69 protein-coding genes and 2 pseudogenes (2 of these 71 running past the window's edge) are annotated in these 53,496 nt (G+C 56.5%); 51 read left to right on the top strand and 20 right to left on the bottom strand.

Annotated features, from left to right (window positions below; all coding sequences use genetic code 11):
* The 11 genes from NJQ98_RS18005 to NJQ98_RS17960 all read left to right on the top strand — a co-directional run.
* Positions 1-411: the 3' end of an argonaute/piwi family protein gene (locus NJQ98_RS18005; protein WP_066419254.1), read on the top strand. The gene continues 1,008 nt to the left of window position 1, outside the view; only the last 411 of its 1,419 coding nucleotides appear in the window; the start codon falls outside the window, past its left edge; the stop codon is at positions 409-411.
* Between the two features lie 117 nt (positions 412-528).
* A complete protein-coding gene (locus NJQ98_RS18000; protein ID WP_262181270.1) occupies positions 529-1,455 on the top strand; it encodes a transcription initiation factor IIB in 927 nt (308 codons plus the stop codon).
* Between the two features lie 99 nt (positions 1,456-1,554).
* Entirely contained in the window at positions 1,555-2,442 is an 888-nt protein-coding gene (locus tag NJQ98_RS17995) for a biosurfactant protein 1 (protein ID WP_262181267.1), read from the top strand.
* Between the two features lie 142 nt (positions 2,443-2,584).
* The gene (locus tag NJQ98_RS19115; RefSeq protein WP_348533589.1) at positions 2,585-2,773 is read left to right on the top strand and encodes a DUF8012 family protein; all 189 of its coding nucleotides are present in this window, start codon (positions 2,585-2,587) and stop codon (positions 2,771-2,773) included.
* Between the two features lie 106 nt (positions 2,774-2,879).
* Positions 2,880-3,260, top strand: coding sequence for a hypothetical protein (locus NJQ98_RS17990; protein WP_262181265.1), 381 nt, complete (start codon positions 2,880-2,882; stop codon positions 3,258-3,260).
* A 129-nt stretch (positions 3,261-3,389) separates the two neighbouring features.
* Entirely contained in the window at positions 3,390-3,953 is a 564-nt protein-coding gene (locus NJQ98_RS17985) for an ArsR/SmtB family transcription factor (RefSeq protein WP_262181262.1), read from the top strand.
* Positions 3,954-4,029: 76 nt separating this feature from the next.
* Positions 4,030-4,446, top strand: coding sequence for a hypothetical protein (locus NJQ98_RS17980; RefSeq protein ID WP_262181259.1), 417 nt, complete (start codon positions 4,030-4,032; stop codon positions 4,444-4,446).
* Positions 4,447-4,650: 204 nt separating this feature from the next.
* Positions 4,651-5,313: a DUF6735 family protein gene (locus tag NJQ98_RS17975; protein ID WP_262181256.1), complete on the top strand. Its 663-nt coding sequence runs from the start codon at positions 4,651-4,653 to the stop codon at positions 5,311-5,313.
* A 75-nt stretch (positions 5,314-5,388) separates the two neighbouring features.
* Positions 5,389-5,811: a DUF8025 family protein gene (locus NJQ98_RS17970; protein ID WP_262181253.1), complete on the top strand. Its 423-nt coding sequence runs from the start codon at positions 5,389-5,391 to the stop codon at positions 5,809-5,811.
* A 102-nt stretch (positions 5,812-5,913) separates the two neighbouring features.
* On the top strand, positions 5,914-6,405 hold the full coding sequence (locus NJQ98_RS17965; RefSeq protein WP_262181249.1) for a DUF7995 family protein: 492 nt from the start codon (positions 5,914-5,916) through the stop codon (positions 6,403-6,405).
* 3 nt (positions 6,406-6,408) lie between these two features.
* Complete coding sequence (locus NJQ98_RS17960; RefSeq protein WP_262181247.1) at positions 6,409-6,774, top strand: DUF7568 family protein; 366 nt, start codon at positions 6,409-6,411, stop codon at positions 6,772-6,774.
* 22 nt (positions 6,775-6,796) lie between these two features.
* Here NJQ98_RS17960 and NJQ98_RS17955 read toward each other — a convergent pair whose 3' ends face one another.
* Genes NJQ98_RS17955 through NJQ98_RS17940 form a run of 4 tightly spaced genes read right to left on the bottom strand, consistent with a single transcriptional unit; the run spans position 6,797 to position 9,620 of the window.
* Positions 6,797-8,251 (bottom strand): ThiF family adenylyltransferase, encoded by a 1,455-nt coding sequence (locus tag NJQ98_RS17955; protein ID WP_262181244.1) that lies wholly within the window; start codon positions 8,249-8,251, stop codon positions 6,797-6,799.
* A complete protein-coding gene (locus NJQ98_RS17950; RefSeq protein ID WP_262181241.1) occupies positions 8,251-8,853 on the bottom strand; it encodes a Mov34/MPN/PAD-1 family protein in 603 nt (200 codons plus the stop codon). Before NJQ98_RS17950 ends, NJQ98_RS17955 begins: the two co-directional genes overlap by 1 nt.
* 33 nt (positions 8,854-8,886) lie before the next feature.
* A complete protein-coding gene (locus NJQ98_RS17945; protein ID WP_262181238.1) occupies positions 8,887-9,351 on the bottom strand; it encodes a hypothetical protein in 465 nt (154 codons plus the stop codon).
* Positions 9,352-9,359: 8 nt separating this feature from the next.
* Entirely contained in the window at positions 9,360-9,620 is a 261-nt protein-coding gene (locus tag NJQ98_RS17940) for a ubiquitin family protein (protein WP_262181234.1), read from the bottom strand.
* Positions 9,621-9,809: 189 nt separating this feature from the next.
* Between NJQ98_RS17940 and NJQ98_RS17935 the strand changes: the two genes are divergently transcribed.
* From NJQ98_RS17935 to NJQ98_RS17900, 8 genes are all read left to right on the top strand, one after another.
* A complete protein-coding gene (locus NJQ98_RS17935) occupies positions 9,810-10,205 on the top strand; it encodes a DUF7567 family protein (RefSeq protein ID WP_262181231.1) in 396 nt (131 codons plus the stop codon).
* Between the two features lie 80 nt (positions 10,206-10,285).
* Positions 10,286-10,687 carry a DUF6166 domain-containing protein gene (locus NJQ98_RS17930; RefSeq protein WP_262181227.1) on the top strand — a complete coding sequence of 134 codons (402 nt, stop codon included), beginning with the start codon at positions 10,286-10,288 and terminating at the stop codon, positions 10,685-10,687.
* Between the two features lie 21 nt (positions 10,688-10,708).
* Positions 10,709-10,987, top strand: coding sequence for a DUF7389 domain-containing protein (locus NJQ98_RS17925; protein WP_262181224.1), 279 nt, complete (start codon positions 10,709-10,711; stop codon positions 10,985-10,987).
* Between the two features lie 49 nt (positions 10,988-11,036).
* On the top strand, positions 11,037-11,258 hold the full coding sequence (locus tag NJQ98_RS17920; RefSeq protein WP_262181222.1) for a DUF8129 domain-containing protein: 222 nt from the start codon (positions 11,037-11,039) through the stop codon (positions 11,256-11,258).
* A 53-nt stretch (positions 11,259-11,311) separates the two neighbouring features.
* Complete coding sequence (locus tag NJQ98_RS17915; RefSeq protein ID WP_262181219.1) at positions 11,312-11,611, top strand: hypothetical protein; 300 nt, start codon at positions 11,312-11,314, stop codon at positions 11,609-11,611.
* 60 nt (positions 11,612-11,671) lie between these two features.
* A complete protein-coding gene (locus NJQ98_RS17910) occupies positions 11,672-12,493 on the top strand; it encodes an IS5 family transposase (RefSeq protein WP_262181218.1) in 822 nt (273 codons plus the stop codon).
* A gap of 278 nt (positions 12,494-12,771) precedes the next feature.
* Positions 12,772-13,179: a DoxX family membrane protein gene (locus NJQ98_RS17905; protein WP_262181215.1), complete on the top strand. Its 408-nt coding sequence runs from the start codon at positions 12,772-12,774 to the stop codon at positions 13,177-13,179.
* A 23-nt stretch (positions 13,180-13,202) separates the two neighbouring features.
* Positions 13,203-13,550, top strand: a complete 348-nt coding sequence (locus NJQ98_RS17900; protein ID WP_262181213.1) for a carboxymuconolactone decarboxylase family protein — start codon at positions 13,203-13,205, stop codon at positions 13,548-13,550.
* A gap of 1 nt (position 13,551) precedes the next feature.
* On the opposite strand, the gene NJQ98_RS17895 is transcribed toward NJQ98_RS17900, so the two are convergent.
* The 3 genes from NJQ98_RS17895 to NJQ98_RS17885 form a co-directional block, all read right to left on the bottom strand.
* Positions 13,552-13,944, bottom strand: coding sequence for a winged helix-turn-helix transcriptional regulator (locus tag NJQ98_RS17895; RefSeq protein ID WP_262181212.1), 393 nt, complete (start codon positions 13,942-13,944; stop codon positions 13,552-13,554).
* A gap of 99 nt (positions 13,945-14,043) precedes the next feature.
* Positions 14,044-14,982, bottom strand: a complete 939-nt coding sequence (locus NJQ98_RS17890) for a glutathione S-transferase family protein (RefSeq protein ID WP_262181209.1) — start codon at positions 14,980-14,982, stop codon at positions 14,044-14,046.
* Between the two features lie 37 nt (positions 14,983-15,019).
* On the bottom strand, positions 15,020-15,424 hold the full coding sequence (locus tag NJQ98_RS17885; RefSeq protein WP_262181206.1) for a VOC family protein: 405 nt from the start codon (positions 15,422-15,424) through the stop codon (positions 15,020-15,022).
* 371 nt (positions 15,425-15,795) lie between these two features.
* Here NJQ98_RS17885 and NJQ98_RS17880 point away from each other — a divergent pair, with 371 nt between their 5' ends.
* From NJQ98_RS17880 to NJQ98_RS17865, 4 genes are all read left to right on the top strand, one after another.
* Positions 15,796-16,482 (top strand): DUF6166 domain-containing protein, encoded by a 687-nt coding sequence (locus NJQ98_RS17880; RefSeq protein WP_348533588.1) that lies wholly within the window; start codon positions 15,796-15,798, stop codon positions 16,480-16,482.
* A complete protein-coding gene (locus NJQ98_RS17875) occupies positions 16,482-16,637 on the top strand; it encodes a hypothetical protein (RefSeq protein WP_262181201.1) in 156 nt (51 codons plus the stop codon). The genes NJQ98_RS17880 and NJQ98_RS17875 overlap by 1 nt, the downstream gene beginning before the upstream one ends.
* Positions 16,634-17,170 (top strand): hypothetical protein, encoded by a 537-nt coding sequence (locus tag NJQ98_RS19110; protein WP_348533587.1) that lies wholly within the window; start codon positions 16,634-16,636, stop codon positions 17,168-17,170. The genes NJQ98_RS17875 and NJQ98_RS19110 overlap by 4 nt, the downstream gene beginning before the upstream one ends.
* Positions 17,171-17,340: 170 nt before the next feature.
* Positions 17,341-18,501 (top strand): hypothetical protein, encoded by a 1,161-nt coding sequence (locus NJQ98_RS17865; protein ID WP_262181197.1) that lies wholly within the window; start codon positions 17,341-17,343, stop codon positions 18,499-18,501.
* A 39-nt stretch (positions 18,502-18,540) separates the two neighbouring features.
* On the opposite strand, the gene NJQ98_RS17860 is transcribed toward NJQ98_RS17865, so the two are convergent.
* The gene (locus NJQ98_RS17860) at positions 18,541-19,095 is read right to left on the bottom strand and encodes a redoxin domain-containing protein (RefSeq protein WP_262181195.1); all 555 of its coding nucleotides are present in this window, start codon (positions 19,093-19,095) and stop codon (positions 18,541-18,543) included.
* Between the two features lie 101 nt (positions 19,096-19,196).
* Positions 19,197-19,541, bottom strand: coding sequence for a winged helix-turn-helix transcriptional regulator (locus NJQ98_RS17855; protein ID WP_262181193.1), 345 nt, complete (start codon positions 19,539-19,541; stop codon positions 19,197-19,199).
* A 78-nt stretch (positions 19,542-19,619) separates the two neighbouring features.
* Here NJQ98_RS17855 and merA point away from each other — a divergent pair, with 78 nt between their 5' ends.
* Positions 19,620-21,074 (top strand): mercury(II) reductase, encoded by a 1,455-nt coding sequence (merA, locus tag NJQ98_RS17850; RefSeq protein WP_262181192.1) that lies wholly within the window; start codon positions 19,620-19,622, stop codon positions 21,072-21,074.
* 3 nt (positions 21,075-21,077) lie between these two features.
* Here merA and NJQ98_RS17845 read toward each other — a convergent pair whose 3' ends face one another.
* Positions 21,078-21,485 (bottom strand): CopG family ribbon-helix-helix protein, encoded by a 408-nt coding sequence (locus tag NJQ98_RS17845; protein WP_262181190.1) that lies wholly within the window; start codon positions 21,483-21,485, stop codon positions 21,078-21,080.
* Positions 21,486-21,587: 102 nt separating this feature from the next.
* Between NJQ98_RS17845 and NJQ98_RS17840 the strand changes: the two genes are divergently transcribed.
* Positions 21,588-22,421 carry a hypothetical protein gene (locus NJQ98_RS17840; RefSeq protein ID WP_262181187.1) on the top strand — a complete coding sequence of 278 codons (834 nt, stop codon included), beginning with the start codon at positions 21,588-21,590 and terminating at the stop codon, positions 22,419-22,421.
* Here the strand turns inward: NJQ98_RS17840 and NJQ98_RS17835 are convergent.
* Complete coding sequence (locus NJQ98_RS17835) at positions 22,368-22,967, bottom strand: ArsR/SmtB family transcription factor (RefSeq protein WP_262181186.1); 600 nt, start codon at positions 22,965-22,967, stop codon at positions 22,368-22,370. The two genes, NJQ98_RS17840 and NJQ98_RS17835, sit on opposite strands and share 54 nt — an antisense overlap.
* Positions 22,968-23,098: 131 nt before the next feature.
* Here NJQ98_RS17835 and NJQ98_RS17830 point away from each other — a divergent pair, with 131 nt between their 5' ends.
* Positions 23,099-25,375, top strand: coding sequence for a heavy metal translocating P-type ATPase (locus NJQ98_RS17830; protein ID WP_262181184.1), 2,277 nt, complete (start codon positions 23,099-23,101; stop codon positions 25,373-25,375).
* On the opposite strand, the gene NJQ98_RS17825 is transcribed toward NJQ98_RS17830, so the two are convergent.
* A complete protein-coding gene (locus tag NJQ98_RS17825) occupies positions 25,372-25,578 on the bottom strand; it encodes a heavy-metal-associated domain-containing protein (protein ID WP_262181182.1) in 207 nt (68 codons plus the stop codon). The genes NJQ98_RS17830 and NJQ98_RS17825 overlap by 4 nt on opposite strands.
* 131 nt (positions 25,579-25,709) lie before the next feature.
* Between NJQ98_RS17825 and NJQ98_RS17820 the strand changes: the two genes are divergently transcribed.
* The 4 genes from NJQ98_RS17820 to NJQ98_RS17805 all read left to right on the top strand — a co-directional run bounded on the left by NJQ98_RS17820 (position 25,710) and on the right by NJQ98_RS17805 (position 28,489).
* Positions 25,710-25,925, top strand: coding sequence for a DUF8129 domain-containing protein (locus NJQ98_RS17820; RefSeq protein ID WP_262181179.1), 216 nt, complete (start codon positions 25,710-25,712; stop codon positions 25,923-25,925).
* Between the two features lie 122 nt (positions 25,926-26,047).
* On the top strand, positions 26,048-27,049 hold the full coding sequence (locus NJQ98_RS17815) for a DUF6610 family protein (RefSeq protein ID WP_262181178.1): 1,002 nt from the start codon (positions 26,048-26,050) through the stop codon (positions 27,047-27,049).
* A gap of 75 nt (positions 27,050-27,124) precedes the next feature.
* Positions 27,125-27,472 carry a DUF8013 domain-containing protein gene (locus tag NJQ98_RS17810; protein WP_262181176.1) on the top strand — a complete coding sequence of 116 codons (348 nt, stop codon included), beginning with the start codon at positions 27,125-27,127 and terminating at the stop codon, positions 27,470-27,472.
* Positions 27,473-27,559: 87 nt separating this feature from the next.
* Entirely contained in the window at positions 27,560-28,489 is a 930-nt protein-coding gene (locus NJQ98_RS17805; RefSeq protein ID WP_262181173.1) for an ArdC-like ssDNA-binding domain-containing protein, read from the top strand.
* A gap of 90 nt (positions 28,490-28,579) precedes the next feature.
* Here NJQ98_RS17805 and NJQ98_RS17800 read toward each other — a convergent pair whose 3' ends face one another.
* On the bottom strand, positions 28,580-29,278 hold the full coding sequence (locus NJQ98_RS17800; protein WP_262181170.1) for a helix-turn-helix domain-containing protein: 699 nt from the start codon (positions 29,276-29,278) through the stop codon (positions 28,580-28,582).
* A gap of 228 nt (positions 29,279-29,506) precedes the next feature.
* Between NJQ98_RS17800 and NJQ98_RS17795 the strand changes: the two genes are divergently transcribed.
* The 3 genes and pseudogenes from NJQ98_RS17795 (at position 29,507) to NJQ98_RS17785 (ending at position 31,163) form a co-directional block, all read left to right on the top strand.
* Positions 29,507-30,328 carry a hypothetical protein gene (locus tag NJQ98_RS17795; protein ID WP_262181168.1) on the top strand — a complete coding sequence of 274 codons (822 nt, stop codon included), beginning with the start codon at positions 29,507-29,509 and terminating at the stop codon, positions 30,326-30,328.
* A gap of 91 nt (positions 30,329-30,419) precedes the next feature.
* A pseudogene (locus NJQ98_RS17790) lies at positions 30,420-30,662 on the top strand (AbrB/MazE/SpoVT family DNA-binding domain-containing protein); the annotation flags it as partial.
* Positions 30,663-30,728: 66 nt separating this feature from the next.
* On the top strand, positions 30,729-31,163 hold the full coding sequence (locus NJQ98_RS17785) for a PIN domain-containing protein (protein ID WP_262181166.1): 435 nt from the start codon (positions 30,729-30,731) through the stop codon (positions 31,161-31,163).
* A gap of 37 nt (positions 31,164-31,200) precedes the next feature.
* Here NJQ98_RS17785 and NJQ98_RS17780 read toward each other — a convergent pair whose 3' ends face one another.
* Entirely contained in the window at positions 31,201-32,124 is a 924-nt protein-coding gene (locus tag NJQ98_RS17780) for a MarR family transcriptional regulator (protein WP_262181163.1), read from the bottom strand.
* 138 nt (positions 32,125-32,262) lie between these two features.
* On the opposite strand from NJQ98_RS17780, the gene NJQ98_RS17775 reads away from it, so the two are divergent.
* A complete protein-coding gene (locus NJQ98_RS17775; RefSeq protein ID WP_121564767.1) occupies positions 32,263-32,589 on the top strand; it encodes a DUF6788 family protein in 327 nt (108 codons plus the stop codon).
* A gap of 412 nt (positions 32,590-33,001) precedes the next feature.
* Here NJQ98_RS17775 and NJQ98_RS17770 read toward each other — a convergent pair whose 3' ends face one another.
* The gene (locus tag NJQ98_RS17770) at positions 33,002-34,408 is read right to left on the bottom strand and encodes a Cdc6/Cdc18 family protein (protein ID WP_348533590.1); all 1,407 of its coding nucleotides are present in this window, start codon (positions 34,406-34,408) and stop codon (positions 33,002-33,004) included.
* Positions 34,409-35,403: 995 nt separating this feature from the next.
* Positions 35,404-35,687 (bottom strand): annotated as a pseudogene (locus NJQ98_RS19105) (type B DNA-directed DNA polymerase); the annotation flags it as partial.
* 119 nt (positions 35,688-35,806) lie between these two features.
* Between NJQ98_RS19105 and NJQ98_RS17765 the strand changes: the two are divergent.
* From NJQ98_RS17765 to NJQ98_RS17725, 9 genes are all read left to right on the top strand, one after another.
* Positions 35,807-37,828, top strand: a complete 2,022-nt coding sequence (locus tag NJQ98_RS17765) for a DEAD/DEAH box helicase family protein (RefSeq protein ID WP_262181156.1) — start codon at positions 35,807-35,809, stop codon at positions 37,826-37,828.
* A 44-nt stretch (positions 37,829-37,872) separates the two neighbouring features.
* On the top strand, positions 37,873-38,076 hold the full coding sequence (locus NJQ98_RS17760; protein ID WP_121513345.1) for a hypothetical protein: 204 nt from the start codon (positions 37,873-37,875) through the stop codon (positions 38,074-38,076).
* Positions 38,069-40,069, top strand: coding sequence for an AAA family ATPase (locus NJQ98_RS17755; protein WP_262181153.1), 2,001 nt, complete (start codon positions 38,069-38,071; stop codon positions 40,067-40,069). Before NJQ98_RS17760 ends, NJQ98_RS17755 begins: the two co-directional genes overlap by 8 nt.
* A complete protein-coding gene (locus NJQ98_RS17750) occupies positions 40,066-40,524 on the top strand; it encodes a hypothetical protein (RefSeq protein ID WP_121513343.1) in 459 nt (152 codons plus the stop codon). Before NJQ98_RS17755 ends, NJQ98_RS17750 begins: the two co-directional genes overlap by 4 nt.
* A 96-nt stretch (positions 40,525-40,620) precedes the next feature.
* Complete coding sequence (locus NJQ98_RS17745) at positions 40,621-41,985, top strand: DNA-methyltransferase (RefSeq protein WP_137782904.1); 1,365 nt, start codon at positions 40,621-40,623, stop codon at positions 41,983-41,985.
* A 311-nt stretch (positions 41,986-42,296) separates the two neighbouring features.
* Positions 42,297-42,590 (top strand): hypothetical protein, encoded by a 294-nt coding sequence (locus NJQ98_RS17740; protein ID WP_199242167.1) that lies wholly within the window; start codon positions 42,297-42,299, stop codon positions 42,588-42,590.
* On the top strand, positions 42,583-43,044 hold the full coding sequence (locus NJQ98_RS17735) for a hypothetical protein (RefSeq protein WP_262181142.1): 462 nt from the start codon (positions 42,583-42,585) through the stop codon (positions 43,042-43,044). The genes NJQ98_RS17740 and NJQ98_RS17735 overlap by 8 nt, the downstream gene beginning before the upstream one ends.
* A gap of 77 nt (positions 43,045-43,121) precedes the next feature.
* Positions 43,122-43,556, top strand: coding sequence for a TRAM domain-containing protein (locus NJQ98_RS17730; protein ID WP_262181137.1), 435 nt, complete (start codon positions 43,122-43,124; stop codon positions 43,554-43,556).
* 157 nt (positions 43,557-43,713) lie between these two features.
* Complete coding sequence (locus NJQ98_RS17725) at positions 43,714-43,986, top strand: hypothetical protein (RefSeq protein WP_262181135.1); 273 nt, start codon at positions 43,714-43,716, stop codon at positions 43,984-43,986.
* A gap of 84 nt (positions 43,987-44,070) precedes the next feature.
* Here NJQ98_RS17725 and NJQ98_RS17720 read toward each other — a convergent pair whose 3' ends face one another.
* Positions 44,071-44,766 (bottom strand): hypothetical protein, encoded by a 696-nt coding sequence (locus tag NJQ98_RS17720; protein ID WP_262181132.1) that lies wholly within the window; start codon positions 44,764-44,766, stop codon positions 44,071-44,073.
* Positions 44,763-45,437 (bottom strand): MarR family transcriptional regulator, encoded by a 675-nt coding sequence (locus NJQ98_RS17715; RefSeq protein ID WP_262181130.1) that lies wholly within the window; start codon positions 45,435-45,437, stop codon positions 44,763-44,765. Before NJQ98_RS17715 ends, NJQ98_RS17720 begins: the two co-directional genes overlap by 4 nt.
* Before the next feature lie 493 nt (positions 45,438-45,930).
* Between NJQ98_RS17715 and NJQ98_RS17710 the strand changes: the two genes are divergently transcribed.
* The 6 genes from NJQ98_RS17710 (at position 45,931) to NJQ98_RS17685 (ending at position 50,866) form a co-directional block, all read left to right on the top strand.
* On the top strand, positions 45,931-46,803 hold the full coding sequence (locus NJQ98_RS17710) for a ParA family protein (RefSeq protein ID WP_004594451.1): 873 nt from the start codon (positions 45,931-45,933) through the stop codon (positions 46,801-46,803).
* Entirely contained in the window at positions 46,796-47,281 is a 486-nt protein-coding gene (locus NJQ98_RS17705; protein ID WP_262181125.1) for a DUF7970 domain-containing protein, read from the top strand. Before NJQ98_RS17710 ends, NJQ98_RS17705 begins: the two co-directional genes overlap by 8 nt.
* Before the next feature lie 426 nt (positions 47,282-47,707).
* On the top strand, positions 47,708-48,289 hold the full coding sequence (locus NJQ98_RS17700) for a DUF7342 family protein (protein ID WP_348533586.1): 582 nt from the start codon (positions 47,708-47,710) through the stop codon (positions 48,287-48,289).
* A gap of 100 nt (positions 48,290-48,389) precedes the next feature.
* Complete coding sequence (locus NJQ98_RS17695; RefSeq protein ID WP_262181121.1) at positions 48,390-49,085, top strand: nucleotidyltransferase domain-containing protein; 696 nt, start codon at positions 48,390-48,392, stop codon at positions 49,083-49,085.
* Complete coding sequence (locus NJQ98_RS17690) at positions 49,078-49,587, top strand: DUF8154 family protein (RefSeq protein WP_257301013.1); 510 nt, start codon at positions 49,078-49,080, stop codon at positions 49,585-49,587. Before NJQ98_RS17695 ends, NJQ98_RS17690 begins: the two co-directional genes overlap by 8 nt.
* Positions 49,588-49,612: 25 nt before the next feature.
* Positions 49,613-50,866: a site-specific integrase gene (locus NJQ98_RS17685; RefSeq protein ID WP_262181115.1), complete on the top strand. Its 1,254-nt coding sequence runs from the start codon at positions 49,613-49,615 to the stop codon at positions 50,864-50,866.
* A gap of 10 nt (positions 50,867-50,876) precedes the next feature.
* Here the strand turns inward: NJQ98_RS17685 and NJQ98_RS17680 are convergent, their stop codons facing one another.
* Together NJQ98_RS17680 and NJQ98_RS17675 are read right to left on the bottom strand one after the other, a co-directional pair.
* Positions 50,877-51,500, bottom strand: a complete 624-nt coding sequence (locus NJQ98_RS17680) for a hypothetical protein (RefSeq protein WP_262181112.1) — start codon at positions 51,498-51,500, stop codon at positions 50,877-50,879.
* A 14-nt stretch (positions 51,501-51,514) separates the two neighbouring features.
* Positions 51,515-51,886 (bottom strand): SHOCT domain-containing protein, encoded by a 372-nt coding sequence (locus NJQ98_RS17675; RefSeq protein ID WP_123124795.1) that lies wholly within the window; start codon positions 51,884-51,886, stop codon positions 51,515-51,517.
* Between the two features lie 222 nt (positions 51,887-52,108).
* Between NJQ98_RS17675 and NJQ98_RS17670 the strand changes: the two genes are divergently transcribed.
* Together NJQ98_RS17670 and NJQ98_RS17665 are read left to right on the top strand one after the other, a co-directional pair.
* Positions 52,109-52,363, top strand: coding sequence for a hypothetical protein (locus NJQ98_RS17670; RefSeq protein ID WP_262181106.1), 255 nt, complete (start codon positions 52,109-52,111; stop codon positions 52,361-52,363).
* Positions 52,364-52,524: 161 nt separating this feature from the next.
* Positions 52,525-53,496 carry the start of a heavy metal translocating P-type ATPase gene (locus tag NJQ98_RS17665; RefSeq protein ID WP_262181303.1) on the top strand. 1,044 nt of this gene lie beyond the right edge of the window, so only the first 972 of its 2,016 coding nucleotides appear in the window; the start codon lies at positions 52,525-52,527; its stop codon lies off the right edge, out of view.

Raw genomic sequence — 53,496 nt, 5'->3', positions numbered from 1 at the left:
AAAGGTGCTGGGAACATCGAGTTGATGGACTTCGTCACGGTCCGAGAGCGGCACCCAGTCCGGGCTTTGAGTTCCGGGATTTATCCAGCGCTTCGAGGCACAATGGTCTCCGCACCGAACAACGAGGAGCACTACCTGTACACGAAGGGATACATCCCGGCGTTGTCGACGTATCCAGCATCGAACATCCCTGAGCCGATCGTGGTCAAGCCGGATCCGGAGGTCAGTGATTCATCGCCACAGAAGCTGTGCCGAGAAATGCTGGCGTTCACGAAACTGGACTGGAACACTTCGGATTTCTGCACGAAGCTTCCGGTTACAATCGGAATTTCAGATGCCGTTGGGAACATCTTAGCTGAGGCCGAAGCTCAAAACACCAGTCTGGACATCCATTACTACCATTACATGTAGATCATCAGCTGGATTGTGTTCTAGTTGACTGGAGTACCGATACCATCGGTTTCTGTCGGCCCCTCAATGGGCGAGGGGCTCGCTGTACTGGCGAGTTCCTTGAACACGGTGAGAACGATGGCAATTAGAGACATCTACGAAACTGACTTCGACGAGGACGTCCAGACGGAGTCGAGCGCGAACCAATGCCCCGAGTGCGACGGCCGGGTCACCACCAACACAGTCGAGACCGTCTGCGAGGACTGTGGCCTCGTCATCGACGAGCAGCGGATCGACCACGGGCCAGAGTGGCGGGCATTCGACGAAGACGAACGGGAGCGCACGGGCGCTCCGTTGACCGCGGCGCGGCACGATCGTGGGTTGTCGACGGAGATCGGCCGCGGGACCGATGCGAACGGGAACGAACTCTCAGGACAGAAGCGACGCCGGCTGTTCCGAATGCGCCGTGAACAGACGCGTGGGCGGTTTCAGTCGAAAGCTGAACGCAACCTTGCACACGGACTCAGTGAAGTTCGCCGGATCAGTAGTGCCCTCGAACTGTCCGAGACGCTTCGTGACCAGGCCTGCCAGCTCTTCCGCAGCGCTCAGAACGAGGACCTCCTGCAGGGTCGGTCGATCGAGGCGATGGCCGCCGCGAGTGTCTACGGGGCGTGTCGGTGTAACGGGCGGCCGCGAACGCTCGACGACATCACCGAATCGGCGCGCGTCGAGCAATCGCGGGTGACGAACGCATACACGACGCTGAATACGGAACTTGGCTTGCCAGCCAAACCCGTGACGCCGAGTGCGTTCGTTCCGCGGTTGGCATCGGAGCTCGACGTCTCCGATCAGATCCGGCAGCGGGCTCGGCAGTTGGCGGAAGCATCCGAATCGACCGGAGCAACCACGGGGGTTCGGCCATCTGGGTTCGCCGCAGCCTGTCTGTACAAGGCCGGACGCGAAGACGGACGGTGGCTCACCCAGTCGAACGTCGCTGACGTTGCGAACGTCTCGGTGGTCACCGTGCGGACCCACCGCGACGCGCTGGACGAACTGGCTGTCTAACGCCCACACTGTTGATTTTCGGTTGTGTTTTGTTGTCTGATTGATGTGAGAGTCATTGTTTAAATCCGAAGACGAAGCATGATACGGCCAGATCATTCTATGACCGACCAGTACGCCGACTACGAAGCCCTCCGACCGCTCGGCGAAGCGACCCACGTTCCCGACGATCAACTCGCCAGTAGTAGTGGCGAGCCCCGGCGGCAGCGCTCTGGTGGCGTCGACACGGACTATCCAGACGACCCGACAGCAGATGAGACCGAGTGCGCTTCCTGTGGAGCGTCGATCCTCACCGGCCAGTCGAAGTGCCGGTTCTGTCTCACGAACCATCTCGAAGCAGCCGATGATCAGGACACATCGAATGCCGAACGGACTCTCCTCCACGTCATCCAGCTACTCGTTGAGGCGTCGACGTTCTACGGCGCCGTCGGGAAGGGATCTGCTGCGGCCACCCTCCTCGCGAAGGGAGATGATGACCCAGTAGTCGATGACTGCAAGCTAATCTACGATCTCGACGAGGAACCGGCCCCACAGCTTGTCGATCAGTGGCCCTCACTCCCCTCGGCGACACGGGTCACGTCTGAATGTGGTAATCAGCTGCTCGCGGCTGCTCGCAACCGGACACCGTGGACAGAGACGACGCAGTCCCGTCACGACGGCGAGCACGCGGCGTTTCTCTACGACGAAGCCGGGAGCGAGGTTCACTCCGAAGATCGTCTTGCAAGCCTACGTGAGGGCGCAGACGACGACCTCTGGCTGGTGCCAGCGATTGCGCTCCAGGAATCCGTTGACAAGACCGATACCGAACAGCCACTACGTGAGCGTCCAAACATAACTCACCTCGAGTGTCGGGAGTGTGGTCGGGAGACTAAGCATCGATTTCGCGAATTCGAGACCGTCCACGATGACGAGTGGACCGGGCAGCCCATGTGGGAGTGTCAGCGATGCGGGACACCCCGCTATGGGCCCGAACCCGAAGCCAGTCAGTAGAGACGGCGTCAGTTTAACCAACGAATCCTGATATCGATTCGTTCTGTTGGTTAACTGGAGGTCAGTTCGTGATCACTCCCGAACCGCCCCGCTGACTGCCCGCCGGTGTTTTTTCGCGCCGTAAATTGGCGGAGGCGCACACATGGACCCACGAGACACCCCCGGCTATCGACTCCACCGCGCGCTCAGTAGCCTCACCAGTATCGACAGCGGCCAATTGGAGCCCGCTGATCAAGAGCGAATTAGCACCGCGACGACGCTCCTCGAGCAGGTAGATTTTCTCACCCAACCGAATACGACGAGGGACGGTGACGTCAACAGAGAATCCTGATAGCTCGACGCGTCGGCAGCGAAACGTCATGTGGCCGTCACAGCGTGAGCAGTTGCTCGCCCCCTGAAGGGGTGCGGGGGCGCGAGACAGCTCCCGAGAACAATCCATGGCAACACTCCAAGCCGCAACGACATCGACCGGCGCGCTCGTATCGGATCCACAGGCAGTCCGCGAGCTCTGTGAGAGCCACTGCTTCGGGACGCTCAACTGGGAGGTGGACGACGACGGCGAACTGATCATCTGGGGCTACGACAGCTTCGAAGTGTACGAGGCTCGTGAGAACGGACTTCCTGACTACGACGGTGGCATCGTCACCCACGAGTTCCTCCGGTCGCTTGCGGAGTATCTCGAACCGAACGAAGAATTCGACATTCAGACAGCCGGATTTACCAAGTGCCGATTTCCCGTGCTGGCGAAACGGTACGTCGTCCGCGACGGTGAGGTACTGTACGCGGACCTCAGTTCCCCCGACCCGATCGACGAGTAGCAGTAGTTGCCGATACGGTTTCTTTGTCCATGACGAGAGCTGGAACAGCCGGTCAGTACAGAATGCGTATTGGTCACCCAGAGCGGTGGGAATCCATGTTTTATATTGGGGCGAACCAAGTAGGGTGGTATGTCTTTACTGCCCTCCACCGGTGACGTGACGGGCGAGCAAGAAGGCGAGATACAGGTTCTCGGTGTTGGCGACGATGGTTCAGCGGACGTGTTTGAGGCTCTTTCATCGGATACGTCCCGGCGTATCCTGACTGCGATTTATGATGAGCCGGCTCCTCCATCAGTACTTGCTGACCGACTTGATATGTCCCTTCAGAACGTCTCCTATCATCTCGATAACCTCGAAGACGTTGGCGTGATTCAGGTAGCCGGCACACGGTATTCCGAGAAAGGAAAGGAGATGAACGTGTACGCGCCCGCCGATGACCCCGTCGTCATGTTCGTAGGCACCGAAGAACGTAAGACTGGCTTCCGTGACCTTCTCAAACGGCTTGTAGGGGCTACTGGACTTCTCTTTGTCATCTCGACTCTACTGTTTGCCTTCCAAGCGTTTGGCCAGCCCGGTGGTGCAAGTGACGACCTGACGCTTCTGGAACTACTATCATTCCCCGGATTGGAATTTCTCCTCGGCGGGTTATTCGTCCTTGGACTGGTCGTCCTTCTGTGGGTCTGGAACAGATAAGCGGAATACCCTCTCCTGTCAAAGTTAATTTTGACCCAAACGCTGTTTTATGCACCACGATGGTCAATTGAGGAGCATGGCACGTACCTCAGAGCAGTCGATTTACACGAAATCTTCAATTATCGGTGGGTTAGTCGGTGGGGTGGCCCACACTGCTCTGGTTGTGTTTCTATGGAACAGTTGGTTTGATGACTTGTGGGATATGCTTATGGCTAAACCACTTAACGGAGCGTACATCCTTCTCGGGATGTTCCTCCTTGGATTCATTCCCGCTCTGTTTTACGTCGGTGAGAAGGTCATATCACCCGCTATCATCGTCGGTGTATTCCTACTCCTTTCAGGGCTCGGCTCGTGGCTGGCAGGCCCAGTTCGTCCACCGTCTGCTGTTCCGACACCATTCGCTCTGTATATTCTGTCTTGGGTCGGGGTCGTCGCTCTCGCGGGCGTGATAGGTGGATTTGAATACCGTCGTAAACAACGAGCCACAAGCTGACTAACACGTTCGATTTTGGGAAGAAACTCCTGAAGTCTCGTCCTCGGGTATGTGCGTGGCCTCCACTTACCGATTTAGCCGCCCCAATATCAGTACTCATCCCGAATAAAGAAGCCTCGCTAGCAACTACTGGTAGCGTTGTTCGTCCCCCGGGAGGGGTGCGAGGCGATCCAGTCGTGGGTCGTCCTACGAGGTGATTGTTCAATGGGCCACCGCGCACTCGTTGCGTACGAACGAACTGACGGACAGTACACGCTCCACTACTCTCATTGGGGCGCAGCCAACCTGAAGCTCAAGCACCGAATCTCGGCTGAAACCCCGTTCGGTGGCGACGACACCGACTCCAAGTGGGCGAAACAGCTGCTGGCGGAACTGGCCGATGGCCTCGAGGCAGATGCCGTCGACGGCTACCTCGCCGGCGAAGACCGCCCGTCGACGGTCGTCGAGCCGAAGCCCCGCGCCACCGGGCTTACCCTCGACGAGATCGTCGCGGACCATCTCGACTATCTCCACCACGAGGCGTTCTTCGTGGTGTCACCCACCTTCGAGGTGACCGCCTACCGGACGCTGTGGTTCGGCCTGCAGTACGACTCGGAGACAATCGACCACGGCGAGACGGTCGGGAACGGCGCGCTCGCGACCGTTCGGTGGCACGACGGCGAGCCGGTCGGCGACGGACATCTGAAGGGGCAGTTCCGGGCACTGAAAGACGTCATTGGCGATATGGTCGACAAGGGTGTGTTCACCCAGTCGACGGCTCGCCAGTACCTCAAGCAGAAGCTCGGCGAGTGGATCGGGAAGCGCCAAGAGTTGCGCATCCCGAGCGGTGAAGCACCGTCTCCGGACGCGACACTCAGCCGCTCGTAGGGCGATTTGCGTCGAAGCAGATGGTGGTTTTTCTGGGGCAGAAAGGACTGAGCCCCACCGTAGGCTCGTGATTTGATGCCCGAGAAACCAGACGACGACCCATTCCACGATTGCGAGTTAGATCCCGACGCAGTCCTCGGGACACGCACCTTCCACGATGTCCTGTTCACCAACGATACCGAGACGCCGGTAAACGTGCTAACCGGCGAGACGCCCGCACATTCGCAGGCGACCGTCGAGGAAGCGAAGGCGTTCGCTGCGAGTATCGACACGGACACACCACAAATCGCGCTCCCGGCCTCTGTCGAGACGCAGGTCGAGACCCAGAGCAAACCCTACACCTCAGCTGCGTTCTTCCACTTCAAGGCGACGGGGTCACTCGAACGACACCGTGCCTACCACGCCGCGTACGACTCGGATGCGTTCACCGTCGACTTCGAGGCCGACTACGCGTCGGGCGATCTAACCATCACAGTCGACCGAGCGAACGAGTCCTAAGAATCGACCGCTAGATCAGGTTTTTCGAGCGCCGGCGATGGGTGCCGGCGCAGCAGGAGCGAGCAACGACTCCCGGTGCGTCGGCGCTTCGAGGTGTTCGAGATGCACATGGTGATTTACGCTCTGGTAGAAGCATCGACAGAAGACGAAGCACTATCCACCGGAAAGACGGTGTTCGACCGCCTGGTCGGCGCGGACCCACACGCTGGCGCCGTCTTCGATTACTACGTCTGTTTTGATGAGGAGGACACGTCCGTTGCGGGGAAGGCGCGATGGGGTGAGTTGCCGACTGCAGCCCCCGTCGACTCCGATGACGGCCAAGACCTGCTTGAGCGTGGCTGGGAGGCGACGAAAGAAGAGTTCGAGCGCAACCTCGACCGGGTGAGGGAGGCACTTGACGAACTTTCCGATGAGGAGATCATGCGCGACGAAGATCTCGCTCGGCACGCCTTCCACCAGGTTGGCGCCTACGACGGGCCAACGATCTTCTTGTACAACGAATATGCGAACGGTATCCGTCACCGTGAGCAGCTGGATCGAGTGCTGGAGGAGAGCGAGGAGCTCTGGATCGTGCCCGCCGACGTCCACTTCTAACAGATGTCCCGGATCACAAATTGGAAGCGCGAGAGCCGCACGCCCACACTCGCATACCGGAATACCGAGACCGGCGCTCGGGCGGTCTTACACCGAGCACCGGATTCATACCGCTACAAGTGGCGTGGCGCAATCCTCGTCGACGGCTACCCGGTGTGGTCGCGGGGGTACGAGACGAAGGACGCGAAATCGTTCCGTGACGAGCTCCGGGAACGGCCAGCGCCCGAACTGAGTTGTCCCGAGTGTCCGAACAGCGATGTGGCAATCGGCGGAAAAACGGCTGACGGCGCGAAGGTTCAGCGTTGGTTCGAGTGTCGGAGCTGTGGGTATGAATCCCCGTCACAGCTTGTCTATGGCGCTGAGCGCTAAGTTATCAATATACCCATAAAAGTCAGTCTCGGTCAATAAGATCTATCAAATCCTCAAATTTGGTGTTTTGAATCAATCGGCGATATTGAGTATCGTCACAGTATGAACAGAATGGACACTCATCATTATGCTGTTTGTCATATCGAGGCATACGGGTAGAGAAGTTAGTGAATGTTTCAATTTCAACAAACGAGGGGGAAAATGGATATTCTTCAATATTCGTTTTTACTAGCTCGCCGGCAAGCAAAATTCCAGCCAAGGTGGACACAAAGGGGAGAGCCGCATCTGGGCCTTCTTCCTCCTCATCCGGATCTGGAATTGAACCGTTATCCAGGGTAGCGCAGGCAGGAGTATATGAACTTTCGCCGGGGGGAAAGTGGCACAGGAGACAGGCATCCACGATCGGAATGTGCCGTGCCACGTTTACGGAGGATTCGTTTGTTGTGGTTTCGAGCATTAGCGGGGGCCGACTGTATTGTATATCCGCCCTCGCCTGATCGCTATCAACTTCTGGGAGAACGATATCCGGGACAACATCATCCTGTGCCCTAGACGCGCCATACCGCTCTGAAAAGGTTCGAACGTCAACACTGTCGCATATGAAACGTTCCCCAGCGAGAGTTTTATTCCGTTCCTCAGCAGCATCTTTCACATTGAAAATCGGTGATCGATTGAGGTTCGAGTATTCAACAACATCTGGATCAGTGAGCGTGAATGTGCCCTCAATAGGGAGCATAGGGAGCATATACAAAAGTGAGGAACCGATTGACCCGACGCCAACCAGCTCAACGGTACCTAGTTCAATATCATCTGGAAAGGCAGGTGCGGTGGTATGCAATTCGCCCGGTTCCACCCGCAATGTGAGCGCATCAAATGTGAAATTCCCTGGTTGTTGTTCGGGAGGGCAGCCAATCAGAGACTTGAAGAGTTCAGCGATGCCGAAGCAGGCGGCAGCAGCAGGGCCAATAGGATTTGGTGAAGTCTCATTGAAACCTCGAATTTGTTCATTTCGTGTGATGCGTGCGGCCCACCCACAGCTATCAATACGTATTATTTTTTCCGCTTGAACGGAAGGGTTCCCGATGGTCAGGGCACAAGAATAGTCGGTGTCACTATCTGCAATCTCTTCTCGATCAACCCCCGTGAACTCCCCAAAAGGATCACCCAGTTCCATCTCAGTAACTGCTCTCGTACGGAGTCTCTCAGGGAGTAACGGGTGTGAAACCAGGCTTTCTAGTGGAATATCTGGATACGCGAGATCAACGTTCCGGTTGAATCGACTCGCAAGAACAGCAGAGGTAAGAGCCATTACTTGCCCAGAAACATTCGTCGCCTTGTCTTGCTCAATCGCGAGCAAAATTGGCGCGTCTTGATAGTGGTCTGAATTCGTGACAAGATTTGTCCGGTCATCTCGCTTCTCGTAAAATCCCGTTTCTGAGATAGGAAGGGCACTCGGATCTGGAGGTTGTAAGGTCATTATCGAGTATCTATTTTAAGCGGTGCAGTCGGAGTAGTGAACGTCGAAGAGATCTCGGTGTCATTCAATTTACGGAATGTTTCTGTGCCTGCTTCATATCGATGAACACCACACTTCGTGAGTGGGAGCATACCCTCAGTGCCATAGTCCGGAACGATTACCGAATAATACCCATCATAAACAGTGAACGCCTCATCATCGTCCACTCCTGAATGGTGTGTCCCAGCACCCGGATGACTGTGTACTGTACCAAGTACAGCAATGTCATTGTCGTGTACCGCCCGTGTTACTCTTGCATTTGCTCCTGTGGAGACCTCGAAATGGCCAGGTCCAGTCTCAGCTTCAGGAACAATACACGTTGTGACGAATGTAACAGGAATGTCCTCAAGCGTGACGCCCGCCCAATACGCAACACCCTCATGGCTCTGGCCGACCGGAGCGTGGCTTCGAAGCGCTTCACAAGTGGTTTCACAGACTCTAGCTGGAACTACCACAGAAGGATACTGCTGTTCTATTCCTGCTCCCTCATCAAATTCTTGTGACTCCTCGTTTCTACGGAACTTCGCTATGAAATCTTGTATACGACGAGTTATTTGTATCATTAAATCACCAACAGTAGTACGAGGGGATCCAAGTCATTCTGAGAGGCGCCCCTGGTAATGGTCGTTCGTAATCCGCTTATCAATAAGCATGAGAATACGCGTTAAGGTAGTATAGCTGCCGGCCTCATCTTTCCAGCGGGCAATGGAATGGCGATTCCATTCATCGTGGTGCGTATCGACATCCAGGTACATCTTCCGATTGAATCCGTGGCAAAGTGCCGGTGTTTGTTTGAGAAGGAGGGCCTGACCTGCTCCACGGTCGTCGAAGTAAGCCTTTGGAACCCCTCGCTCACCGGTATTTGGATGTATGAGTTCAACATACGGAGGAGCCTGATCATAATTACTACATTCGAATTCAATAATATATTCCTCATCATCGCTAGCCGTCATGCGAGTCGTGATAACAAGGTCATCAAGATCTGCGTCAACTTCCCAGCCTAACTGATCGGCACGATGATTGATACCCTCCAGCTCGTCCCGGATGAGCTGCTCACTCACCCGTCGCTTCATCTTCCGGCGCCTTTTCCTCGGTCCGTCCAGATCACGGTTTCGCCATCAAGGTCGTAGCTCACCAGCGTCCGGTTTGGCTTGAGTTCTTCCTGACCTTCATCGGTAATCCGAGCAAGTGTTGGATTATTCGTGTTCTGGATGCCAAACTCGTCGGCAGCTTTCTCAGCAGACTCGCTGACTTTAGTAGATTGGTCAAAGGAGAACTCGTCACTCTTTCCATTAGGAGCTTCAATCGTTATGGTGAGTTGAGGAGGCATATCTGTTACTAGCCGCGTTCGCCTTTTAAGTATTTGGTTGACATCTGAATAACAATAGGGCACTGACTGGCCGGACTAAATCAAAATACGCGGCTGAAGAATCGCTGATTTCAACCAATCATTAGCAAGAGACATTTGTATTTTTCGGGCCGAGAGGGGTGGCCCGTTTCGATCGGGCCAAGTTCAAATATGGGTCTGGAAATTATCGACCGTCACAGTGAAGCACTGTTCGAGTTCCTCTGGTGTCCAGTCTGCGGGCACGAGGTATTCAGTCACATTCCCTTCGAAGGTGTGTTCTGCAAGAACTGCAACACACAGGTCGAACTCCAAGAATCCCGAGAGACACGCGGCTACGAGGAGGCCGTCCTCGCCTGCTTCGACACCCACTCAACGTGGAACCTCCACGTCGACGAAAAGCTCCGTCGCGATCTACCCGATGGGTCGGCACGGGTGAAGATCCTCGGCGCACCGAGTGCCTACAAGGTCGACTGGTGGAGTCCAGCACCCGGCGATGACTGGCAGCCGGTCGAACAAGGCGAGTTCGACGATGTCGACGAACCAGCCGATGTCTCCCATCTCGCGTAGGGGAAAGCAGTTCCTGTGGCTGTTTTTCGCCCCCTGAGGGGTGCGGGGGGTGCTCGAACGAGTAGCTCCCGAACAGACCGATGAGTAGACCTAGCGACACACACTCGATTGAACAGACATGCCCAGCGAGCGACTGCGACATCGCCTACGTCGGGTATCGGCAGAGCGGGCAGGCTATCGTTGAGAAACGTCCCGGCCAAGAACGGCTCACACCAGAGCGGAGTCTCGCGCTGGTGAATCACAGTCCCTCGGGATTCGAATGGGGATATAGTGGTAGTGGTCCGGCGCAACTCGCGCTCGCACTCCTCCTCGACTACACGGGAGATGAGGCGTTCGCCCTCGACCACTACCAGGCATTCAAAACCGAGGTCGTGAGCCAGCTGGACTGCGCTGGGTCTGGTGAACGCTGGCGACTCACGGGACCCGAGATCGACGCAGTCCTTCACGAAACACCCGGCGAGCCGGTCGCACCATCCATCTGAACTAATCACCGAAAGAAATCCATGTCAGAACATACCCAACCATCTCGAGCGGATGGCGAATCGGCTGAATCGAGCGAACAGACGACACGAACGGAGTACGTCGAACGAAGTGACGTCGGCGTCTCCCTCACCGTGAAGCTTACTCGCGGGACGGGCACCCGCGATCAGGACAAAATCGTGGCCAAAGCGAAAGGCAAGACTCTCGAAGACGCTCGCGAGGACATGGAGATTCTTCGGGAGTACATCCACGATCTCGCTGAGGACGCTCGCCAGATCCAACCCGAGGAAGAAGACGAGTAACGGCGGGGGCTGTTTTTTGTCGCCTCAGCAGTAGCGGAGGCGATCATCAGTGAGCAATCCTGACGGTCAATCGACTGACGTGAGCGAGCTTTCACCAGAACAACGGCTCGAACCCCCGAATACGCGGCTCATCAACGCGGGTATCGTGACGATCAACGATATGGAGACGCTGCGAGCCTGTGTCGCCTACGAGAACGCGAATCAGCAACGGATCCCGATTCTTCGCCGGCTCAAAGATCGGGCCAGCGAAATCCGCGCACAAGACGATTGACCCAACGCCCGGAGGTGTCTGTCGGAGCCTCGGTGGGTGGAGGCTCAATCCAGATGAGCGATCGACCAGAGATCGAGATTCAACGACAGACCGCATTCGGTGACGATGGCCAACTCGAAGTAACCGAAACAAGCGTCGAGACCTCGCTTGAGGACTTCGGCGCTGACGTGGATCATCGTGACCGGGGTTCGCGTCTTGATCAGCCCGAGGCGAGTGAGTTCGGCGTCGACGATCGACCCGAAGTTGAGCAAACATCCGAGGGAGATCAGTCAACACTCTTCGCTGACACGGACGAGGATCAGCAGACCCTCGCTGGCGACGATGCAGCCGCTCGCTGTCTCTTCGAAGAATAGACTTGCCTGGCTCTGTTGAAATCCTCAGAGAGTTACAGGTTCGCCCGGTAGTCTGACCGGATGGAGGCCCTCCCAAAGTCGCAGTTGCTTCGGTTCGTTGAGCAGGCGTATCACTTGGCTCGACGAGCTGTTGTCCGCTACTCGTCGAAGTTCTCTAAACGGCGCTACACACTCCACCAGCACATCGTCTTGCTCTGTCCCAAGGTGCGGAAGAATACGACGTACCGGACGCTTCTTGACGAACTTATCGAAATGCCTCGGATTCGGAGCGCCCTTGATCTTGAGGAACTCCCATCTCCTTCGACGTTGTGCAAAGCGTTCGACCGGCTCGATATGGCCGTATGGCGCGTCCTGCTCAACCTCTCGGTCACACTCCTTCCGACCAACGGTGTCGTCGGTATCGATGCATCCGGTTTCGACCGTAGTCACGCCTCGAAACACTACACGAAGCGAACGAAGCTGACGATTCAGCAGTTGAAAGTCACACTTCTCGTGGACACGAGAGCGAATGCTATCTTTGATCTCCACGTGACAACGACCAGAAAACACGACTCGAAAATCGCGCCGTCACTCATCAAGCGGAACGCCGGTGAGGTTGCGATTCTCCTCGGTGACAAGGGATACGACGACCAGAAGATTCGGGCGTTAGCCCGTGAGGCGAATCTTCGCCCGCTTATCAAACATCGAGAGTTCTCGTCACTTCACAAGGCGTGGAATGCTCGGCTGGATGCTGATCTCTACGGTCAGCGCAGTCAGAACGAGACGGTAAACTCCCGCCTCAAACGGAAATACGGCGCATTCGTCCGCTCACAGTACTGGTGGAAGCAGTTTCGGGAACTCACCATCGCCTGTTTCACTCATAACATCGACCAATCACTCTAATTGGTAGATACAGAGGTTGCATCCAGCAGATTGTCGCCTGCCAATTCAGACTGTGAAGCAGAATTGGTGTTCGTGATTAAATGATAATATAGGTACCAGGTAAAGCCTAAGCAATAGAGCTCTTTCAGCAACTCCAACTTGAGGTAGTTATACGAACCACACTTAGTCACATTCATATTAGATAAACTACATATCTACGCGGAGCATATCCTGGGATGTCGCGATGAACGTCACTGACAACAGAAACCGAACGAAAATTCTCACGAGGTATCGAAGCGATGGTAATTGAAACGTCTCCTGCTGCCGAGCTCTTGCTCATCGGCCGAGTACTGCTCGGCGGCGTCTTTACGTATCTCGGCATCAGTAACATGCTCGATGCTGGATCCAATATCGAGTATGCTCGCTCGGCAGGGGTTCCGTTAGCAGGTATCGCCGTCCCCGCATCTTTCGTGCTGCTCATCCTGGGCGGACTCGGGATACTACTCGGGGTATATCCAGTGGTCGCCAGCGTCGGAGTCGTTGCATTCTTCGCCGGTGTCACCCCCGCGATGCACGCATTCTGGCGCATCAAGGACCCTGAGGAGCGGAGCCAGGAGAAAACGCAATTCATGGTCAATCTCGCGTTGCTCGGGAGCGCATTCATCGTGCTGGCACTCGGTACCGCGACGTGGCCATACTCCCTGTAACCACAGACCCTACTCAATCTAACATGACTTCAGACAATGCAACTCCAGCATTCGATGGCTTGTTTGCGGATACTGACATTGAACCGGACTTCCTGAAGACGCTTCGTGCTCACGACCCCGAGTTCGCAGACCACGTGGCTGCAATCGCACGAAACGCCGGCGCAGACAACGCGCTGTCTGCACAGACGAAGACTCTCATCACGCTTGCACTTGATGCCGCTGATGGAAACACATCTGGCGTAAAAAACCTCGCTGCTGTTGCCCGAGCACAAGGCGTTTCGGAGCAAGAACTCGCAGAGACGGTGAAGGTAGTTGCCAATCAGGGTGGCCTCGGACGACTTGCGGCCGCCGTCCACGCTCTAGAGGAGTAACTCAAACGCCGGGCGTCTCCGTCGGCTCATCGTCCGTCTCGCCAACCCACTCTGTACTCCACTCGTCGATTGCATCAAAAACTGGGCCAAGTGCCTCGCCCTTCTCGGTCAGGCTGTAATGTGTTTCAACGGGCGGCCCTGGCTCGACGTGACGGTCGACAATACCGTCTTCTTCAAGTGATTCGAGGACCCGCGAAAGCGTGTACGAACTCGCCCCAGAGGATCGTTTCAGCTCATTGAATCGATGGTCGCTATCGAACAGGTTGTAGAGAATTCGAAGCCGCCACTTGGTACCGAACTGATCGAGCGATTGGACACCTGCACACGCTGTCGGTGTGAGTTCGCGCACCTCTCGGAGGTTTTCATCGATATCCTCATCGGACTCTGGAACCATACTAGCTATTCGACAGTCACTCATGTAAGATTTTGTCATGCATGGCCGCATATGCTCAAATAGCGCTGTCCGCGCAGGCTATGACGCAGTTGTGTGTCTTTATTCACGATTGTGAGGTGCCGTGAAATCGATATCAGGGCCGACTGGGACGAAACCGGTCGGGTTGATATCCGTGTGACTCCGGTAGTAATGTTTCTTGATATGGTCTACGTTGACCGTCTCCGAGACACCGTCGTGTTGGTAGATGTCACGGGTGTATCCCCACAGGTTAGGATAGTCGACGAGTCTGCGGACGTTGCATTTGAAATGTGTATAATAAACTGGGTCGAACCGGACAAGGGCGGGGAAGAAGCGGAGGTCGGCGATACTCAGGGAATCGCCGACGAGGAATCGCTGGTCGCCGAGAACGTCTTCCCAGTGGCCAAGGGCGGCGAACATGGTCTTGACCGCCTGCTCGTAGGTCTCCTGTGAGTCTGCAAAGCCAGCCGTGTACACTCCTTGGAGAATCGGTTCGTACAGCTCCTCGACGACCGCATCGATGCGGTCACGTTCGCCCGCCGGATATAGGTCGTACTCGTCGCTGTGGTCGGCAAAGGCCGTCGCGAGCATCTCGATGATCTCGATGGATTCGTTGTTGACGATGGTCTCTTCCTCCCGGTCCCAAAGGACTGGCGTGGTGACGCCACCAGTGTACGTCGAGTCGGCTGCCGTGTACACTTCGTGGAGGTAGTCCAAGCCATGCAGCGTATCCGGTGTACAACCGGGTTTGTCTGGCCTGAATTGCCAGCCCTCACTCCCTCGGAACGGGTCGACGATATCCATCGAGATGACGTCTTCGAGTCCGAGCAGTTTTCGAACCAGCGCGGCGCCGTGAGCCCATGGACAGGCTCGGGCGATGTACAGGTGATAGCGGGCCGATTCCGGAGGATATCGGGAGTCGGAAGCGATTCGCTCCCGGAACGAGTCGCCGCGTCGGTTCTGGTCGTTCTCGGTCAGTTCGTCAGTCGTCTTCCAGTGGCCGTCGATGAGGCGTCCCATATGTGAGAGGATGTGTTCTGTCGGTTATTGTGTGAGATTAGACCGTCTCGGAGACAGGTTCTTTGAGTTCGATGAGGTAGCCGAATGGGTCCCGAACGTAGATTGCTGGGGCTTCACCTGTCGCACCGTCGGGTGTTCCTTCTCTCTCGATGATGACACCAGCGTCCTCAAGCTCCTGTTTGACATCCGTGATGTCCTCGTTCAGAATAATTGCGAGGTGGTCGAAATTCTCCCGCTCGGGGTGGACGAACTCTTCGGTCGGTCTGATGTGGATAATCGTGTCTGCTGTGAGCCGGAAGTGAAAAATCGGCGATTCTCCTTCTTTGTACTCGTCGAATCCTTCGAGTGCCAATCCGAGGTGACCCTGATAGAATTCGATTGCATGCTCTATCTCATCCTCCGGAATGCGGAGGTGGATGTGGTCGATTCGTCGTGCGTCCATCGTTCGATTTGATATAGAGTCGTCTGGGGAATATAGTTCAGGCAATCCGAGTCTGATCAGGTCACACTCGGCTAACCACCCACTCTGCAGAATGTGTCCGCAGGAATGAGCACTCTGATTGAAATTATATTCCGTAAGTATCCGTCCGAGATACGCGTTCTGTATTCAGCACGGCCCCAACAAACCGTCAATAACTGAGGATTTCAACAGAGCCACTTGCCTCTATCGATTGATTGTCTGATGAATTGTTATAGTCTGAACTATAATAGTCTGAATTCTAACTTTGAAGCGAGGCTGAGGGGCTAATAGCCGGTGGTGGTTTTTCGACCCCCGGCAGGGGCGCGGGGAATCCGAACGCCCGCATACAACCGATGGAGATGAAATCGACTACCGATCCACGAGCAGTCGTACAGGATGCGAGTGAGCGATGGCAGGCGAGTGCAGACTGCGTTGAGTACGTCGGAATGCGTGTCGATGGAACGCCAGTGGTCCTGAACCTCACCGCACACGAACGCCTCTCCCCAAATCGAAGTCTCGGTCTCGTGCGGCATAGCCCGGCGGGATTCGACTGGGGCTATACGGGAAGCGGACCGGCACAGCTCGCCTGTGCGCTCCTCCTCGATTACACCGACAACGAAACCGTCGCCCAGCAACACTACATCCAGTTCCGCAACGACGTAGTCAGTCAGCTGGTGTGTGATGGCCCGGCCGACTGCTGGCACCTCACCGGGGAGGATATCGAGGCGGCACTCGACGAATTCGAAGAGTCCCGAGCACTCACGCCAGATGGTGGGACGCCGTCATCGTCACTGCCGGCGAATTGGAGTGCGGTGAGCCGGACAGATCGGACAGTCTTCCAACGTCGGGATATCGACCACTACGTCGTCCTCGCCGAAGGGAGCGAAGAGTGGTTGATCATACTTTGTGCGCAGGGGGACCGGGCGTATCCCGCCCCGCTTGACCATCGAACACTTCCGGTCGAGAACGACCCTGCCTCAGCTGTTCAGGCACTCGTCGCTGAGAGTAACGACCTCGTCGAGCCAGAGGAGGACATCTGATGGAGAATATCCGACTCTCGCGGGCCACGTATCAGCTCATCGAACGCGCCGTCACGGCGCTGGAGTGCATCGGCCGAGAACTCGAGCGATACAACGCCCGGCACGAGCGAACGGCTGGGAAAGACACAGACGAGACGAATCCCGACGAATCATGACCGCCAAAGCGACGCTTGACGATTTCGAAGGCGAGAATTCAGCCGGTGAGTCTCGCTCGCTCACACTGGAAGAGCGACTCCTCACCCCAATTTCCCCATCCACCGGTCTGCGGGTGATTGCCGGGCGCGGCGATCCGCTCTATCTCCAAAATCTGGGAACAGAACGGTATCTCTTCCGCGACGATCATAACCGGTGGTTCATCCTTCAACCCTCAGCGAAGGACTCAGAGGACACGTTCGTCCGGTGGGTGTATCTCCCAGCAGACCGGCCCGAACGGCTAGCGCAGTCGGCGCTTCGTCGACGGACAGTGATCGGCTATGATTATGTTCAGCGGTCGGCTGCACCAGATCCAGTCAGGTCGACGGTGACGGCGATGTTCGTCACGGAACCGTGGCCCGAGACGGCCTACGAGTGTGGGTCGTGTGAGGCGCTGTTCGACACGGCACAAGAGCACGCCCTCCACTGCTGGGACGACCATCCGTGGGTACCAAATCCTGAACAGGTGCGCCGTCGACGCCACGCCGACGAGTGAATTGAAGAGCCGAAGCCAGGTGTCGGGACCGCCGGATGATTAACCAACAGTGCTGGATTCTTGGGTAGAATGTTGGTTAAGAGTGGTTGTTTTTGCGCCCGTGAGAGGGGCGCAGGGCGCGTGATGAGAGCGCCGGCGCGGGTGACGAATCCGATTTCGAGGTGACTGCAATGAAAGACCCAGAATCCAGAACCGTGTTCGCTGGCGTCGACGGACGAACCGATACAGAACTACCCGACTGGTATCGCCGGAAGAAAACGATCGACGAACCGAAGTCCTTCGCCGAGACGGTTCGTGACCTCCCGCAGGCCGTCGAGACGACAGTCGCATACCGGAATCCCTATTCCGACGAGTGGGTCGAAACGGAGCGCTTCAACGCCTTAGTCGAGCCGACGAGAGCGCGCGACCACGCGACAGACGATGAGCCCGACGAAGACCCACTATTTCACGTTCCTACGGACAGTTACGCGATCATCAATCCGGTGGACGTGTACGGACCACTAGAGGAGGTCCTTCGGGAGGAGACCATCGACGGAACGCCGCTGGGCGAGGTGATGTTCGGCGAGATCCGGCGCTACCGGGGCGGCGGCGAGGTCCATATGGACATCATGTTCGACGGCCTCGAAGTCCGGCTTCCAGGCCGGGCGGACCCGATCACGATGGGTGTGACCTCCGGCTACGACTTCTTCGGTGAGCACGCCGTCTACGTGGAGGGATTCGCTCAGGACGGGTACTGCTCGAATTCGATGCGCTCGCTCACCGATAAAGAGGTCATCAAGCACGTCGGGGACGTTCGGGACTTCCGAACCTGGTGGGAGGAGGTCCTCGCACAGGTCGAACTCGTCGCCGACGATCTCTTCGAGTTCATCCGAGACGCCCAGGAGATCGATCTCGAGTTCTCCGAGCTCCCGTTCACCGTCACGGAGTTCTACAGTCTGCTTGGCTTCCCGGACTACCTCGCAGAGCGTGCTGCCGAGGATGCCGAGGCGAACGCGGCGTCACCGTTCGAGATCGATATGTGGACGCTGCACTCCGGCGCGACGTACGCGCTCACCCACTTCTTCCAGGGAAAAGAGGGCACGTCCCTCGACCAGTACGTCCGCGTTGCGAACGACATCCTGTTCAACCCGGAAGGCACCATCGAGCGCGTCGAACGGGCCTACGAGGAGCAGCTGGAGGCGGACGGCGACGACGGGTCGCAGGCATCGCTCGCCGGCGAACGAGCGCTGGCGAGCATCGAGCGCGTCAGCGACGACCTACAGGAGAAAGTCGAGCAGTTCGAAGAACGCGAAGATGCGCTACGTGAGCGGTTCCAAGAGGCGATGGGCTGATTGTCAGAGTGGCGTTCACTGAGAGGGTCTAACAGGGGATTATATGAGCGGCTCCGGTTCCTCGTTATATTCGACTACTAATTCGACATCCTCAGGACCGAGTTCATCACGTTCCGCTTCCAGCGTATCAAGAGCGTCTTTAACCGGGAAGAAATCCGGCTTCTCGAGGGCATCTTCTGTCGCCCAACTGTATCGAACCGTTTGCTCGGAATCGATGAGGAACACGGCACGCTGCGGGACGCGCTCGTGGTTCTCCCATCCGTCATAACAGACATCATATGACTCGGCAACGCTCCCGGAGCTATCACTAAGTAACGGGAAATTCAGGTCGTATTCCTCGGCGAATGCTCGGTGGGCGTAGACGCTGTCACCAGAAATTGCCCAAACCTCGAGAGCTGGTGTCAGCTGGAACCACTCTGCATCGCTAATCGTACACAATTCGTTTGTACACACAGGACTGAAATCAAACGGGTAAAAGACCAGCAACGCAGCCCGATCATCCGCAGTTGTCTCATCCAAGCTGTACTCGGTTTGTGCTCCGTCACGGAGACCTGGAAGAGTAAATGACGGTGCAGACGCTCCCTCGTTTATCATGTGTCAAAGTAGCACACGGAGAAAGGATAGTCTTTGGGCCAACACTCTGGCCTGAATTATCGACCCCCAGATATGGGATCAAGTTCACTAAAACCTGTACGTCAGGAGTTCGCCGTCGCCCACTCAAGAAGGGGTTCTAATCTCGAACGAATCTCATTTCCCTCGTCAGTTAGCGCGTATTCGACACGTGGTGGAATCTCATTATACTGCGTCCGTGAGACGAGTCCTGCCTCCTCGAATTCGTCGAGGCGTTTCGAGATTGTCGACGTGCTCGCTGTGGGAAGGTGGTCTTCGATCTCCGCGAACCGCAGTGAGTCGTGTGCGCCGATGATGCTGACGAGTTGCATCGCGTATTTCCGGCTCAACGTGTCGATAACTCCTGTGAGCGGGCAGTAGCACGTCCCGTCGACATCGCACGCGGGCGCCGATGAAGTAGTATCTGCCATAGCTTCGTGGCCTCCAACCTACTCTATAGCTTCGGACTCTGGAGTATAAGAACTTCCCGTCGTAAAGTATTGGCACTGATGACCCACACCCCCGACTATGATCTCGTGATTCTCGGCGGTGGCGCCGCAGCCTTCGCCGCGATCACTGAAGCGAGCCGCCGAGATCTTTCAACGGCGATGGTGAACACCGGCCTTCCTATCGGCGGGACGTGCGTGAACGTCGGCTGTGTCCCGAGTAAGCATCTGCTCGCCGTCGCCGAGAACGGCGCTGCAGCGTCGGAGAATCCTTTCGACGCCGTTCGATACCCCGAGGAACCGACTGTCGACTGGGCCGACGCCCTCGACGGCAACGACGAACTCGTCGAACGGTTCCGGCAGGAGAACTACGTCGACGTCGCTGAGCACTTCGAGACCGACATTTACAAGGGCTACGGCCAGCTGGTCGACGACACGACCATCGAGGTCGTCGACGGCGCCGACGAGGGCGCGCGCATCACTGGGGAGAAGGCGCTCGTCGCGACCGGAAGTTCACCGTGGACACCACCCATCGACGGCCTCGACGACGTCGACTACTACACGAGCGAGACCATCCTCGAGGAGCGCGACCTTCCCGAGAGTATCCTGATGCTCGGCGGCGGGTATATCGCGCTGGAGTGGGGCCAGATACTCCACCGTGTCGGCGTCGACGTGACGGTTCTCCAGCGCTCCGGTCACGTGCTCTCAGATATGGAAGGCCAACTTGGTCGCGAGATGCAGCGTGCATTCGAGGAGGAGGGCATCGAGGTGATCACCGGCAACGACTTCCAGCGCGTCCGCACGCTAGCAGCCGACGGCGGCGCCGAATCGATTCAATCAGGCGTCGCCGTCGAAACGACCATCGACGGAGACGAGCGAACGGTCACCGGCGACGCGCTGTTCGTCGCGACCGGCGTCCAGCCGAATAGCGAGGGAATCGGCCTCGATACGGTGGGGGTCGAAACGAACGACGACGGGACAGTCCACGTCGACGAGCACTTCCAGACGACGAATCCCGACGTCTACGCAGCGGGCGACGTGATCGGCGACCCCGAACTGGAGACGGTCGCCGCCAAAGAGGGCAATCACGCCGTCAAGAACGCCTTCGGGGACGAGGGCGTCAGCATCGACTACGATGCCGTCCCCGCAGTCGTCTTCACCAGCCCCGAAGTCGCAGCCGTCGGCACGACCGAACGCGAGTATATGGACGAACACGGCACCTGTTCGTGCCGGACCGTCCAGATGGAGGACGTCCCGCGGGCGAAGGCGGTCAAGAACACTGACGGCCTCGTCCAGGTCGTCAAGCACCACGAGACCGACGATATCGTCGGCGTCCACATGGTCGGCCCCCGTGCCGCCGACATGATTATGGAAGCCACGCTAGCGGTGACGTTCGGCCTCACGGTCGACGACATCATCGACATCGTCCACCCGTTCCCGACGTTCTCCGAGGCGTTCAAACAGGCCTGTCAGGCGTTCCGACGGGACACGTCGACGATGAGTTGCTGTATCGAGTGAATCTCACTCCGGGTTGGCCGGCGCAGTACTGCGGAGGAGCATCGTCTTCACGCGACCGACCCCATCGAAATCACGGAGCCGATACACGAGTTCCCGCACCCGTGCCGCATCGCCGTGACAGAAGACGGTCTCCAAACACCACTCCCCCTGGTGAGTGTGGCTCATCGTCTCGATGACGTCCTGAAACTGGTGCTGGGCAGAATGGAGATCGTGAATCACCTCGTGATGCTGGTAATCGAACGCCAGTACAGCGACGACCTCACCGGAAACCTCTTCGAGCTGTGAATGTCCCTCGATGTATTCCTGCATCGCTTCACGAATTGCCCGCGAGCGGGAGTCCAACCCCTCAGCCTGCCATGTCTCATCGAACTCCTCAAGAATATCCTCAGACACGTTCAAGCTCGTGCGCATACTCCCCAATTGATCCCCTACTGTCTTGACCCCTCGATTATTACGGAATTCCCGTTTCAGTCTTAACAACCGCTATACAGCGCAGGGATAGAGGAATAAATGATGCTCCACGGTGAGGCGTTACCAGTATTGGTCGGCGCGATTGCGCTCGGATTTGTGCACGGCATCGAGCCCGGACACGGATGGCCAGTCGCCGCGAGTTATGCGCTCGACCAATCCAACAAGTGGCTCTACGGACTCGCCGCCAGCTCGCTAATCGGCATCGGCCACCTCATTAGCAGTCTGGCGATGGTCGGCGTGTTCTTCTATGCGAAATCCTACTTTCAGCTGACCCAAGTGAACGAGCCGATCTCGATTCTTGGCGGCATTACCATCGGCGGTCCAGTGAGTATCGTTGCAGGCGTTTTACTCATCGGACTCGGGGTTCGAGAGTACACACACGGTCATTCCCACCAGCACGAGGACGAACATGGGCACAGCCATGGACACGACCACGATAAGCATACGGAGGAGCAGTCGAGCCACCACAGTCACGGCACGTCACCCACGCACGAACACTCCTCAGATGGGCTTCTTACACGCGTAAAAACTCGGCTTCCAGGAATCGGCGGGCACTCCCACGAGCACGGAGCCGATCCAGGTACTGACGCCGACCGCGGACTACTCGGAATCGCCTGGTTCGCATTCGTCCTCGGGTTCGCTCACGAGGAGGAATTCGAGATTATCGGCCTCTGTGCCGGTTCGACGTACTGTCTGGAACTCATGACCGCATATGCGCTGACGGTCATCGTCGGTATCGTCGGGTTAACGATGCTCCTCATCGCCGGCTATCAGGAGTATGAAGAAACGGTGGAGAAGTATACACCGTACCTGCCACTGTTCTCAGCGACCGTCCTCGTCGTCATGGGACTCGGCTTCATCGCCGGCGTCTTCTGAATCACGTCGAACGCTCTCCACCGTCCCATTCTCAGTGAGGTCAATAAGCGCGCGATTTAGCAATTCCCGAAGGACGAACTCCTCGTAATGCTGGGTCGCACAGTACTCGCACGGCTTCATCTCTCGTGCCACCGCTTCGATGTCGTCGCCGTGCTCCCCATAGAGCCTCTCCACGAGCCCTGCTAATTCGGCTGTCGCGGTGTCCTGCGCCCCAGCGAGCGTCTGCTCAGCGTCCTCTGGAAGCTCATACGAGAATATCCGCGTGTTCGACTTGTAGTACTTCCGTGTCCCCCCACCAGCTTCCTCGAGACGGGCGATCTCAACCATCCCTGCGTCCTTCAGGACGTTCACGTGGTGGCGCACCGTCGTCTCCGCCTTTTCCTCGCCACGACGATGCAGTTCGTCGTGGATCTCCTCAATCATCAGCTCCTCGGCTGCGAGCATGTCGAGGATCTTCGCCCGAACGTCGTTCTCCAGTGCCTTCGCTTTCTCCGGGTCCGTCGTCACGACTTCGCGGATCGGCACGTTAGATTCGAGGAGCGCCATTATTGTGACGAGGTAAGTGGACGACTACGGTAAGAGTAACGCCACGCTCCCGACAGCAGTATTAGTATCTCGAAACCGCTATAACGTTTGTCATAATGGTTATCCGCGTCGCAGGATAACCAACAGGCACGATGGGAACGACACACGAACAATTCAACGTCGGGGGGATGTCCTGCTCGTTTTGCGCCGAAAGCATCGAGAAGGCCTACAGCCGAACCGATGGTGTCGAGGACGTCGACGTGAGTCTCGCCCACGAGGAAGTTCTCGTTGAATACGACGACGACCTGCTGAGCGAGGTGGCGGTGAAGGACACACTCCGGGACCTCGGCTACACCATCCGAGACCCGGACAAGGCGAAACGATACGAGCAGCAGCAGGCCGAACTCGCCGACGGGAAGCGCCGTCTCCTCATCGCCGGCGGCGCATCTATCGTTGTCGCTGCCCTGATGGGATGGATGATTTTCGTAATGGGACGCTTCGAGTCAGCGTCACCGGCGATGGATCTGGTGGCCTTGGGGCTGGCCCTCGGGACGATGTTCGGTCCCGGGCGCTACATCAAACAGAAGGCGTTCCAGAGCCTTCGCCGGGGGATCTTCAACCAGCACGTCCTCCTAGAGGCGGGCGCCTTCGCAGGGCTCCTCGGTGGGTTACTCGGCCTGTTTGTCTTCCCGAGCTTCCCGACCGTCCACTTCTTCGCCGTCTCCGTGTTCATCACCACCTACCACATCCTCTCCGAATATACGAGCCTCATCGTCCGCACACGAGCCTCACAGGCCGTGCAGAACCTGCTCGACCTCCAGCCCGACACAGCACGCCGCGTCAGTGATGACGGTGACGTCGGGGAAGTTCCCCTTGACGATCTCGACGTCGGCGACTACGTCCGGGTCAAACCTGGCGAGAACATCCCCGTCGATGGGACGGTCGTCGAGGGAGAGTCCACCGTCGACGAGTCAGTCGCCACCGGCGAGTCCATCCCCGAGGAGAAAACGGGCGGCGACACGGTGATCGGTGGTAGCGTAAACGAGACCGGGACGCTGCTCATCGAGGTAACTGCAACCGGGGAGGACGCGTTCCTGAATCAGGTGGCACGCGAGATCGAGGAGGCGCGGGCGATGAAACCCGGCATTATCCAGCTCGCCGACCGCGTCCTCAAGTACTTCGTCCCAGGCGTCTTGACGATTGCCGCGCTCTCGTTCCTCTTCTGGGTGGTCGCACCGCTCGCGTGGGGGGCAGCTCCCAATGTCCAGCGCGGGGCGTTCGCAGCGCTGGCCGTTCTCGTCCTCGGTTATCCGTGTGCGCTTGGGATGGCGACACCGCTCGCCCTAATTCGGGGTGGCGGGAAGGCGGCGAACCGCGGCATCCTGATGCGGTCGGGCGACGCCTTCCAGATATTTCCCGATGTCGACCACGTTGTGTTGGACAAGACCGGCACCATCACCGTCGGCGAACCTGCCGTCAGTGAGGTCGTCGCGTTCGGTGCCGACGAGGTGGATGTACTCACGACTGCAGCCAGTGCAGAGGCGTTCTCCGAGCATCCTCTCGCTGATGCAATCCTCGAATTCGTCGACGAGCAAGATGTCGAGGTCGCTGACCCCGATGCTTTCGACTCCGTGACCGGCAAGGGCGTCCGGGCAACCGTAGCCAGCGACGACGTGCTGGTCGGGAAACCGGGCTGGCTCAGCGACGAGGGAATCGACCTGTCGAAGGGCGGCGACGATATTGAGCGACTCCAGGGCCGCGGCCTCACCGTCTCTGGGGTCGTCCATGGCGGTGACCTCATCGGCTTGATCGGCATCGGCGACGAAATCAAATCCGACGCCGCCGAGACCATCCAGCGGATGCGCGACGCCGGTATCACACCCGTGATGCTCACCGGCGACAACGAACGCACCGCACAGGCTGTCGCCGAGGAGGTCGGCATCGATCGCGTTATGGCCGACGTCCTCCCCGACGAGAAACGCGAAGAGATCGGTCGCCTGCAGGAAGCCGGCCACCGTGTGGCGATGGTCGGCGACGGCATCAACGACGCGCCCGCACTTACGCAGGCGGACATCGGCATCGCAATCGGCGCAGGGACCGACATCGCCATCGAGTCGGCGGATATCGTCCTGATGGGCGACCGGCTCGGCGGCGTGATGGACGCCTACGAGATTGGGAGCGAGAGCTATCGGAAGACTCGCCAGAATCTCGCAACGGCCTTCGCGTTCAACGGTATCGGTGTCGCCGCTGCGACCACCGGGCTCGTTCATCCGGTGTTCGCGATGCTCGCGATGGTGCTGTCGGTCTCGGCCGTCCTCGCCAACAGCTTCGCTGGCCAGCTTCTCTCGGGCAAGGGTATCAACACCGAGTTCGCCCTCGACGAACGCACGGACGGTGACGTGAGCGACGGCCGGACGGCGGCCGATTAGGCCACGACGTCGTAGCCAGCCTGTTCGATTGCCGCGTTCACCTCATCATCGGAGACCTCATCCTCGAGGACCACGTCGACCGTGTCGTCGTCGTGGTCGGCCTCGACCCGATTCACACCGTCGAGGTTTCGCAGGGCGGTCTCCACGTTCTGTTCGCACCCGTTGCACGACATCCCGGTGACTGAGATCGTCTTTCGCTCCATACGGGACTGTAAATACTCGCGGAGGATGACCATTACGGTAACTGTTGTATCGGTTCAACCCTATTAGAGGTGGAGCGTCATCGTCCGGAGAGTTGTTTGTGTCGGCCCCAAAGGGGTGGGGGCTCTTTGAGATGGAGACCACTGACGACGAAGAGAGTAACGAATTCCCTCCAGAAAAGCGTCTGGAAGCACCGAACCATCGACTGATCAAGGCAGGGATCGCGACGATTCCCGATATGGAGACCTTGCAAGAGTGTGTTGCCTACGAAAACGCCCACCAGAACCGGACGCAGATCCTGCGACGGCTCAAGTGGAAGGCTGATGAGCTACGTGAGGATGAAGGGTAAACTCTGCCGTTAACCAACACCCTCCACGTGATTTCCCTCTATTGTTGGTTAATATGCTGTGTCTCGGGTTTTCGGGCCCCGAATGGGTGCGGGGCAGCCAGCAGCAGCCTCGCGATCCAATCATGTCCTCCGATCTGAGATCCAGCGCCACCACGGCGAGTGAAATCGCTGCCGCCAGACAAACTGACTTCGTGGCGTTTCTCCACCGAGCTCCCTTCGCCGGCGATGCTCTCGCCCTCGGATTTCTCCCTGGATTTCGAGAAGATTGTGGGTACCAGCAGACCCTGTATCAGAACCTGAACATCCCCGTCGGGATGTTGGATAACGATTTTCGGAATCCCGATCTAGATCGATACATCTCCCGATTTTTCGAATACGAACCCACGGTTGGCGTGATCGGAGATGTGTACGAGGGAGACGACGTCGACGAGTACGTGGCTGCTGCCCGCGAGATTCAGGCGAGTTATCCCGACGCAGAACTCGTCATCGTCCCAAAGTGCCGCGAGGTGATCGACACGATCCCGAACGACCTCGTGCTCGGCTACTCGCGAGGGTATGCCGACCGATTGGCGTATGAGTTCTCCGAGCCGACCGACTGGCGTGGCCGCCGTGTGCATATCCTCGGTGGCAGCCCACCGAAACAGTGGGACGTTATCCAGCAGCTGACCCGACCGACACTAACCGACGACCCACCGGCCGACATCGTCGGCCTCGATTGGAACGGACTCCATCGTGGCGCACAGTTCGGTGAGTTCTGGACGGCTGACGGCTGGGACGACAGCGGTCGCAACGCCGACCACGTCACCGTCCGGAAGACGGTGCGCCATAGTCTCGCTCGCATCCGCGAGTTCTGGCAGGCACATGGGATCTGGCCCGAGACGACACCAGAGGACGCTGGGTTACACTTCGAGTACGAGGGACCGAGTCCTGCCGATCTCGAAAAGGGAGCTTGCACCGAATGCGGAGCGAACGTCTGGCGAACACGTCGCGGCCCCTTCGTCGCTGAATACGATACCGGTGCAGTCTGTGGGTACTGCAGTTACGAGTGCTACTTCACCCATCGCCATCGGAAGGACCTCGAGGAGATCGCTGGCGAACAGAGTGTCTACATCCCTCCAGCGTGACGCAGTGTGCTGTTTTTCGAGCCCGGGGAGAGGGCGGAGGCTCGGTCGTGAGCCTTCGTCCAGAGGTGACTTTCCGTGAGCCATCAACAAACTGTAGACGACGTTTCAGTCGATGAGATCCCGATCGATATCTCGAACACCCAGTCCGGAGAGATAGAACCAGCCGACGTGCCCGGAGAAATCGAGTCGATAACCCGTGGTTTAGCAAGCGAACAGCCCCCGACGAACCCACTGGTCGTGCTGAAAGCGGCCCGGTGGTGGTACATTCACGGCAAGGGCGGCACAGATCCCGCCTTCCAGTGGGCCATCGAGTGGGCGCGTCATCTGGCGACCGACACGCCTAGCGACGTCGAGCGGTTCGACGAGTTCCTCAAGTACCTCGTTACGGTCGGCTTCGCTGACGAGACCCACGAACTCCGATAATCGAGAGGGTGGTTTTTCTTCGCCCCCTGAGGGGTGCGGCGCGTTCTGAACTGCTGCAGTCCCGGTAAACTCGATTCGGTGAACACAATGGCTACGACCAGTAATTCGTCGGTTTCCTTCGAGGAGACCGACACGCGAGACGACGAGATGAACAGCACCATCGAACAGTGGATCGACGACCTTGTCGCAGACGTCGACGAGGCAAAAGCCAGCCAACAGTTCCAAGAGTGGCTCGATGTCCAGTCCCGATTCCACGACTACTCCCATCGCAACACCCTCTTGATCAAGCTCCAGTGTCCCGAGGCAACCCGCGTGGCGGGCTACAATACGTGGCGGTCGGAGTTCGACCGGCACGTCCAAGAGGGCGAACAGGCGATCTGGATCTGGGCACCCATTATTACGAAGCAGTGCCCGGAGTGCGAGAATTCGCCGAGCTACCACGAGCAAAGCGACTGTGACTACGACGAGACATCGCCCGAGGAGTGGTCCAAAGGACTGGTTGGATTCAAACCAACGGCAGTCTTCGATGTGTCTCAAACCGAGGGCGAACCGCTCCCCGAGTTGGAAACCGAGGCCACTGGTAACGCCGACGACCTGGTGCCAGCGCTCCTTGATGCGGCAGCTACGCTCGATATCGACGTCCGTGTCGTCGACGCTGCTGAGTGGGAGCATGGCGACGCAAAAGGCGTCTGCAAACACCGGAACCTCCACGAATGCCAACCCGTCGTCGAAGCGAAAGCCCGCTCGAATCAGGCCGATCTCGCCGTGACGCTGATTCACGAGTACGCCCACGCACTGCTCCATTTCGATGTCGACGACGAACCCGAGCGTGCAAAACGCGAGATCGAAGCCGAAGCCGTTGCGTACATCGTCGGGCGGTATTTCGACCTAGATACGAGCGGATCAGCGTTCTATCTCGCCGCGTGGCAGGACGACGATGCGGAGAGCATTCAGGAGCGTCTCGGCCGGATCAGTTCGACCGCGCAGGAGATCATCGGGACGGTCGCCGAGGGCTGAACACGCCTTCCCCGGGCGTTAACCAACGCCTGAATTATCATTCCTACTTTGTTAGTTAATTCGTTCGGCGTTCGACCCCGAGTGTTTCGATCAGTCCCGAAATATACCCCACCGACAGTCGATGTTATGATGCGGATCCTCGTGGGACGCGTCGATATCGCGGTCGTACTCGTCGGCGATCATCTCCAACGCCGGCTCGTAGTTCACCCGGTACTCCAACATGTGCTCGATTGCCTCATCCAACGGAATGACCGGATTGCCGTCGACCCACTCGCGAGTGATCTCCCCACTCGTCGGGAACAACACGTACGAGACGGCCGCGTCGGAGTCGGTTGCATCCGGCCGCTCTTCGATCCGGCTCGGAATGCCGAACTCGTCGAAGAACGCCGTCCACCGTTCGACGTCCTGGCCGGCGACTTTGATGAAGATCGGATAGTCATCGTGGCCGCGGGCGATCTGATAGCCGCCGTGGGTCCAGACGTAGACGCCGTCGATTTTCGTGTACGCGAACGGCATCCCCGCGAAGTGCGGAATGACGTAGCCGTCGTTGATCGAGGGCGGAACAGCGCGAGAGATGGCCGCGAGGAGATCGTAGTAGCGATCCCTGACAGCGTGATTCTCGATGTAGACGCCGTCCTCACGTCGGATGAAGCCTGCGTCCTCCAACCGCTGGATCCAGTCGTAGACCCACGAGTAGGAGCCGTCGATCTTCTGGGCGATTCGCCGGATCGAGTCGCCCGGCCGGGCCGCGACTATGATCTTCGCCGCGGTCTCGTCGACATACTCCATCATCACTAGTTATCGGTATCGCATCTAACTGTATTGGTCTTGTCCCCCGTATTTCCCATTGAGTTATCTCTATACAGATATACTATTCTTGGCTCAGGTAATCCGATCTGGCGCAGCATTCGAGCAGAGAGGGATTAACCAACAGAGGATACGAATGATCGCTATTCGTTGGTTAAGTTTTTCTGCGCCCGCGGAGGGGCGGAGGCGCACTCCCGTCTCCATCGACCCATGACCGACCGATATCTAACGACCGTTCTCGATGAGGCAGAGCGAGTCGCAGAGCACCACGAGCAGGTCGCCCAATCATCAGACAATCCGAATCACGGGTATCTCCGGTACGCCGTGCTTCGGCTGCTCGAAGGCAAGGCTGACGAGACATCGGTGAAGGTACCGCAGGTCGACAGCGTGACCGTCGGCTACGGGGAGGACAAGGCGATGTACGAGAGCTGGGACGCCGACGTCGAGTGGTGGAAGACGGTTCCGCCGCAGGCGGAGTGTACTCGCTTCCGGATGTTCTACCCCGACGAGTACGAGGCTGTTCCGCGAGTCATCGTCGACGTGATGGCAGCACTCGGGGCGTGGCGTGTCTGGACTGGGAGCGCAGCCGCGTGCGGCTCCTACGATCATCGCGAGCGCCGTGAGGTTCACTACCTGTGGCCGGAAGGCCATCCGGTGGAGGAAGTGCTCCACGAGCGGCTCAGTGGCCCTGCGGAAGCCGTCGCTCCCGATGGTGGCCGAACGGGCGACGTTCGCGACCGGCTGGTCGTCGACGAGAACGCACAGTCGCAGAACGACCTCGAGCCCCGCACGAAGCGTGCCGTCGCCGAAGCGATGGACGTCTCGCTCCTTTCGAAAGGTGGCCGCTACGAGGTGCAGTCCGCGTCCGGGAACCGGTACAAAGTCGACGTCATCGACAAGTCGTGTACCTGCCCTGACTGGCAACAGCGCTCACCCGAAGGAGGCTGCAAGCATCTACGTCGGGTGGATCACGAGATTAAGCAGGGTCGTGTTCCACGTCCGGATGGTCGGCTCCCAACGACCTCAGGGTAAATCGCCATCTTTCTCGTCGGAATCGCTCTTATGCGACTGAGTAGTGTGGCGGCACACTAGACTTTTCCCGGCTGGTCACCTACCGTGAGGTATGAGCAGCGACAGAATCGACGCCGAAAGCAAGGTGTCTGGAAACCAGGCAAACATCCCCGCACGGATTCGGCGTGAACTCAATATCGACGATGGCGATCAGCTCCGGTGGCAGCTCGAGGACGACGGGAGCATTCGAGTCCACGTCATCCAACAGCAAACGGGCACGTTCGCCGACTTCGACGGCTACGCTGGTGAGGAGCCGACCGATGTCACGAGCGATCACGACGCCTGGGGCGTCGACGAGAGCCGACGGCTCTCGTCTGCCAACCAGAACGCAAAGCGTTCTGGTGACGTCGACGTAGAGTAAATGCCCCGTGCACTGATCGATACGACAGTCCTCTTTGCCGCCGCATACCGGCGGGATGGATCCCACGATGCCGCGCTTCCCGTGCTCCAAGGCATTGACAATGGAGAGCTACCGGAGGCAGTCGTCCTCGACTACGTGCTCGCGGAAACGCTCAACGGCCTCACGACCCACGCCGGCCACGACGCAGCCGTCGACCTCCTCGATCGCATCGAAGAAAACGCCCGCTTCCACATCGATTCACTCACCACCGACGCCCTCGCGACCGGGAAGGCCCTCTTTCGCCAACACGAACCGCTCTCCTTCGTCGACGCCTGCATTATCGCGTATATGCAAACCGAGGGGCTCGGCTACCTGTATGCGTTTGACGACGATTTTGACGCTGTCGAGGATGTCTATCGGCTCGAGACAGCAACGAATCCCTACGACCCGAACTGACGCCGGCTGACGCTACGGCTGGTGACGATGTTCTGTCTCAGGATAGTGGCACCTCGTAGTCAGCCGCCAGCTCCTGAAACTCGTCCCACTCCGGGAGCCGGTCGTCGTCGACCTCGCCGTGCGTCTCGAGGTAGCGCAGCAAGGCGTCGATTTCGTCTTCGAGGCCATACTTCGCCGCCTGCGCTCGGAGAGCCTCCTCGTCGACGTCGACGTGGCTGAGCAGGAGGAGACAGTACGGGCGGTGGCGGCTGCCATCGTCGATCAAGAGAGTGTGACAGCAGAGCTCCGCCGGCGAGACTGCGTCAAGGTCCTCGGAGTAGACGTAGTAGCGGTGGCCGGTGAGCAGGAACTGGAGGTCGAAGGCCGCGAATCGAGCGAGGCCGGTTTCGTGGAACCCTTCGTCGTCGATTTCCGTCTCGGCCTGGGCGAGGAATTCGTCGTAGTTTTCCCAGAGAATCGTGCCCTTCGGGGCAACGGCTTCGAGGCGCTGGCGATGCAGATGATGTGCGAGTTCACGGACGAACTCGTGGAGACGGTCGAAGTCGGCATTGAACTCGTAGTGGCTGTCGACGGTCCCGACGAGACCCCGGTCGCGAAACCGCTTGAGGACCCGGTTGACCGTGTTGCGGTAGTTGTCGCTCCGGTCGGCAATCTCGGAGACCGTTCGCGACTGGTCGAGGTAGTACAGCACTTCGAGTGCCTTCCCGGTTAGCAGCTCGGGGAAGCCGATGTGGGAGTGCTGGCGAACGAGGTCCTGGTAGCATTCGACGGCACGAGCATCCGACGGGACGACTCGTTTTCGGCGGCCGTCGCGTTCCGTGTAGACGAGCCCCTTCTCGACGAGGTCGGCGACGGCACGGGAGAGGTAGCTCTCGCTGTGGTCGAGCTTCGTCGCGAGCTCGGAGATCGTGTCGCCGCGGTCGACCGTGGCGAGGACCTCGAGTTCGATGCGCCGGAGCACGGTGTAACATAGTACGAATCTTATATATGAAGAAGTTTCGAGTAGTGTTACAGCCAGCAATCGCGAGAACCGTCCCCATCGTCTTAACCAACAAAACTATGGAGTCACGGGTAGTGTTGGTTAACACGAGAGCAGCCGATGTCCTACGAACCCCCGACCCCACCGGCGAACCTCCCAACGGAGATCGTCAACACTCTCAACGAAGCCTCATCGGAGCATCTTCGGGACGTTGCCAGCTACGCCGAGGCGTTGGCCGAATACAAGGAGCGTGAAGCTCGTCTCGAGGAGAAAGAGGCGGACGACGCCGACATCGAGGAGCGCCCCGATGACCTCCCGGACGACGTGCCAGCGAAGGCGACGATCACGATCAAGGAGATCAACGACAACCGCTACTACTACTGGCAGTGGCGGGAAGGAGATTCGGTGACGTCGAAGTACAAGGGGCCGGTGAATCCCGACAAGTAGATGAGATTGAACTGTAGTCCGATGTTCTTTTCAGTACCATTAGAGACGTCGCAGACGACACCCCCCAGAGTGTGAATGGGTCCGGTCAACCCGGACTGAAACTCGAAGGGAGAGGACATCCACCCCACGTTTCCGTCGTTTCTCCACCGTTTCCGCATCATCGATGGTACCGACGACAAAGAAATCGTAGGACACACCCCCCGTTTTCGAGTTGTAAATGGGAGAGGGAAAGGGGAAAGTACAGTACATCGACCGGCACGTCAAATCTCTTGGCTCACCCACCCCCCGTTTTCGAGTAGTAACGAGACATCCCGACGAATGACACCCCCCCATTTTCGAGTTGTAACGCACCGCGCGGGATACGAACACCCCCCGTTTTCGAGAAGTAAGTGTGAGGAGAATACGGGCGAGATTAGTTTTTACTCCGGAACTGCTTCAGCCGTTCGCGGACAACCGCTCTGATAGTCGCCTCCTCGTGAGCTAGATCTTCGAACCGGGAATCCTCACGGATCGTCTCCATGATCGTTTCCGGATCCTCGGAGAGGGAGAAATACATATGCACTCCTCTGCCTCGCCCCTTGCCCCGACGCTCGAAGTCCAGTACACCGTACGTACTCTGCTCTGTGACGTGATTTACGAACGTCTCGCGGCTGTACTGGTCCGCATCCATCGTATCGGCAATGAATTGATACGTCTTGAACGCAGGTCCAGCAGGGATCCACTCAGGATGTTCTCTTGCGTAGTGGGCAGTGGCCGCCACAGCGTAGATGGAGAGTTTCTTTTGAGTTGAAATCCCGCTGATATGGCGGAGTTTGCGGTTTTCAGTGTACTTCTCCTGAGCTTCACGGACATCAGTCTCGGTAACTGTGTCAGCTCCACGCCGCTCGGCTAATTCACCAGCCCATCTGAGGAGATCAATCGCTTTCCGCGCATCCCCGTGCGTTTGGGAGCCGAACGCAGCAACAAGCGGAACAACGTCATCTGCAAGTGAGTCTGGCTTGAAAGCGTCCCGCCGGTTGCGGAGAATACTACGGAGCTGGTTCGCATCGTAATCGTCGAAGAAAATGTCGTCAGGGTTGTAAGAACTCTGTGCGCGGCTGTTGAGGTCCTTCATAAAGTCGGTGTAGTTCGTGATCGTCGTGAGTGAGATGGGACCATCAAAGTCAGCGAGTTTGCGAGCCCGTGAAAGCTGGTAGATGAGAGAATTGTACTCTGCTTCCTGATACGGTCCCTCGAGCATATCGATCTCATCGAGGATGAAGATGACACCATCGTAATACTCTCGCATGAGTTGGTACAGTCGCTCCAGCTTCTGATCCGTTGAGACACCGGTTTGGGGAACACCAGGATCAACGCCGAGGTCGTCGGCAGCAGCTTTGACTAACCGATAGACAGCCCGATCTGCAGTCTTCGGCCCCTCGCAGTTGATTGAAATGACCCCAAAGGTCTTGCCTTGGGATTCACACAGTTCGACGATCTGTTTGCAGACCGCATGAATGATGAGCGACTTCCCAGTTCCAGAAGGACCACTCAGAAGCATATCCGGGATCCCTTCATTCTGGAGGACCGGTTTTAGGTTGTCGACGACACGGCCTAGCTGGTCGTCACGACCGACGATACGATCCTCGTCGATGATGGTATCTGACCGGACGAGGTCTTTGTTCGCGAAGACCCCACCGGACGACTCGGTTTGGAGCCGATCACGAATTGAGATGCCGCCACCGTCGCCATTAGTTGCATCTTGAGACGAATCGGCGGAATCTGATCCGTTTCGGAAGGTCGTTTGTGACGTGCCAGGAGACTCCACCTCCTCATCCATCGACTCTGGATTTTCAGGATCAGCAGCAGAAGATTGACGATCCTCCTCACCTTCCGGATTATTCGATCCTGCTCTACGTCCCTCTCGTCCCATTATGAACCCCCTCGAACTCTGGGTATAAAAATATGGACCCTTGTGGAGTTGTAACCGGGCGAAAACAGGCTATCTAACGACTATAGCTCCGTATCCTCTGGATGAGTCAGATACCGTCTTCGGAATCTATCACCCTCCGTTGTCGAGTTGTAACGGTTCGACAAAGCTCGCTATCATCGAACTTCCTCGATGACCCGGACTCCCCGTTTTCGAGTTGTAAGATGTTGGGAGGCGGTAACACACCTGGTTCGATACTCGCACACTCACGTTGTAAGGAGAAGTGAGTCGAGGTGGGTCTCGGAGCAAAATCCACATAATCCGGATTTTGTGAATGATGCCCAGGGTGATACAGTATTTCTCACACTCCCCGTTTTCGAGTAGTAAGCGCCAGAATTGTTGCGAAAGAACGACGCTCGTAGAATCCGTTCACGAGTGAGAGGAATGCCGGGTTTCGGACATGATTGCTGGTGAAGCTGCTTTGGTGATCTCGAATGTTTCACCCCCTCCCCCCTTTTTCGAGTTGTAAGTCGCGGGGGGACAGGCCATCCAAGACGTATTGTAACGAGAGTTGAGGTAACTAAGTTGGTGTAGAGGCGGTGAGACGCAATAATACACGGAATGAGAACCACGAATGAGATGAAGTCGTCCTCTACATCCCGAGACATCAATCGTCTAGCTGAGCTAGACGATATATTTTCTTTGTCTCTAGTGCGGTTATGGTATGGTGACGTATGATATAAACTTTCGCATATATAGTCACAAGTTAGAAGATTAGATACTCAGCCTCTCTATCGTGCATATCCGCCATAATTGGCTGTTTTGCAGTCCCTCCTGCTGTTCACCCCTCCCCGGCATCACGAGTTTACAACTCGAAAAAGGGGGGAGGGGGTTCGTCAGGTCCAGTCCGTGATACCGACTACCTCGTGTGCCAACGGAACCCGTTCTCGCGACATTTTCTCGTCGTCGACAACCACGTATTCGATTTCTCCGGCCACGTCGGCTGGCTCGATCTCTCCGAACTGGGTGTTCTGTGAGTAGCCTTTCAGCGGCTTGGAGACGTGATCCGCTCAACGAGCCGTTCCACTGCTACGGTACCCGTCTACAGCTCGTCGATTGCTCGTTTCAGACGCCCGAGTACCGCGTCCCGTGACCGCGTGGTATCAAGCCGCTCGAGACAGTCCTTCTCATTTCCGGAAACGCTACTCATTCTCAAAGCTGGTCGATCTTGGTGTTCATAGTTCAAGTCCGAATCCGGGAAAGACGGTATATACGCTTTTGAACCTCTGCCACATTATCTGTTTTAAGATGGAGCCTGAGAGCGATTTCACAGATTTGGAACTCCCTAGGGTCATCGACACCTCTTCTGATGACCTCATGGAGGATTTCTATATCCCTCTTCTCTCACGAGCTAAGGTCTATCGACGTGGTGTCGGATACTTCACTACAAATTGGGTCCGATCTGCAGCACGGGGAATAGCGGAACTTGCTGAAAATGGCGGTACAGCCCAGTGGATAATGAGTCCTATCTTGGAAGAAGATGACTGGGAGGCTCTTAAGAGGGGTAACCGTGCTAAAACGGATGAGGTACTCCGAAACTCGCTAGATAGCACGATTTCTGATCTGCGGTATGACCTGGAGTATGAAACTCGCAATGCGATCGCGTGGATGATCGCCGACGGTCTACTCGAAATCAAGCTGGCTGTTCCTTCAAAGAAGTTGTCGGGTGATTTTCACGATAAATTTGGAGTATTCTATGACTGGTATGGGAATCGTGTTGCTTTCCATGGTTCCCAGAATGATAGCGAACAGGCTCTCCGGAATTACGAAGCATATACCATCGACTGCGATTGGATCAGCGACCGTGATAACGAGGGGGTGAATATGCAAGAAAAGCGGTTTGAGAATCTTTGGGAAGACGAAGATGAGAATGTCGGGGTCCATACAATCCCAGAGGGAGTTAAGGAGGGAATCGCTGAACTCCGAGATAATAACAATCGACCTTATGAACCACCAGAATCAGTCGCTACCACAGAATCTGAAATTGTTCTCCGAGATTATCAACGGGACGCTGTTGATGCTTGGTTCGAGAATGACAACAAAGGCCTATTCCAGATGGCAACTGGAACAGGCAAGACGTTCACAGCTCTAGCGGCGCTTGATGAATACACAGATACCGTAGATGATCCACTTCTTTGTGTAATTGCTGTTCCTCAGAAACACCTCGCGCGGCAGTGGGCCCAGGAGATGGAAACGTTCGGGCTTGACCAACCAAAATTTGTCTATCACTCAGCTAATCCGGACTGGAAAAACGATCTCTCTCGAGCGGTTTCAAATTTAGAACTTGGAATCAAGAACTACGAATGCCTGATTACAACTCATCAAACGTTCTCCGGAGAGCACTTTCGCGAGAAAGTGAGTCCGCTTTCTCGGGATACAATCCTCATCGGGGACGAAGTACACGGCCTAGGTTCCAAGGGCAGGCGAAAAGGGCTTCTTGATTCCTATGACGCGAGGATTGGGCTATCAGCGACACCGGAGCGCTATTATGATGAAGAAGGTTCTAACCATCTGCTTGACTATTTTGACGGGGTCATATACGAATACCCGTTAGAAGACGCCATCCCGCAGTATCTGACCCCATATCGGTATCATCCTATTGTTGTTGAAATGGATGAAGACGAGCTGGAGGACTATCGTCAAATGACTCAGTCTGTAGTCGCATCAAGATACTCTGAAGATGCGGATGAGGAGACAACAAATATTCTCCAATCACAACGCGCAGAAATCGTTAAAGAAGCGATCAACAAGTATGATGTCCTCCGAGATATCCTACGAAGTTTAGATGATATCAAGCATCTTCTAGTCTATACAAACTCAGAACAGATAGACACGGTCGGGTCGATTCTGAACGAATTCGGGGTAATGCATCACCGGTTTACCCATGAGGAGGGTGATGACTTGCGCGAGGAGTTACTTACCCGGTTTGGAGAGGGTGAATACGAGGCGCTTGTGGCAATGCGGTGTCTAGACGAAGGTGTTGACGTTCCAGCTACCAGGACAGCAATCTTGATGGCTAATACCGGGAACCCGATGCAATTCATCCAGCGCCGAGGTAGAGTTCTTCGGCAAGCCCCCGGTAAGGATCGAGCGGACATCTATGATCTACTCGTGGTTCCAACCCTTGAGCCAGACGAGGATATTGCGATGTCTGAACAATACATCCTTGAGAAGGAACTCCGTCGGTTCGAGGAATTCGCTGAAACAGCGGAAAACGAATATGAAGCTCGCAATAAGATCGAAGACGTTCGTATCGCATATGGTATCTGAGAAGATACATTGATATGCGTTTGTAGATATGGTTGCATTATCGCATGAATGACTCCGAGGTACATTCGTTAATCCTTGACCGTGTTGACGAGGTTGAGGATGACGATCTTCGGGCCTTCTTACGCGGGGTTTTGGAGCATGAACGGGACATTCTGAAAGAGCCGCGAGCCGAGTACGCTGAGCAGTATAAAGAACTCGTGGACAATTTTGTCGGGAACGAATCACTGCAGGAATTCGACAATGAATAACGTTCAGATATTCGAACTCGAAATAGAGGATTACCGGCAATATGAAGGAAACCAAACCATTCCCTTAGAGACTACGTCTGAGAAGCACATTAACGTGATTGAGGGGCAGAATGGATCTGGCAAGTCAAACATTCTAAACGCGATTACGCTGTGTTTCTACGGGGAAGAAACCCATACTGATTCGAACGATGACGAGGGCCTCGAGTCGGACCCGCTTGTCAACAAGAAGCGGCTGAAGGAATTGGAACCTGGTGAATCGATTCAAGGGTACATCGAGATCAAGCTGGGTAAAGGCGAACCCGAGTACGCCTTCCGACGAACTTTCTCGACAGCTCGTCAAGAAGATGCTGCCGAAGGAGACCGCGAGGAACGACAATTTAACAGCTCCATAGGTGACCTTCGGCTACGCCAGCGGTTTGGCGGGAACGACTGGCGACCGAACCCGAACCCTGAAAATATTCTTCGCGAGATCCTCCCAACCCATGTCCACGAATATTTCCTGTTCGATGGTGAACAGCTAGATGAGTTCTTCCAAACTGGATACACCGACCACGTACGGGCAGCTGTGCTCGATGTATCTCATATTGAACTTCTGAATAGTGCTGTTAGTCATTTAGGGAAGGTACAGCGGGACTTTGAGAGTGAATCTTCCGAGCTGGGCGGTGATATACAAGAACTCCAAGAACGGAAGGAAGAAGCCTCACAAGAGCTAGAACGGCTCAAACAAAAGCGGGATGACTTAGAGGACGAGATCAGCACCGCTGAGGGCAAAATAGATGACATCTATGATGAGCTTGCGGGTAGTGCAGACGATGACGTTCGGGAGATGCAGCAGCGCCGTGTCTATCTGGAAGAACGCTTGGATGAACAGGAAGAGGAGCTTGTAGATGCGAAAGAGGCTGTAGGGGCATCACTCGCCCGAGCGGGCGGGATTGCATACAACGCTGATGCCCTCCGATATGCTGTTTCTGAACTGGAAGAGTACGAATCGTCACAAAACGGTGTCCCTGGGCTAACAGAGGAATTACTTCGAGGGATTCTTTCTCGGAATACGTGTGTTTGTGGGGCTGACTTGGCTGAATGTGACTCTTCACGAGAACACATTGAGGATCTGTTGGAAGAGCAAACTAGTGAAAGCCAAGACGCAATTGAGGGTCGACTCCGGATGGAGCGAGCACTCCGTGATGGCGAATCGCTTATTGAGGATCTCCTAGCTGACCTCAGCGAGCTAGAGGATACACGGACAGCTATCGACGAGAACGAGACAGAACTGACCAACATCTCTGCCCAGCTTGAAGACGAAGATATCATCGATAATGAACGCGCCCAGGAACTAGAGCAACGCCGTCGGGATATCCAAGGTCGGATCAGTAAGATGGAACGTGAAGTCGGGGAGCTGAACGGGAAAATTGAACAACAAGAAGATGTCGTTGATGAGCGTCGAGAGGAGTGGAAACAGGCAATGCGAGAGCAGGACGAACATGACCTGCTTGTGAGACAGAGTGAGTTCATCGACAGTGCGACTGACAAGCTCTCTGAGATCAAAGGAGAGATTCTGGAGCAGGTTCGGACAGAAACTGAACAACGGCTCGAACGATACTATAACGATCTTATTTGGAAAGATGAAGACTATGAGGTAGTCCTCACTGAAGAGTATGAGGTGCGCCTCTACGGTCCGGACGGTCGAAAGAATCTGGGTTCACTTTCTGCTGGCGAACGACAAGTGCTTGCTCTCTCGTTCATGGCTGCACTTTCCAAAATCAGCGGATTCTCCGCCCCTGTTGTCATCGATACACCCTTGGGACGGATATCTAGCGAGCCGAAACAGCTTATTGCGCAGAACGTACCTGACTACCTGAATGATACCCAGGTCACGTTCCTCATGACTGACGTCGAGTATAGTGAAGACGTCAGGGCGTACATTTCCAACGAGGTTGCGAATGAGTACCATCTTGAATTCCAAAACGGTGTAACACAGGTGACCGACCGATGAGTCAAGATACCGAAGACAGCTACGAGGAGCGTGAACCCCGGCGTGACGTTCATATAGATAGCGAACGGCGAGAAATGTTTGAGGCGTTGCAGGAATCTGAGGATTCTCCCTTCTATCAAGCTGAGAATCACGATCTGTTCATGTTTGCACTTGGATATGGGAGAGAGAACACAATGCCTGAAACGATAAAGAACGAAAAGGGCGCGTTTTTCGGGCGTGCGAGTCTCTCGGAACGCCAGCAGGCTGTTATCGAGGCTGTGGCAGTGAGTGAAGAGAGAGATGTTCGAGTTCTTCGTGACCAGCGGATGGTCTATGAGATCGCAGAAGAGTACGCTAATGCGGGAATCGAATTGCTACACGGTCGAGTATTTGGTCCGGCAGATGACGAACCACGGCGGGAACTGGCTCTCGAGGTCAAGGAACAGTACCAGCCAGAGGAGGACGACGAACCGTGAGTCGTCGTCGAATATTATTGCGAAGTCCACTAGTAGCACCCCGAGAAACAAGCGTAACAACGATGCAACCCCCACTCTGTCGGAGGGATCTGATTCATGGATGAGAATCTATCTGAGGTTGACGAGGAAGTTCGAGGTGTAATAGAAATTATAGCTCAGCACATCAGTCATCAAAACAATTCTACCTCTCTTACGGACTTCGTGGACGAAGTTGGGGAGGCTAGTAGTGTTGATGATCTGTATGATTATCTCCTTGACAACCCGAAAGCTGCGGTCAATCTAGTCGGTGATTTAGAGGAGTACTTTGATCACCCTGCTCCTGACTTGGAGAAACTGAAAGAAGGACAAGGCGAATTTCCTGCTGATACTGAGCCTTGGTGGAATGTCGTTGAGGCCGACGCAGCGAAAATCCATCCCAAAGACGGTGGCAGTGAAAATCAAGAGAATGCGATCGATCTCGGCAAGAATTCTGTCGATCTCATCGTCACTTCTCCCCCTTATTGGCAAAAGCGGGACTATGGGACCAAAGACCAGCTGGGACAGGAGCCTGACCCGGATACCTATATCGAGCACCTGATCGATGCACTAGAGCACTGGAAAGTGTTTCTTCGGCCTACTGGGTCTGTATTCCTTAACATCGGCGACACATACCATAATAAAAGCCTTCAGGGAATCCCTGGTCGGTTTGCAAGAGCTGCTCAAGAGGCGGGATGGACTATTCGGAACGAAATTCAGTGGGCTAAGGATAATGGAATCCCGTCTTCAGCCCAAGACCGGCTTGTTCCACGGCATGAGCCAATATTCCATCTAGTCCAAGACAAAGATAATTATTTCTACGACTTGCACGGCTATTCAGAGCTATACGGAAATGGATCTAACCCGGGAGACGTATGGCGCATCTCTCATGATCGGAATACTGGAGATCACCTTGCTCCTTTCCCACGCGACCTAGTGCGGAGGGCAATCACGCTCGCATGTCCCCCTTCAATCTGTTCCGAGTGTAATGAGCCTCGACGTAGGGATACGAAGCGAGGATTAACAGAGCTCAATACGGATCGTCCGCAGGCAGAGCGGGCATTGGAAATTTACCATAATCACGACGAATTGACAGAGGATCATATCCGAGCCATTCAGGCCGTCGGGATTTCTGACGTGGGGAAAGCAGAGGAATTCCAAGTTGGTGCAGGAGCAAACGATGAAGATGTTCAGCGTCGTGCTAAGAAGGCAAAAGAAATTCTAGGTGGTTACTTCCGTGAGTTCACTTTCCCTGAGTGGACTACTGTCGGGTGGACGAGCTGTGAGTGTGAGGATCCTGATTGGGCTAGGGGAACTGTCTTTGACCCATTTGCTGGCTCTGGAACCACCATCCAAGTTGCGAACAGTCTTGGATATAATGGGTTTGGGACAGACTTAGATACTTCCAACTTCCAACAGGACCAGGCACTGTCCACATACAAATGACGAGATACGTCCTGAAACCTGAGGTCGTACGAGATTGTCTCCACCGGTTAATCGATGCCCCTATCCACCGGATGTTTCCTGGATATCTTTCTCTCCAGCAACAATCCGGGCTCGATAATCGGAAAACTGGACTCTCCTTCCCCTATAACGAATTTTTCGACGATTACCTCCGTGTCGGGGAGGATGATTCAGACAAGCCCTATTTTGTCCCCTTCAACCAATCAACAAACCCGTCGCTGAGTTCTCTCTGGTATAATAAGAACGTCGCCGGTACATATGCTCCTTCCTCCCTTCGATCAACTGCCCCACTTATGCAAATCGCCGAAGTTGAGGAAGGAGGACATAATTCGAAATGGGGAATTGAAGATCGTCATTGGCAGCTTGCCCGCCATCATCTTTGTGATGGCAATCAAATCCCCGCAGAATCTCTGTCTGCGTATCTATTCCGCGACTATGGATTTGAGGTGGACGATCCTTCTGCTTATACTCTTGTTGAGACATTCATTGAAGAATTTGGCTATGAATTTGGTGGAGAAGCTTTCTCCCACTTGTACAGAACTAGTGATTCAGAAATAACGGAGGAGTCATTTGTCACCTATGACTGACCACACCCAAACACAGCTGGGAATCAGAAACACCCATCGTACACCGACTAAGATACGACGACTAACCCCCGATCAGCTCGGTATTCCTTCAAGTGGGGATGAACAAGATGAAGAAACACGCTGGGAGTCTCTGCGGGAAAAAGCGTTTGAGGCCAAAGACGAGTCAGATGTTGGGGTAGCAGTCCGAACTGAGGATGGCTCTGTCTGGGCTGGAACTCGACTAACGAAAGGGATGTCTCATGATGTACATCCTCTCGAACTTGCAGTCTGGAAAGGGTTTGACAGCACTAAGCAACCAATTGTAGGTGTTGCAGTCGCGGATGAAGAGATGTCATCCCCTTGTGGACGCTGTCTTCAGGTTCTCAAAGATTATTCGTCTGAAGACGAAGTGGTTATCCACATTACTGACGGTGAGCAGGTCGAAGAGACCGCTCTCGCCGATTTACTTCCCTAATGTCTTCCCGATCTGGACCAGGAGTCGGTGGGCATCACAGAAGCTAATTATTACCGTGGAAGCTCATATAACTAGAAATGGTCGAAATCCCCAGCTCCCTTTGTTCTCTGTTTAGTACTCGGATCGAAGAAGAGGATGGAACGTACTTAGTAGAAATCCCCTTAAGTGAAGTGGATCATGAAGCGTTGTCAGCAAACGAAACGTATCGGGTGGCCATTCTAGAGTCCCAAGTCTCGACAGCGTCGTCGACGCAACCGGAGTCACAACAGCCTCCTTCTCGCGAGATTAAGAACCAATCCCCCTCGAAACCTCCTGTTGATGAGGGCGAGGTGCGCGACGTGACAATCGAAACCGTCGGGGATCAGGGAGACGGTATTGCGAAAGTCGAACGGGGGTACGTCGTGATCGTTCCCGGCGCTCAGCCCGGCGACGAGCCAACAGTCGAAATCGAACAAGTTCAGGAGAACGTCGCGTTTGCGAGCATCGTCGATAGCGACCCGCGAGCACTCTAACCTGTTGTCCCTTCTGTGGATCGGTCTTCTTCTCGGTAAACCATCGGTGTGAGAAGGCTCCGTTCGCGTTTGTCTGATGGAGGTGGTTCTGAAAATCACGTCACGTTTTCTTCACGCGTTCGCGATGGCACAACCTTCCAAGGCCGATATTCAATCTATGACAAAGGAACCGATTGAGGTACTCGACGACCTGGCCGACCAGGTCGCCGATGAGTTCGAGGTGTATAGACAGCCGGACGAATTCAAGGATGTCTCGCTCGTGATTGAGAACAGCGACGAGGAACATCCGACGCTGATCGTCCACGTCGATAGGGAGGATGCGGAGTCCCTTGCCGACCGTATTGATGAGTTCCTCCGCGAGCACGGTGCTCGTACTGAACGGGAACGACACTCAGCTACGGATGTCCGTGTGTTAGCGACGGTCGACTGACACCGCCCCTCCAATTTTTTGACTGACTGCAAGCACCGCTGAAGGGCCCTATCTTCACTTCCGAGCAAGGGGGTTCCGACCGCTTCAGCTCAGGTGGTCAATCTGTGCGGACAGATACTCTTGGAGAGCGGTGACCCTTTCTTCTGAGACAGCTGAGGCCCCGAAGTCACTTCGATACCCGTGCTTGAGTTCATCGCTCTCCAAGATCTCCAGACCACGCTCAAGTTGCTCCCGGAGCGCATCGTCTTCCCCTCGCCGCAGGTGGGGTGTGACAGCGTCGAGGTCGATCTCTTCAGCCACTGCCAAGACGTCCCGAAGGTCCGTTTCTCGGCCGCTGTGGAGCTTTGCAGCCACGAGGACTGCCCCATCGATGACTCTATCCGTCGTCGTCACTGTGCCCCCGCTCACCTCCTGTTGGTGGCTGTGGTCGTACAGGTAGTCGAACGACCACTGTGCCTCGGTCTGACGACACCCGAGTCCGTTCACCAAGAGGTCGAAGCCGATCGGTTGTTGCGGCGTGAGCCGCTTTTCGTACTCGATCACCTCTGTATCGTAGAACCACTCCTTGGCGTGGCTGTCCGTTTCCTCGAAGTTCCGACGTTCGAGGAATTCGACGAAGTCAGCTTTGGAGTCCGGCGCGACGACGATATCGAGATCCGTGGAGAAGCGAGCATTGAACGCTGAGACAGCGTACCCGCCGACGAGAACGTACTCGTGACCCTGTTGGGTGAGCTCCTCGAGCAGTTCGATGAGTGCGTCACTTCGGTTGTTGAAGCTCATGGCTGTGCCCGTTCGGTCTCTCGATACGTGACGCCGAGGTCGAGATCCTCGTACATCCGGTCGAGCATCGCCAGTGCCGACTGGAACTGGGCGTAGTTCTCGCGCATATACTCGATCGTCTCTGCTCTCGGGATCACCGGGTACCCTTCGACGTGATCGATATCGAGGGACGGGCCTGGCTCGAGGACGATCTGTAGCGGTCCGTCCAACTCGTCTCGGGGCTGTCGTTCGAATGCGGTCGGGAGGTTGAACGATTCGAAAAACGTCTCCCAGGCGTCGACGTCCTGCTCACGAACAGCCAGGAACAGTGGATAGTCGTCGGGCTCGCGACCGACCTGGTAGCCGCCCTGAGTCCACACGTAGACGGCGTCGATCCGCGTGAACGCGAACGGCCAGTCACTGAACTGTGGGATGACGTACGTTTCCTCGATGGAGGGTGGACTGACGCCGGCACTGGCAGCGGCGAGCTCGAGCGCTGCGTCTCGCACGCGCTCGTCGACGACCGTGAGGCCGTCGTCATAGCGGACGTAGCCTGCGTCTTCCAGCCGATTGACGGCCTGTCTCACTGTCTCGTAGGGCGTGTGGAGGTGTTGGGCGACACGGCGGATGGAGTCACCACTCTCGATGGTGAGGATGACCTGCGCCGCGGTATCGTCGAGAACCTCATACATCTGGTGGTTACCAATAATCCGGTAACAGTTAAAAGTCTTACTAGAAGACGGGGTAGAACGGCTCTGTCTGAGCTCTATCACTCAGGACTCTCCCATTGAATGACTGAAGAATGTAGATCTCATAGCCAATCTGCATAATGTGAATAATGTAGATAATGCAAATTGGGCTTCTTCAATTGTCTCGTGTGGGTGGCAAAGATTGCGATGAATACGTATGAAATGCTGATAATCTAAATTATGTAGATTGTGTAGGGTCGACGGTGATTATGGCAATTGAGATTGTGCCAACAATCTACGTAATGTACAAAATGTAGATTGTGTAGATGGCGTACGCAATCTGTCTGACACAGAATTAAGATGGACGAGCTTCATTGACCGCGTATGACCAGTGCAAAACGTACATTATCGACAAAACTCGCGCAACCTTCAACATCTACCCAATGTACATTACCTACAAAATGTACAAAATTCGCTTCTTACGGGGTGCTGAGCTATGAGTGCTGACGAGTTTGAAGGGCTCCCCGGAGCAGCTGTCTCGTTGCTCAAGGGCGGCGTGGGAAAATCCACGATTGCGCTCAACATCGCTGATCGACTCGCTGCTCGTGGCCATGAGACGGTACTATTGGATCTGGATAAGGACGGGCACATGACGACCCAGTTGGGATACGACGATGCGTACGACCGAGATGCGAACCTCGGTGACGCCCTTATCGATGGTGAGGACCCCGAAGACCTGCTTATCGAGACGGACTTCGGCGTTCACCTCCTCCCGTCGAGTAACGAGCTCGAGAATGTTGAGACGAGGCTGAAGGACGAACGGTTCGCAGACGTGAAGCTTCGACGGAACGTTGTCGATCCGCTCATTCAAAACGGATACGACTACGTGATAATTGATGCCGCAGGCGGCCGTGGGAAACTCTCCGACAACGCCCTCATCGCCGTCCAGCGCGTCATCATCCCGCTGATTCCGCGTGCTGGCTCGATCAACGGCCTCAATAAGATGATTGAACGCCAGATTTCTCCAATCCGGCAGAATATCGGGTTGGATATCCTCGCAGTCACTCCGAATATGATTCGCGAAACAATGGGGCAACGCAACGAGCATCGGACTCTCGTTGAAAATCTCAACCGGGAGTTCGGTTCATTCGTCCCCGAGTACGCTCGTGTGGACCCGGAGATCTTCGATGCCCTCGATGATTCGGGACGCACCATCGATAGTATTCCGAAGCCAGGGATTCGCGAACGGACCGCGATTTCTCGCGCGTTCAAGCAAGGAATGCCGGTCTCGGAGTTCGACGAAGATTGCGACCAGATCCCGAATTTCGACCACTTAGCGGACCTCGTGGAGGAACACAGCCATGCCTAATGAGGACGACCGTTTCGGGGACGTCGCTGAACAGCTCAAACAAACGGAGGAAGGAGCCGAATCGGATGACGACGAACGTACTGACACCCAGGATGAACCGCAACCGGATGAAGAGATAACTACTGAGGACACAGAGTCGGAGACTGAGTCCATTCCTGAGCAGGATGAGGTGGATGTGGACGAATCCACTGGTGGACCGGCCTTCTCCTTTGATGAGACCGATATGCACGGCTTCTATGTCCGGGAGGACACGTGGGATGGCGTCACCCGGATGCGATCATCGGTAACTGCTGCGTGCTCTATGTTTGATGTTCCCGAATTTGAGGGAAGAGAGTTCCAAGATGCGTGTCTCCGGGTAATTGCGGACCACGGTGAGGAGGTCGCCCTCCAGATCCTCCGGGAGCGTGGTATCGAAGCCGATGAGGAACGTGTTCAGGAAGTTGTGGAGATGCTGAGCGAGCAAGCTACGAACGACTAACATTGGGTTTGGGTGATTTCCCTTATCATTCAGATTTCGGACGCATTGTACATTATGCAGATTGTGTAGCAAGCCATCTGCTTGCAGTCTCGCGATTATTCTCGGAACCGGGTCCGAACGGCGGTCGCGGCTTTGGTATAGCGGCATATGATTTATACCGTTGGCCAAATCCGAATTTCGGGGGATAGAACCCTTCTATCATAGGAAAAATGGTTATGAGACTTCTGTCACCGGTGGTCCTGATTACGCCGGTAATCACGACCACTTTGAAGTCCCCCGCCGCCGTCGGTGAAGCACGAATGCTGCAATCGGCTCAGAAAGACGCTTCCCCGGGGGTAGAGCCGCCAAGAACAGGGTTCGAGATTTCTCTGACCCTTTTCAGCCGAGTCCGCGGAGATAGCGGGGGCAGTCCTCGTAATAGACTAGATGCCTGTGACCTATTTTATGACACAGCACGAACGGGGTTGTATGACTGGAGGTGAATCGATTTCCGAGGGCCCGATGGAACGCCAATCCACGGGTGAAGACCGGGTGCGGATGGTCGCCCGACAGGTTTCAGAGCCGCGGACAGCAAACTGGATCGCCTCTGAAGCAGACTGGTCACACGGGCCGACCAAGCGCGTCCTCGAACATCTCGTCGACGACGGCATCCTCCACCGTGACGACACCGGGGGCCACACGACATACTTCCCCGATTATCGTCGTCAAGCACTCACGGAGGCCATACGCCTTCGGGACAGCGACCACACCGTCGAAGACCTCACCGAACGGCTCACTGAGATGAATGCTCAGATCCGAGCATGGAAGGACGAGTTCGATGTCGAGTCACCGAACCGACTTCGCGGGACGATCGCTGACCAGGTACTCGGCGTCACCGAAGAGGGTCGTCGCCGAGAGATCGCGCGTGAGTGGGAACAGCTCCAACGGCGAATCGAAATTGTGGGTTTTGCCATCCGAGAGTGGGACTTTCTAGCCCCAGCGACAGAACGTGGTGAGGCCCGGAGGTGACGGACCTCGTTTTCCGCACGTCCATTGCTGGCAGATGAATATTTAGGCTGATTACGACTCACGTATAATGTTTTTATAGTAGTGGTCCGTGATACGGCACATGAACCGCGAGACGGATAGTACGAATTCGTCTGGGGCAGCTATTTCTCTTTCAATACCCCCTTCAGATCCGACTTTATTCAAACACAAGGCGACGAGCGATGTCCTTCTCTTTTTAACAAACCACCGATTCAGTGACTTCTCATTGCGAGAACTCGCGACACAGATCGGTCACTCACACCAGTCCGTCCGACGGGCAGTAAACGTTCTCAGCGCGAACGACTTGGTCGTCGAATCGGCCGAAAGCAACCAGCGACTCGTCCAGATCAACAGACAGCGCCTGTCGATTCCAGACGATCCGATCCTCCGGATTCCCCAACCAGAGTATCATCAACCCGTCAAAGCTGCGGTTACGGAGCTTCGTGAGAACATCAACGACGTTGTCGGCATCATCCTCTATGGGAGTGTGGCCCGGGGCGAGGCTGACCGACGGAGCGATATCGATCTCTGGGTGCTAACCCGGTCTGGGCGGGCCGAAAGCCAACGAGAAGCGAACGCCATTGCCCGTGACCTCGAAGATACGGAGTTCGATGGTGACCGATACGCCTACGATATCGATGTCGAGGCCGTCCAGGCGATCCCGGCGTACACCGAAGACATCCGAGAGATCGTCGTTTCAGGGATTCTGGTCTACAAGACGAATGACTTCGAAACCGTCGAGAACCTCCTCTTGGAGGAAGGAGCCTCTGATGAGTAACGGCTCGGACCCGACCGCTGTGCTCACAGCACTCGACCGTGCACAGGATGCCTTCGAGATGGTCGGACGCGGGCGAACAGCGTTCGAGGACGGGATTAGTGCCGACGAAGACTGGAAGACACAGCTGACGAAAGCGTGCCGCCTCCTCGAGGTCGTTGACACTCTCCAGTCACAGGATGGGTACTACACGGCCGTCATCGAGGTCTGTTTCGGCGCGATCGAACGGTCAATCGAGGCGTACGCGCTCGCGATGACGAACGATACGCTTCAGGACTTTCAGGACCACCAGTTCAGCTACGAGCGTGCCCACCAGATCGGGCTGTTTGAGCGGGAGACTGCAGAGGCGATGAAGGACCTCTACAGCGAGAACCGGACAGAGAGTTATTACGGCGGGGGGCGTCCAACCGAAGAGCAGGCGGAAGCAATGACTGATCTCGCCAGCGCTGTCCATCAGTTTGCAGTAAGCCAAATCCGGGAAGGCGGCGTCTGTCTGTGTGACTGACTACATTTCAACATTTCAAGAGAGCATGGACCGGAATACACCGACGGAACAGACGCCTTTGACCTCACTCTCCGAGTCGTTCGAGCGCTACCTCCAGGACAAGGGGAAAGGCCGCGGGGGCGACGGCGGGAATTATCGACGCAACGCCGCCCGCGAACTCGAACGATTTGCTGAGTGGGCCGCCGGCGACCGCGGGGGCGACGACTGGATCGGGATTGTCCCCGACGACGTCGGCCGCGACCCCACCTTCGAGGACCTCGACGAACGCGTGTTCCGGGAGTACGCCCGGCATCTTGGTGGGGATCGAGGACTCAAACAGAATACGGTACAAACCTATTACCGCTATATCTCTGCGTGGTGTGGCTGGTGCGTCAACGAGGGCTATCTCGAGGCGCACTACGCGCAGCGGGCGAGTGCGATGGCGCCGCTGCCGGAGGACGACGGCCGCAAGCCCGGTGACCAGCAGGCTTGGACGTCCGAACAACGCCACGCCCTCACCCGCCACGCCGACGAACAGGCCCGCGATGCCGTTGAGGCGTACACGACACTCCCGGAGGATACTGACCCCCTCGACAAGCAACGAGCACGCTACGCGGCGCTGAAGGCGGCTCGTGACCGGGCGCTGGTGTTCGTCCTCGCGTACACAGCTGTCCGCGTCGGGGAACTGCTCCGGGATCCCAACGACCCGCGCCGGCGCGGCGTCCGCTGGGAGGACCTCTCCCTTGACGACGGGAGTATGGACGTCTACCGGAAGAAACAGCAGTGGGACGCCGCCAGTCTCCCCGATCCGGTAATCTCGCCGCTGCGGAGTTACCGCAAGCTGATGGACCCACCGACGGAGCGCTGGCCGGTGTTTCCGACGTTCGACCAACGGACTCTCGCAGGGCTCGTTGAGGAAGAGCTAGCCGAACGAGGGGAACACCCAGAAGCGATTACTGAGCGCCGTGACGAATACGCTCGTGACCTACTGCTGGCGCTCGATGAGGACATTCGGCCGCCGTCGATCACGACGGACGGCGCACGGTCGATTCTCCAACGACTCTCGGAGGCCGCAGAAATCGACATCGACCATCCGAAACACGACTATCTGGCTCCCCACGGCGGTCGACGTGGGATGGGTGAGGTGCTTGTCCGGGCGTTCGGGTACACGGTGGCGGCCAGGTATCTCGATAACTCCGAAGAGATGGTTCGAGAGCGGTATTCACATATTGAGGCCGGAGAACTTGGCGATGTGGCGACAGAAGCACTCGACGAAATCGAACCACGGCCCCAGGGCTGAACAACCGCAGTCAGCCATCAGTCTTTGCTCGTCGGGAACCCACGTAGAGGGCTGGGAGGCCGAGCGGAAGGGCCAGTACGCCGAACCCGATTAGTGCATACTTGGTTCCGCGTGTACGCTGCAGTATCAGGACCGTGGCAACGGCGCCGAGAAGCGCAATTAGGAACGCCGCATTGCTCCAAATAACGTCGTAGGTCGAACAGTACAGCCAGCAAACGAACGTGTAGGCTGGGGCGTTCCAGGTCGGAGGATGGAGCTTCGGCCAGAAGAACCGGCAGTACGTGGTCCAGCCTAGCATTGCCACAGTCGGCAACCCGACGAGCCACACCGCTGCCCCACGATTCCTGTCGCCGTATCGTCGGTATCCAGCGAGGAAGAGTGCGGGAAAGCAGAAAACCCACAGCCAGATGCCGATAGTGTAGGTTACCGGCCAGTGTTCGATTCTCGGCTGCTGAAGCGGGAGTCTCAGCGATGGAGGAAGCGTGGCCCAGGGGAACGATGGGTCAGGGACGGGATTGGTGAACAGAGCGACGAGACAGAGAACTGTCCCAAGTACCAATCCATAGAGGCCAGCAGTCGTGTACTGCCCTATTCGAACCGGAAGTGATGGTGCTGTGTCTCCCGTGGTGGCCATGAATGGTTTTCGAGTTATGAGTCTCGTTCGAGTGCCTCTTTCCGTTGTTCGTACTCGTCGTCCGTGAGATCACCACGGGCGTAGGCGAGCCGGAGCTCCTCGAGGGCTTGATCAGTCCCGCTATTAGAGGTGGCCACTGCGCGATAGATGAGGTACCCTGCGCCGACGATGGCAGCGATGAACAGCAGCTGCATCAGTAGGCCGACGAGGACCATCCATCCGGGAACTGTTCCGTCACCCCACATATGACCACCCCACATTCCACCCATCATCGGGCCGAATCCCATCATCCCAAATCCCATGAAGAGGACGGGGAGAATGAGCAGGGCACCAAGGACGACGAGGACGATCGTGACGAGTTGGTTATCGGTTGAAGTGGTTGGCATAATTATCCCCTGAGAGTGTTCTCGGTTGAATATAGAGTCTCCTACTTGATGCTCGTTTCTGTTTATAAAACAAGGCTCAGAGGTGCTGATACTTTTGAGATATTGGATCCATTCGACGGATTCCCACCGAGGAGATAGTCAACAGCGACCGGTCGACGTCGCTTATACGTCAACCAGATTCTCTACGAAACTCTTTCAGTAGCTCTCCGCCCTAGTAGAGGTATGTCTACGACGGTCGCAACACCCGATGTGGACGAGACGTGTACGTACTGTGGATCGCGTATTTCCGATCACGATCCTATCTGTGTTCGCGACTGTGCCGACGACTGTGGCTCGCCCGAGTACTTTTGCAATTATGCCTGTCTCTCAACGTATATCGACGAGAACGAGCTGACAACGGGGAATGCGTGTGTGTGGTCACCCGACGACGGCAATTGCTGTTACGCAGGTTGCTTGCTGTACCCTCGGTCGGCGTAGGGGTATTTCACACCCGCCCGAGTAGGTAGAGAGAGAACCTGATGTGAGGTCTCACGATGGACGCTGATTCCCCTCCAAACCACTCGTCTGCCACGCACGAGCACCACGATCACAGCACCGATTCTGGTGAACACGACCATCACCAGGGGGACCACGGTGGGATGCACGAAGGGCACGAACAGATGTTTCGACGTCGGTTCTTCGTCTCTACGCTCCTCTCGATTCCCGTCCTGCTCTACAGCCCGACTCTCCAGGAATGGCTGGGCTTCACCGCCCCGACGTTTCCCGGCAGCGAGTGGATTACCCCCGTCTTCGCGGTGATCGTCTTCGCGTACGGTGGGATTCCGTTCTTACAGATGGCGAAGCCGGAGCTGAAAGACCGTTCGCCGGGGATGATGACGCTCATCTCGATGGCGATCACCGTCGCGTTCGTCTACAGTCTCGCGACCGTGGTCTTTCCCACACAGTCGGCGTTCTTCTGGGAACTCGTGACGCTGATCGACATCATGCTGCTCGGGCACTGGATAGAGATGCGCTCAGTCCGGCGCGCCTCGAGCGCCGTCGACGAGCTGGCGAAACTGATGCCGGACACGGCGGAACGACTCACCGATGACGGCGAGACCGAAGAGGTTCCTGTCAGTGAACTCTCCGAGGGCGACCGCGTGCTCGTCCGACCGGGCGCGAGCGTTCCCGCCGACGGCGTCGTCGAGGAGGGAGATTCGGACGTCAACGAGTCGATGATCACGGGTGAGTCCAAGCCCGTCTCGAAGGAGCCTGGCGACGAGGTCATCGGCGGTACCATCAACGGTGACGGCAGCCTCCGCGTCCGTGTTGGCGCAACTGGCGAGGAGACGACGCTCGCGGGCATTATGCGGCTCGTCGAGGAAGCCCAGCAGAGCAAGTCGAAGACCCAGGTGCTGGCCGACCGCGCGGCCGGCTGGCTGTTCTACGTCGCGCTCGGGGCGGCAGTCGTGACCGCAATCGCGTGGACGGTCGCGGTCTCGTTCGATGCGACCGTCATCGAACGCGTCGTCACGGTACTCGTCATCGCCTGTCCACACGCTCTTGGACTTGCCATTCCCCTCGTGGTCGCGATCAACACCTCCCTGGCGGCGCGGAACGGGATGCTCGTC

Origin of the sequence: Haloarcula laminariae (genome assembly GCF_025457605.1) — an archaeon.
GTDB lineage: Archaea > Halobacteriota > Halobacteria > Halobacteriales > Haloarculaceae > Haloarcula > Haloarcula laminariae.
Note: the sequence above shows the minus strand (reverse complement) of the source record. Positions and strands in the feature narration are given on the sequence as shown.

Excerpts from the sequence above, each read along its gene's own strand:
- NJQ98_RS17705 (WP_262181125.1), top strand. The coding sequence starts at position 46,796 with ATGCCTAATGAGGACGACCGTTTCGGGGACGTCGCTGAACAGCTCAAA.
- NJQ98_RS17750 (WP_121513343.1), top strand. The coding sequence starts at position 40,066 with ATGAGTCAAGATACCGAAGACAGCTACGAGGAGCGTGAACCCCGGCGT.
- NJQ98_RS17835 (WP_262181186.1), bottom strand. The coding sequence starts at position 22,967 with ATGGCGCTCCTCGAATCTAACGTGCCGATCCGCGAAGTCGTGACGACG.
- NJQ98_RS17730 (WP_262181137.1), top strand. The coding sequence starts at position 43,122 with ATGGTCGAAATCCCCAGCTCCCTTTGTTCTCTGTTTAGTACTCGGATC.
- NJQ98_RS17805 (WP_262181173.1), top strand. The coding sequence starts at position 27,560 with ATGGCTACGACCAGTAATTCGTCGGTTTCCTTCGAGGAGACCGACACG.
- NJQ98_RS17925 (WP_262181224.1), top strand. The coding sequence starts at position 10,709 with ATGTCAGAACATACCCAACCATCTCGAGCGGATGGCGAATCGGCTGAA.
- NJQ98_RS17950 (WP_262181241.1), bottom strand. The coding sequence starts at position 8,853 with ATGATACAAATAACTCGTCGTATACAAGATTTCATAGCGAAGTTCCGT.
- NJQ98_RS17735 (WP_262181142.1), top strand. The coding sequence starts at position 42,583 with ATGACTGACCACACCCAAACACAGCTGGGAATCAGAAACACCCATCGT.
- NJQ98_RS17700 (WP_348533586.1), top strand. The coding sequence starts at position 47,708 with ATGCCTGTGACCTATTTTATGACACAGCACGAACGGGGTTGTATGACT.
- NJQ98_RS17875 (WP_262181201.1), top strand. The coding sequence starts at position 16,482 with ATGGAGAATATCCGACTCTCGCGGGCCACGTATCAGCTCATCGAACGC.
- NJQ98_RS17825 (WP_262181182.1), bottom strand. The coding sequence starts at position 25,578 with ATGGAGCGAAAGACGATCTCAGTCACCGGGATGTCGTGCAACGGGTGC.
- NJQ98_RS17840 (WP_262181187.1), top strand. The coding sequence starts at position 21,588 with ATGCTCCACGGTGAGGCGTTACCAGTATTGGTCGGCGCGATTGCGCTC.
- NJQ98_RS17720 (WP_262181132.1), bottom strand. The coding sequence starts at position 44,766 with ATGAGCTTCAACAACCGAAGTGACGCACTCATCGAACTGCTCGAGGAG.
- NJQ98_RS17690 (WP_257301013.1), top strand. The coding sequence starts at position 49,078 with ATGAGTAACGGCTCGGACCCGACCGCTGTGCTCACAGCACTCGACCGT.
- NJQ98_RS18000 (WP_262181270.1), top strand. The coding sequence starts at position 529 with ATGGCAATTAGAGACATCTACGAAACTGACTTCGACGAGGACGTCCAG.
- NJQ98_RS17725 (WP_262181135.1), top strand. The coding sequence starts at position 43,714 with ATGACAAAGGAACCGATTGAGGTACTCGACGACCTGGCCGACCAGGTC.
- NJQ98_RS17815 (WP_262181178.1), top strand. The coding sequence starts at position 26,048 with ATGTCCTCCGATCTGAGATCCAGCGCCACCACGGCGAGTGAAATCGCT.
- NJQ98_RS17865 (WP_262181197.1), top strand. The coding sequence starts at position 17,341 with ATGAAAGACCCAGAATCCAGAACCGTGTTCGCTGGCGTCGACGGACGA.
- NJQ98_RS17830 (WP_262181184.1), top strand. The coding sequence starts at position 23,099 with ATGGGAACGACACACGAACAATTCAACGTCGGGGGGATGTCCTGCTCG.
- NJQ98_RS17800 (WP_262181170.1), bottom strand. The coding sequence starts at position 29,278 with ATGGAGTATGTCGACGAGACCGCGGCGAAGATCATAGTCGCGGCCCGG.
- NJQ98_RS17885 (WP_262181206.1), bottom strand. The coding sequence starts at position 15,424 with ATGGACGCACGACGAATCGACCACATCCACCTCCGCATTCCGGAGGAT.
- NJQ98_RS17970 (WP_262181253.1), top strand. The coding sequence starts at position 5,389 with ATGCCCGAGAAACCAGACGACGACCCATTCCACGATTGCGAGTTAGAT.
- NJQ98_RS17930 (WP_262181227.1), top strand. The coding sequence starts at position 10,286 with ATGAGTAGACCTAGCGACACACACTCGATTGAACAGACATGCCCAGCG.
- NJQ98_RS17770 (WP_348533590.1), bottom strand. The coding sequence starts at position 34,408 with ATGGATGAGGAGGTGGAGTCTCCTGGCACGTCACAAACGACCTTCCGA.
- NJQ98_RS17855 (WP_262181193.1), bottom strand. The coding sequence starts at position 19,541 with ATGGCAGATACTACTTCATCGGCGCCCGCGTGCGATGTCGACGGGACG.
- NJQ98_RS17935 (WP_262181231.1), top strand. The coding sequence starts at position 9,810 with ATGGGTCTGGAAATTATCGACCGTCACAGTGAAGCACTGTTCGAGTTC.
- NJQ98_RS19110 (WP_348533587.1), top strand. The coding sequence starts at position 16,634 with ATGACCGCCAAAGCGACGCTTGACGATTTCGAAGGCGAGAATTCAGCC.
- NJQ98_RS17785 (WP_262181166.1), top strand. The coding sequence starts at position 30,729 with ATGCCCCGTGCACTGATCGATACGACAGTCCTCTTTGCCGCCGCATAC.
- NJQ98_RS17965 (WP_262181249.1), top strand. The coding sequence starts at position 5,914 with ATGCACATGGTGATTTACGCTCTGGTAGAAGCATCGACAGAAGACGAA.
- NJQ98_RS19115 (WP_348533589.1), top strand. The coding sequence starts at position 2,585 with ATGGACCCACGAGACACCCCCGGCTATCGACTCCACCGCGCGCTCAGT.
- NJQ98_RS17745 (WP_137782904.1), top strand. The coding sequence starts at position 40,621 with ATGGATGAGAATCTATCTGAGGTTGACGAGGAAGTTCGAGGTGTAATA.
- NJQ98_RS17740 (WP_199242167.1), top strand. The coding sequence starts at position 42,297 with ATGCAAATCGCCGAAGTTGAGGAAGGAGGACATAATTCGAAATGGGGA.
- NJQ98_RS17795 (WP_262181168.1), top strand. The coding sequence starts at position 29,507 with ATGACCGACCGATATCTAACGACCGTTCTCGATGAGGCAGAGCGAGTC.
- NJQ98_RS17960 (WP_262181247.1), top strand. The coding sequence starts at position 6,409 with ATGTCCCGGATCACAAATTGGAAGCGCGAGAGCCGCACGCCCACACTC.
- NJQ98_RS17955 (WP_262181244.1), bottom strand. The coding sequence starts at position 8,251 with ATGACCTTACAACCTCCAGATCCGAGTGCCCTTCCTATCTCAGAAACG.
- NJQ98_RS17820 (WP_262181179.1), top strand. The coding sequence starts at position 25,710 with ATGGAGACCACTGACGACGAAGAGAGTAACGAATTCCCTCCAGAAAAG.
- NJQ98_RS17940 (WP_262181234.1), bottom strand. The coding sequence starts at position 9,620 with ATGCCTCCTCAACTCACCATAACGATTGAAGCTCCTAATGGAAAGAGT.
- NJQ98_RS17695 (WP_262181121.1), top strand. The coding sequence starts at position 48,390 with ATGAACCGCGAGACGGATAGTACGAATTCGTCTGGGGCAGCTATTTCT.
- NJQ98_RS17710 (WP_004594451.1), top strand. The coding sequence starts at position 45,931 with ATGAGTGCTGACGAGTTTGAAGGGCTCCCCGGAGCAGCTGTCTCGTTG.
- merA (WP_262181192.1), top strand. The coding sequence starts at position 19,620 with ATGACCCACACCCCCGACTATGATCTCGTGATTCTCGGCGGTGGCGCC.
- NJQ98_RS17995 (WP_262181267.1), top strand. The coding sequence starts at position 1,555 with ATGACCGACCAGTACGCCGACTACGAAGCCCTCCGACCGCTCGGCGAA.
- NJQ98_RS17890 (WP_262181209.1), bottom strand. The coding sequence starts at position 14,982 with ATGGGACGCCTCATCGACGGCCACTGGAAGACGACTGACGAACTGACC.
- NJQ98_RS17765 (WP_262181156.1), top strand. The coding sequence starts at position 35,807 with ATGGAGCCTGAGAGCGATTTCACAGATTTGGAACTCCCTAGGGTCATC.
- NJQ98_RS17860 (WP_262181195.1), bottom strand. The coding sequence starts at position 19,095 with ATGATAAACGAGGGAGCGTCTGCACCGTCATTTACTCTTCCAGGTCTC.
- NJQ98_RS17985 (WP_262181262.1), top strand. The coding sequence starts at position 3,390 with ATGTCTTTACTGCCCTCCACCGGTGACGTGACGGGCGAGCAAGAAGGC.
- NJQ98_RS17915 (WP_262181219.1), top strand. The coding sequence starts at position 11,312 with ATGAGCGATCGACCAGAGATCGAGATTCAACGACAGACCGCATTCGGT.
- NJQ98_RS17990 (WP_262181265.1), top strand. The coding sequence starts at position 2,880 with ATGGCAACACTCCAAGCCGCAACGACATCGACCGGCGCGCTCGTATCG.
- NJQ98_RS17900 (WP_262181213.1), top strand. The coding sequence starts at position 13,203 with ATGACTTCAGACAATGCAACTCCAGCATTCGATGGCTTGTTTGCGGAT.
- NJQ98_RS17675 (WP_123124795.1), bottom strand. The coding sequence starts at position 51,886 with ATGCCAACCACTTCAACCGATAACCAACTCGTCACGATCGTCCTCGTC.
- NJQ98_RS17910 (WP_262181218.1), top strand. The coding sequence starts at position 11,672 with ATGGAGGCCCTCCCAAAGTCGCAGTTGCTTCGGTTCGTTGAGCAGGCG.
- NJQ98_RS17980 (WP_262181259.1), top strand. The coding sequence starts at position 4,030 with ATGGCACGTACCTCAGAGCAGTCGATTTACACGAAATCTTCAATTATC.
- NJQ98_RS17760 (WP_121513345.1), top strand. The coding sequence starts at position 37,873 with ATGAATGACTCCGAGGTACATTCGTTAATCCTTGACCGTGTTGACGAG.
- NJQ98_RS17685 (WP_262181115.1), top strand. The coding sequence starts at position 49,613 with ATGGACCGGAATACACCGACGGAACAGACGCCTTTGACCTCACTCTCC.
- NJQ98_RS17715 (WP_262181130.1), bottom strand. The coding sequence starts at position 45,437 with ATGTATGAGGTTCTCGACGATACCGCGGCGCAGGTCATCCTCACCATC.
- NJQ98_RS17880 (WP_348533588.1), top strand. The coding sequence starts at position 15,796 with ATGGAGATGAAATCGACTACCGATCCACGAGCAGTCGTACAGGATGCG.
- NJQ98_RS17895 (WP_262181212.1), bottom strand. The coding sequence starts at position 13,944 with ATGGTTCCAGAGTCCGATGAGGATATCGATGAAAACCTCCGAGAGGTG.
- NJQ98_RS17845 (WP_262181190.1), bottom strand. The coding sequence starts at position 21,485 with ATGCGCACGAGCTTGAACGTGTCTGAGGATATTCTTGAGGAGTTCGAT.
- NJQ98_RS17905 (WP_262181215.1), top strand. The coding sequence starts at position 12,772 with ATGGTAATTGAAACGTCTCCTGCTGCCGAGCTCTTGCTCATCGGCCGA.
- NJQ98_RS17975 (WP_262181256.1), top strand. The coding sequence starts at position 4,651 with ATGGGCCACCGCGCACTCGTTGCGTACGAACGAACTGACGGACAGTAC.
- NJQ98_RS17680 (WP_262181112.1), bottom strand. The coding sequence starts at position 51,500 with ATGGCCACCACGGGAGACACAGCACCATCACTTCCGGTTCGAATAGGG.
- NJQ98_RS17775 (WP_121564767.1), top strand. The coding sequence starts at position 32,263 with ATGTCCTACGAACCCCCGACCCCACCGGCGAACCTCCCAACGGAGATC.
- NJQ98_RS17670 (WP_262181106.1), top strand. The coding sequence starts at position 52,109 with ATGTCTACGACGGTCGCAACACCCGATGTGGACGAGACGTGTACGTAC.
- NJQ98_RS17755 (WP_262181153.1), top strand. The coding sequence starts at position 38,069 with ATGAATAACGTTCAGATATTCGAACTCGAAATAGAGGATTACCGGCAA.